General features: G+C 63.6%; 64 protein-coding genes and 1 tRNA gene (2 of these 65 cut by a window edge). 42 read left to right on the top strand and 23 right to left on the bottom strand.

The features are described from left to right. From HHL14_RS27515 to HHL14_RS33370, 4 genes are all read right to left on the bottom strand, one after another. A protein-coding gene (locus HHL14_RS27515; protein WP_169500746.1) for a permease crosses the window boundary here: on the bottom strand, nt 1-919 show its 5' portion. The gene continues 137 nt to the left of window position 1, outside the view; the window shows 919 of its 1,056 coding nt (coding positions 1-919); its start codon is at nt 917-919; the stop codon falls past the left edge of the window. Between the two features lie 21 nt (nt 920-940). Continuing rightward, complete coding sequence (gene mnmH, locus HHL14_RS27510) at nt 941-2,008, bottom strand: tRNA 2-selenouridine(34) synthase MnmH (RefSeq protein ID WP_169500745.1); 1,068 nt, start codon at nt 2,006-2,008, stop codon at nt 941-943. A 204-nt stretch (nt 2,009-2,212) separates the two neighbouring features. Further along, entirely contained in the window at nt 2,213-3,280 is a 1,068-nt protein-coding gene (gene selD / locus HHL14_RS27505) for a selenide, water dikinase SelD (protein WP_169500744.1), read from the bottom strand. A gap of 320 nt (nt 3,281-3,600) precedes the next feature. Beyond that, nucleotides 3,601-4,164 carry a hypothetical protein gene (locus HHL14_RS33370; RefSeq protein ID WP_230413229.1) on the bottom strand — a complete coding sequence of 188 codons (564 nt, stop codon included), beginning with the start codon at nt 4,162-4,164 and terminating at the stop codon, nt 3,601-3,603. 95 nt (nt 4,165-4,259) lie between these two features. Between HHL14_RS33370 and fdnG the strand changes: the two genes are divergently transcribed. The 7 genes from fdnG to HHL14_RS27465 all read left to right on the top strand — a co-directional run bounded on the left by fdnG (nt 4,260) and on the right by HHL14_RS27465 (nt 13,733). Beyond that, nucleotides 4,260-7,328: a formate dehydrogenase-N subunit alpha gene (gene fdnG, locus HHL14_RS27495; protein WP_169500743.1), complete on the top strand. Its 3,069-nt coding sequence runs from the start codon at nt 4,260-4,262 to the stop codon at nt 7,326-7,328. A gap of 9 nt (nt 7,329-7,337) precedes the next feature. Continuing rightward, nucleotides 7,338-8,258: a formate dehydrogenase subunit beta gene (fdxH, locus tag HHL14_RS27490; protein ID WP_169500742.1), complete on the top strand. Its 921-nt coding sequence runs from the start codon at nt 7,338-7,340 to the stop codon at nt 8,256-8,258. Beyond that, on the top strand, nt 8,255-8,911 hold the full coding sequence (locus tag HHL14_RS27485; RefSeq protein ID WP_169500741.1) for a formate dehydrogenase subunit gamma: 657 nt from the start codon (nt 8,255-8,257) through the stop codon (nt 8,909-8,911). Before fdxH ends, HHL14_RS27485 begins: the two co-directional genes overlap by 4 nt. A gap of 125 nt (nt 8,912-9,036) precedes the next feature. Beyond that, a complete protein-coding gene (gene fdhE, locus HHL14_RS27480; protein WP_169500740.1) occupies nt 9,037-10,032 on the top strand; it encodes a formate dehydrogenase accessory protein FdhE in 996 nt (331 codons plus the stop codon). A gap of 66 nt (nt 10,033-10,098) precedes the next feature. Then, nucleotides 10,099-11,628, top strand: coding sequence for an L-seryl-tRNA(Sec) selenium transferase (gene selA / locus HHL14_RS27475; RefSeq protein WP_169500739.1), 1,530 nt, complete (start codon nt 10,099-10,101; stop codon nt 11,626-11,628). A gap of 24 nt (nt 11,629-11,652) precedes the next feature. Further along, nucleotides 11,653-13,566: a selenocysteine-specific translation elongation factor gene (selB, locus tag HHL14_RS27470; protein ID WP_169500738.1), complete on the top strand. Its 1,914-nt coding sequence runs from the start codon at nt 11,653-11,655 to the stop codon at nt 13,564-13,566. Nucleotides 13,567-13,637: 71 nt separating this feature from the next. Further along, nucleotides 13,638-13,733, top strand: a tRNA-Sec gene (locus HHL14_RS27465). 76 nt (nt 13,734-13,809) lie between these two features. Here the strand turns inward: HHL14_RS27465 and HHL14_RS27460 are convergent. The 19 genes from HHL14_RS27460 to HHL14_RS27370 form a co-directional block, all read right to left on the bottom strand. Next, the gene (locus tag HHL14_RS27460) at nt 13,810-14,880 is read right to left on the bottom strand and encodes a tyrosine-type recombinase/integrase (protein ID WP_169500737.1); all 1,071 of its coding nucleotides are present in this window, start codon (nt 14,878-14,880) and stop codon (nt 13,810-13,812) included. A 3-nt stretch (nt 14,881-14,883) separates the two neighbouring features. Further along, on the bottom strand, nt 14,884-15,120 hold the full coding sequence (locus tag HHL14_RS27455) for a DUF4224 domain-containing protein (RefSeq protein WP_169500736.1): 237 nt from the start codon (nt 15,118-15,120) through the stop codon (nt 14,884-14,886). After that, nucleotides 15,117-15,464, bottom strand: a complete 348-nt coding sequence (locus tag HHL14_RS27450) for a hypothetical protein (protein ID WP_206002546.1) — start codon at nt 15,462-15,464, stop codon at nt 15,117-15,119. The genes HHL14_RS27455 and HHL14_RS27450 overlap by 4 nt, the downstream gene beginning before the upstream one ends. Then, a complete protein-coding gene (locus HHL14_RS27445) occupies nt 15,464-15,934 on the bottom strand; it encodes an ASCH domain-containing protein (protein ID WP_169500735.1) in 471 nt (156 codons plus the stop codon). Before HHL14_RS27445 ends, HHL14_RS27450 begins: the two co-directional genes overlap by 1 nt. Beyond that, complete coding sequence (locus tag HHL14_RS27440; RefSeq protein WP_206002545.1) at nt 15,931-17,001, bottom strand: phage Gp37/Gp68 family protein; 1,071 nt, start codon at nt 16,999-17,001, stop codon at nt 15,931-15,933. Before HHL14_RS27440 ends, HHL14_RS27445 begins: the two co-directional genes overlap by 4 nt. After that, the gene (locus HHL14_RS27435) at nt 16,995-17,318 is read right to left on the bottom strand and encodes a hypothetical protein (RefSeq protein ID WP_169500734.1); all 324 of its coding nucleotides are present in this window, start codon (nt 17,316-17,318) and stop codon (nt 16,995-16,997) included. Before HHL14_RS27435 ends, HHL14_RS27440 begins: the two co-directional genes overlap by 7 nt. Further along, nucleotides 17,308-17,835, bottom strand: coding sequence for a hypothetical protein (locus HHL14_RS27430; protein WP_169500733.1), 528 nt, complete (start codon nt 17,833-17,835; stop codon nt 17,308-17,310). The genes HHL14_RS27435 and HHL14_RS27430 overlap by 11 nt, the downstream gene beginning before the upstream one ends. A 57-nt stretch (nt 17,836-17,892) precedes the next feature. Continuing rightward, a complete protein-coding gene (locus HHL14_RS27425) occupies nt 17,893-18,081 on the bottom strand; it encodes a hypothetical protein (RefSeq protein WP_169500732.1) in 189 nt (62 codons plus the stop codon). Further along, nucleotides 18,078-19,700, bottom strand: coding sequence for a YqaJ viral recombinase family protein (locus HHL14_RS27420; protein WP_169500731.1), 1,623 nt, complete (start codon nt 19,698-19,700; stop codon nt 18,078-18,080). Before HHL14_RS27420 ends, HHL14_RS27425 begins: the two co-directional genes overlap by 4 nt. Next, nucleotides 19,693-20,769, bottom strand: coding sequence for a hypothetical protein (locus HHL14_RS27415; protein WP_169500730.1), 1,077 nt, complete (start codon nt 20,767-20,769; stop codon nt 19,693-19,695). Before HHL14_RS27415 ends, HHL14_RS27420 begins: the two co-directional genes overlap by 8 nt. Continuing rightward, nucleotides 20,766-21,062: a KTSC domain-containing protein gene (locus HHL14_RS27410; protein WP_169500729.1), complete on the bottom strand. Its 297-nt coding sequence runs from the start codon at nt 21,060-21,062 to the stop codon at nt 20,766-20,768. Before HHL14_RS27410 ends, HHL14_RS27415 begins: the two co-directional genes overlap by 4 nt. Nucleotides 21,063-21,070: 8 nt before the next feature. After that, entirely contained in the window at nt 21,071-21,526 is a 456-nt protein-coding gene (locus HHL14_RS27405; RefSeq protein ID WP_169500728.1) for a hypothetical protein, read from the bottom strand. Next, a complete protein-coding gene (locus HHL14_RS27400; RefSeq protein WP_169500727.1) occupies nt 21,526-21,708 on the bottom strand; it encodes a hypothetical protein in 183 nt (60 codons plus the stop codon). The genes HHL14_RS27405 and HHL14_RS27400 overlap by 1 nt, the downstream gene beginning before the upstream one ends. Beyond that, the gene (locus tag HHL14_RS27395) at nt 21,705-22,226 is read right to left on the bottom strand and encodes a hypothetical protein (protein ID WP_169500656.1); all 522 of its coding nucleotides are present in this window, start codon (nt 22,224-22,226) and stop codon (nt 21,705-21,707) included. Before HHL14_RS27395 ends, HHL14_RS27400 begins: the two co-directional genes overlap by 4 nt. Then, nucleotides 22,223-22,693 (bottom strand): zinc-finger-containing protein, encoded by a 471-nt coding sequence (locus HHL14_RS27390; RefSeq protein WP_206002549.1) that lies wholly within the window; start codon nt 22,691-22,693, stop codon nt 22,223-22,225. The genes HHL14_RS27395 and HHL14_RS27390 overlap by 4 nt, the downstream gene beginning before the upstream one ends. A gap of 124 nt (nt 22,694-22,817) precedes the next feature. Then, nucleotides 22,818-23,252, bottom strand: coding sequence for a hypothetical protein (locus tag HHL14_RS27385; RefSeq protein WP_169500725.1), 435 nt, complete (start codon nt 23,250-23,252; stop codon nt 22,818-22,820). A gap of 119 nt (nt 23,253-23,371) precedes the next feature. Further along, nucleotides 23,372-23,602 carry a hypothetical protein gene (locus HHL14_RS27380; RefSeq protein ID WP_169500724.1) on the bottom strand — a complete coding sequence of 77 codons (231 nt, stop codon included), beginning with the start codon at nt 23,600-23,602 and terminating at the stop codon, nt 23,372-23,374. Between the two features lie 96 nt (nt 23,603-23,698). Next, complete coding sequence (locus tag HHL14_RS27375; RefSeq protein ID WP_169500723.1) at nt 23,699-24,172, bottom strand: hypothetical protein; 474 nt, start codon at nt 24,170-24,172, stop codon at nt 23,699-23,701. Between the two features lie 89 nt (nt 24,173-24,261). Then, a complete protein-coding gene (locus HHL14_RS27370) occupies nt 24,262-24,735 on the bottom strand; it encodes a hypothetical protein (protein WP_169500722.1) in 474 nt (157 codons plus the stop codon). An 84-nt stretch (nt 24,736-24,819) separates the two neighbouring features. Here HHL14_RS27370 and HHL14_RS27365 point away from each other — a divergent pair, with 84 nt between their 5' ends. The 35 genes from HHL14_RS27365 to HHL14_RS27200 all read left to right on the top strand — a co-directional run. Beyond that, entirely contained in the window at nt 24,820-25,086 is a 267-nt protein-coding gene (locus tag HHL14_RS27365; protein ID WP_169500721.1) for a transcriptional regulator, read from the top strand. Next, a complete protein-coding gene (locus tag HHL14_RS27360) occupies nt 25,086-25,364 on the top strand; it encodes a hypothetical protein (RefSeq protein ID WP_169500720.1) in 279 nt (92 codons plus the stop codon). Before HHL14_RS27365 ends, HHL14_RS27360 begins: the two co-directional genes overlap by 1 nt. Beyond that, nucleotides 25,361-25,579: a hypothetical protein gene (locus tag HHL14_RS27355; protein ID WP_169500719.1), complete on the top strand. Its 219-nt coding sequence runs from the start codon at nt 25,361-25,363 to the stop codon at nt 25,577-25,579. Before HHL14_RS27360 ends, HHL14_RS27355 begins: the two co-directional genes overlap by 4 nt. Further along, nucleotides 25,576-27,432 (top strand): DNA cytosine methyltransferase, encoded by a 1,857-nt coding sequence (locus HHL14_RS27350; RefSeq protein ID WP_169500718.1) that lies wholly within the window; start codon nt 25,576-25,578, stop codon nt 27,430-27,432. Before HHL14_RS27355 ends, HHL14_RS27350 begins: the two co-directional genes overlap by 4 nt. 162 nt (nt 27,433-27,594) lie before the next feature. Next, entirely contained in the window at nt 27,595-27,810 is a 216-nt protein-coding gene (locus HHL14_RS27345; protein WP_169500717.1) for a hypothetical protein, read from the top strand. A gap of 51 nt (nt 27,811-27,861) precedes the next feature. After that, on the top strand, nt 27,862-28,869 hold the full coding sequence (locus tag HHL14_RS27340) for a hypothetical protein (protein ID WP_169500716.1): 1,008 nt from the start codon (nt 27,862-27,864) through the stop codon (nt 28,867-28,869). Then, nucleotides 28,866-29,123 (top strand): hypothetical protein, encoded by a 258-nt coding sequence (locus tag HHL14_RS27335; protein WP_169500715.1) that lies wholly within the window; start codon nt 28,866-28,868, stop codon nt 29,121-29,123. Before HHL14_RS27340 ends, HHL14_RS27335 begins: the two co-directional genes overlap by 4 nt. Continuing rightward, nucleotides 29,123-30,424, top strand: coding sequence for a hypothetical protein (locus HHL14_RS32925; protein WP_206002544.1), 1,302 nt, complete (start codon nt 29,123-29,125; stop codon nt 30,422-30,424). Before HHL14_RS27335 ends, HHL14_RS32925 begins: the two co-directional genes overlap by 1 nt. Further along, complete coding sequence (locus tag HHL14_RS33365) at nt 30,421-30,915, top strand: hypothetical protein (RefSeq protein ID WP_230413228.1); 495 nt, start codon at nt 30,421-30,423, stop codon at nt 30,913-30,915. The genes HHL14_RS32925 and HHL14_RS33365 overlap by 4 nt, the downstream gene beginning before the upstream one ends. Before the next feature lie 19 nt (nt 30,916-30,934). Further along, a complete protein-coding gene (locus tag HHL14_RS27320; RefSeq protein WP_169500714.1) occupies nt 30,935-31,519 on the top strand; it encodes a hypothetical protein in 585 nt (194 codons plus the stop codon). A gap of 152 nt (nt 31,520-31,671) precedes the next feature. Continuing rightward, complete coding sequence (locus tag HHL14_RS32920; protein ID WP_206002543.1) at nt 31,672-32,415, top strand: DUF2829 domain-containing protein; 744 nt, start codon at nt 31,672-31,674, stop codon at nt 32,413-32,415. Between the two features lie 126 nt (nt 32,416-32,541). Then, nucleotides 32,542-32,694 (top strand): hypothetical protein, encoded by a 153-nt coding sequence (locus HHL14_RS32915; protein ID WP_206002542.1) that lies wholly within the window; start codon nt 32,542-32,544, stop codon nt 32,692-32,694. A 12-nt stretch (nt 32,695-32,706) separates the two neighbouring features. Further along, on the top strand, nt 32,707-33,459 hold the full coding sequence (locus HHL14_RS27310) for a terminase small subunit (RefSeq protein WP_169500713.1): 753 nt from the start codon (nt 32,707-32,709) through the stop codon (nt 33,457-33,459). A gap of 16 nt (nt 33,460-33,475) precedes the next feature. Then, the gene (locus tag HHL14_RS27305) at nt 33,476-34,903 is read left to right on the top strand and encodes a terminase large subunit domain-containing protein (protein WP_169500712.1); all 1,428 of its coding nucleotides are present in this window, start codon (nt 33,476-33,478) and stop codon (nt 34,901-34,903) included. Continuing rightward, nucleotides 34,900-36,954 carry a portal protein gene (locus tag HHL14_RS27300; RefSeq protein ID WP_169500711.1) on the top strand — a complete coding sequence of 685 codons (2,055 nt, stop codon included), beginning with the start codon at nt 34,900-34,902 and terminating at the stop codon, nt 36,952-36,954. Before HHL14_RS27305 ends, HHL14_RS27300 begins: the two co-directional genes overlap by 4 nt. A gap of 27 nt (nt 36,955-36,981) precedes the next feature. After that, the gene (locus HHL14_RS27295) at nt 36,982-37,263 is read left to right on the top strand and encodes a hypothetical protein (protein WP_169500710.1); all 282 of its coding nucleotides are present in this window, start codon (nt 36,982-36,984) and stop codon (nt 37,261-37,263) included. Further along, nucleotides 37,263-37,679, top strand: a complete 417-nt coding sequence (locus HHL14_RS27290; RefSeq protein WP_169500709.1) for a hypothetical protein — start codon at nt 37,263-37,265, stop codon at nt 37,677-37,679. Before HHL14_RS27295 ends, HHL14_RS27290 begins: the two co-directional genes overlap by 1 nt. A 3-nt stretch (nt 37,680-37,682) precedes the next feature. After that, nucleotides 37,683-39,062 carry a hypothetical protein gene (locus HHL14_RS27285; RefSeq protein ID WP_169500708.1) on the top strand — a complete coding sequence of 460 codons (1,380 nt, stop codon included), beginning with the start codon at nt 37,683-37,685 and terminating at the stop codon, nt 39,060-39,062. A 2-nt stretch (nt 39,063-39,064) separates the two neighbouring features. Continuing rightward, on the top strand, nt 39,065-39,715 hold the full coding sequence (locus HHL14_RS27280; protein WP_169500707.1) for a hypothetical protein: 651 nt from the start codon (nt 39,065-39,067) through the stop codon (nt 39,713-39,715). A 4-nt stretch (nt 39,716-39,719) separates the two neighbouring features. Further along, nucleotides 39,720-39,884 carry a hypothetical protein gene (locus tag HHL14_RS27275; RefSeq protein WP_169500706.1) on the top strand — a complete coding sequence of 55 codons (165 nt, stop codon included), beginning with the start codon at nt 39,720-39,722 and terminating at the stop codon, nt 39,882-39,884. Further along, nucleotides 39,881-40,093, top strand: coding sequence for a hypothetical protein (locus HHL14_RS27270; RefSeq protein WP_169500705.1), 213 nt, complete (start codon nt 39,881-39,883; stop codon nt 40,091-40,093). Before HHL14_RS27275 ends, HHL14_RS27270 begins: the two co-directional genes overlap by 4 nt. Before the next feature lie 135 nt (nt 40,094-40,228). Next, entirely contained in the window at nt 40,229-41,383 is a 1,155-nt protein-coding gene (locus HHL14_RS27265; RefSeq protein WP_169500704.1) for a hypothetical protein, read from the top strand. Between the two features lie 10 nt (nt 41,384-41,393). After that, entirely contained in the window at nt 41,394-42,323 is a 930-nt protein-coding gene (locus HHL14_RS27260; RefSeq protein WP_169500703.1) for a hypothetical protein, read from the top strand. A 54-nt stretch (nt 42,324-42,377) separates the two neighbouring features. Then, entirely contained in the window at nt 42,378-42,911 is a 534-nt protein-coding gene (locus HHL14_RS27255; protein WP_169500702.1) for a hypothetical protein, read from the top strand. Nucleotides 42,912-42,994: 83 nt separating this feature from the next. After that, nucleotides 42,995-43,582, top strand: coding sequence for a hypothetical protein (locus HHL14_RS27250; protein WP_169500701.1), 588 nt, complete (start codon nt 42,995-42,997; stop codon nt 43,580-43,582). A gap of 2 nt (nt 43,583-43,584) precedes the next feature. Then, nucleotides 43,585-44,268, top strand: a complete 684-nt coding sequence (locus HHL14_RS27245) for a phage adaptor protein (protein WP_169500700.1) — start codon at nt 43,585-43,587, stop codon at nt 44,266-44,268. Further along, a complete protein-coding gene (locus tag HHL14_RS27240; RefSeq protein ID WP_169500699.1) occupies nt 44,252-44,872 on the top strand; it encodes a hypothetical protein in 621 nt (206 codons plus the stop codon). Before HHL14_RS27245 ends, HHL14_RS27240 begins: the two co-directional genes overlap by 17 nt. A gap of 7 nt (nt 44,873-44,879) precedes the next feature. Further along, on the top strand, nt 44,880-45,323 hold the full coding sequence (locus HHL14_RS27235) for a hypothetical protein (RefSeq protein ID WP_169500698.1): 444 nt from the start codon (nt 44,880-44,882) through the stop codon (nt 45,321-45,323). Next, on the top strand, nt 45,323-46,510 hold the full coding sequence (locus HHL14_RS33620; RefSeq protein WP_268966651.1) for a collagen-like domain-containing protein: 1,188 nt from the start codon (nt 45,323-45,325) through the stop codon (nt 46,508-46,510). Before HHL14_RS27235 ends, HHL14_RS33620 begins: the two co-directional genes overlap by 1 nt. A 1-nt stretch (nt 46,511) precedes the next feature. Continuing rightward, the gene (locus HHL14_RS27225; protein ID WP_169500697.1) at nt 46,512-48,251 is read left to right on the top strand and encodes a hypothetical protein; all 1,740 of its coding nucleotides are present in this window, start codon (nt 46,512-46,514) and stop codon (nt 48,249-48,251) included. Between the two features lie 77 nt (nt 48,252-48,328). Continuing rightward, entirely contained in the window at nt 48,329-48,790 is a 462-nt protein-coding gene (locus HHL14_RS27220; RefSeq protein ID WP_169500696.1) for a hypothetical protein, read from the top strand. 12 nt (nt 48,791-48,802) lie between these two features. Further along, nucleotides 48,803-49,810: a hypothetical protein gene (locus HHL14_RS27215; protein WP_169500695.1), complete on the top strand. Its 1,008-nt coding sequence runs from the start codon at nt 48,803-48,805 to the stop codon at nt 49,808-49,810. A 12-nt stretch (nt 49,811-49,822) separates the two neighbouring features. Continuing rightward, nucleotides 49,823-51,310 (top strand): hypothetical protein, encoded by a 1,488-nt coding sequence (locus HHL14_RS27210; protein WP_169500694.1) that lies wholly within the window; start codon nt 49,823-49,825, stop codon nt 51,308-51,310. Between the two features lie 38 nt (nt 51,311-51,348). Continuing rightward, a complete protein-coding gene (locus tag HHL14_RS27205; RefSeq protein WP_169500693.1) occupies nt 51,349-51,996 on the top strand; it encodes a glucosaminidase domain-containing protein in 648 nt (215 codons plus the stop codon). Next, a protein-coding gene (locus HHL14_RS27200; RefSeq protein ID WP_169500692.1) for an LPD38 domain-containing protein crosses the window boundary here: on the top strand, nt 51,989-55,295 show its beginning. 7,835 nt of this gene lie beyond the right edge of the window; only the first 3,307 of its 11,142 coding nucleotides appear in the window; the start codon lies at nt 51,989-51,991; its stop codon lies off the right edge, out of view. Before HHL14_RS27205 ends, HHL14_RS27200 begins: the two co-directional genes overlap by 8 nt.

Here is a 55,295-nt window from a genome sequence, read left to right as displayed (position 1 = left end):
TCATCAGCAGCGCGCCGGCGGGGCCGGCCGCCATGCCGAATGACAGCATCGCCTGGATGATCGGCACTTCGCCGGCGGTCGGGATCACGAACAGCGTGCCGGCAATCGCCAGCGCGACGATCCACAGCAGGCTGTTGTCGATGTTCGGGCCGATATGCGGGAACAGCCACGCGCGTGCCGCGCCGAGAATCAGCACCAGCACGATGTATTCCGGCACGAGCCGCAGCGTCATGCGGCCGAGAATCTTGAGCCAGCGTGAGAACGCGGTGCCCGGATCGTCGGCGCTGACGAGTTGCGCGACGGCCGCGCGCGACGCCTCCGCTTCCTGCGGCGTGACCATGCGGTTCACCAGATAGCCGAGGCCGAACACCATCACGATGCCGAGCGCGAGCCGCAGGCCCATCCATTGCCAGCCGAGCACGAAGCTCATGAAGATCAGCGTGGCCGGATTCAGCGCGGTGTTGCCGAGCCAGAACGCAATCGCCGCGCCCGGCGCCGCTTCGCGCGCGCGCAGACCGGCGACGACCGGTGCCGCGCAGCAGGTGCACATCATCCCCGGCAACGACATCAGGCCGCCCTTCACGACGCTGCTGAAATCGGTTCGGCCGAGCGCGCGCGCGACCCACTGCGGCGGAATCAGCGCCTGCACCGCCGAGCCGAGCAGCAGGCCGAGCACCATCGCCTGCCAGATCGCCTTGCCGTAGGCGAGTGCGTAATCGAGCGCGGACTGCCACGAAGCGGCCGGCGCGCTCGCCGACCTGCCCATCAGGATCGACTTGCCGATCGAGTGCTGGCTCGCGGCGACGAACGCGCGGTTGTAGTACGGAAACCACTTCACATAGAACAGACCGACCACCGCGATCAGCAGGAAAACGATCCAGCCGAGCGCGATGCGAGGCTGCCGAAGGGTTGATTGCATGTTGGTCCCAGGTTTGTTTTGTTAGCCGACGACGAGCGCGCGGTCGTCGAGCCGCGCGAGCAGCGCCTGCGCCTGCGCGACGACGTCGGCGTCGTTCGGTCGGAAATCGAGTTGCAGCGCGTTCGGCAACTGTTCGAAATGCTGGCCGCTGCTGCGCGCGTAGGCCGGATCGTAATGCTTCAGAATCAGTTCGTGCGCGAGTTCGGCGCGCCGGTTGCCGTCGACGAGCTGCTGCCAGTCCGTCACCCGCTCGCGGCTGTGCAGGCCAATGAGCCGCTGCAGTTGCGCCTTCAGGTAGTCGGGATGGTCGAACAGATGCGCGTAGTCCTGCAGCAGGAACGCCGCGCGCTCCTCGAGGCTCGAATTCACCTCGACGCAGGCGCCGCGATGAAACGTCTCCAGCAGCGCGAGCGGCAGCGTGATCGAACCGATGCGGCGGCTTTCCGCCTCGACGAACACCGGCCGGTCCGGCTCGAAGCCGCGCAGCGCAGTGGCGAGCAGCGTATCGAAACGCTTCTGCGACGGCTGCGCCACGCCGGTGTAGGCGCCCAGCAGCGAGCCGCGATGCGACGCGAGCGCTTCGAGATCGAGCGTCTGCGCGCCGGCCTGGTTCAGCGCCGCCAGCAGGCGCGTCTTGCCGCTGCCGGTCGGGCCAACGAGCGCGATGTAGCGGAAGCGGCGCGGCAGCGTGTCGAGTGCTTCGAGCGTCGCGCGCCGGTAGCTCTTGTAGCCGCCGTCCAGTTGCCGCGCCGACCAGCCGATCATGTTGAACAGCGTCGTGACCGAACCCGAGCGCTTGCCGCCGCGCCAGCAGTAGATCAGCGGGCGCCAGTTGCGCGGCCGGTTGGCGAAGGTGGTGTCCAGATGATGCGCGATGTTGCGCGCGACCAGCGCCGCGCCGAGCCGTGTGCCCTCGAACGGCGACACCTGCTTGTAGGTGGTGCCGACCAGCACGCGCTCTTCGTTGCTGAGCACCGGCGCGTTGATCGCGCCCGGAATATGGTCTTCGGCAAATTCGAGGGGCGTGCGGACGTCGACGATTTCATCGAAATCGCCGGCTTTGTCGAGGCTGACTAGAAGGCTTTTCAAGGGAGTAGGGACGAAACGGACCGCGGGAAGGCTGCAATTATCGCATGGGCGGGGTGGGCGGCCCGCTCAGGCGCGCCCGCGGGGACGCCCACGGTTGGCGCCGCGCCGCGTGCGGCGCTGCTTTATTGCGTCTTTATTTCGCGCGCTATTGTGTCCGTTAGTGCCCGTCACTTCGTCCTTTCCCGTGGCCCTGGACGCGCCGCGTCAGACCACCTCGACGCGCGCGTCGCCGCTCACCATTTCGCCGATCACGCGCGCATCGTCGAAGCCGTCGGCGCGGAACAGCGCCAGCACGTCGTCGACCGCTTCCGGTGCGCACGACACCAGCAGCCCGCCCGAGGTCTGCGGATCGGTCAGCAGCGCGCGACCGGCGGCCGGCAGCGTGGCCGGCAGCACGACGTCACGGCCGTACGCGTCCCAGTTGCGGCCCGACGCACCGGTGACAATGCCCGCTTCCGCGAGGCTCGCGACGTTCGGCAGCCACGGCAGATCCGCGTAGCGCACCCGAGCGGTCAGCTTCGAGCCGCGCGCGAGTTCGAGCGTGTGGCCGAGCAGGCCGAAGCCGGTGATGTCGGTCAACGCGTGCACGCCGTCGAGTCGCGCGAGTTCGGCGCCCGGCCGGTTCAGCTTGGTGGTCGCGCCGATCATCGCCGCGTAGCCGGCCGCGTCGAGCTTGTCCTTCTTCAGCGCCGCCGACAGAATGCCGACGCCGAGCGGCTTGCCGAGCACCAGCACGTCGCCGGCGCGGCCGCCCGCGTTGCGCTTCACGCGCTTCGGGTCGACCACGCCGAGCGCGACGAGGCCGTAGATCGGCTCGACCGAATCGATCGAATGGCCGCCCGCGAGCGGGATGCCCGCCTCCGCGCAGACCGACTCGCCGCCCTTCAGCACGGCCGCGATCACGTCGTGCGGCAACACGTTGATCGGCATGCCGACGATTGCGAGCGCCATGATCGGCTTGCCGCCCATCGCGTAGACGTCGGAGATCGCGTTGGTCGCGGCGATGCGGCCGAAGTCGAACGGATCGTCGACGATCGGCATGAAGAAGTCGGTGGTCGCGACGATCGCCTGATCGTCGTTGAGCTTGTAGACGGCGGCGTCGTCGGCGGTGTCGTTGCCGACCAGCAGGTCGGGGAAGAACGGCAGCGGCGCGCTGCGCTTGAGCAGGTCGGCGAGCAGGCCGGGCGCGATCTTGCAGCCGCAGCCGCCGCCGTGCGACAGGCTCGTGAGGCGGGGCGGCTGGCTGGTTTGAGCTTGGGTCGCTTCAGTCATAAGGGCGGGAAGTCCGGTTCTTCGAATGACCGCATTATGAAGGTTGTTTTCATACTGTGCTGTCTTCAAAAGACGTGAAGCGGCGTCGATGCCGTGCTCGCGCAAGTGCTGAAACCGGCACACTCGACCTTATCTTGAAATTGTGCCGCTTATAAAACCGGCTGCGAAAAAATTCAAAAACATTGTCCAGGCGCGTGAATCGCATGACGAATGCGAACCGCCAATCTTGCCAATCGGCCGATCCGGCTGACGAATAACGCGTTTCCCGGATGGGGGAAATTAACAACCGGTAACGTTTTAAGTCCGGGTTTTAAAACGCACTATTTATTGCTGCCCGCGCCAGTCCCATACAGGCCGTTGTTAAATCCGCCGGCACCTTGCGGGTTCGAATTCTGCGCGCCGTTTTTACCGCGCGGATTGCGCTGTGCGCTGTCTTTTGCCTGCGGTTTGTGCGACTCGTGAAGCGCCTGTGTCGACGAGGCGGGCTGCGAGCCCATCGCCGAGGTGCGGTTGTCCTGCTGTGCCGCGCCGTTGCCTTGCGGGATCTGCGCGTGCCCCGCCGTGCCGACGGCCAGCAATGCGCCGCCGACGAATACCAGCGAAGCCGAGCCGGCCACGAGGCGCCGGCTCGCGCCACCGCGAAAATCGCGCGCGCGGAATCCGGCAATGGAAGCCGCAATGAAAGCGATAGCAGACGCCAAAGACAAGGACGTCAAAGACGTCACGCGGGCAACAGGGCACAACGCAGAATAATTCATGGCAGCGCAATAATCCGTCGTTAAGTTGGACTCATTACTGGCATATGCAGCATGAATAATGCCCGGCACCGAAACGATTGCCGGGGTGCGGCGCCGGCGGTCATTAAACTGGCTGTCGCGGTTCATATTTACCCGGGTGCCAAATCCACTACGATCTCGCTGCATGTCGCGAAACCGGCATCTATAATCAATTTCGTCCCCAAAAGAGCCGAGGCCATTCAATGACCCAGATGACCCGGCGACAATTCCTGAAAGTCTCCGCCACCACGCTCGCCGGATCGAGTCTTGCCCTGATGGGCTTCTCGCCGACACCCGCGCTGGCCGAAGTCCGTCAGTACAAATTGTCGCGAACAACCGAAACCCGCAACACCTGCCCGTACTGCTCGGTGGGCTGCGGCATCCTGATGTACGGCCTTGGCGACGGCGCCAAGAACGTCAAGACGAGCATCATCCACATCGAAGGCGACCCCGACCATCCGGTCAATCGCGGCACGCTGTGCCCGAAGGGTGCGAGCCTGATCGACTTCATCCATAGCGAGAGCCGCCTGAAGTACCCCGAGTACCGCGCGGCCGGGTCGAACGAATGGAAGCGCATCTCGTGGGAAGACGCGCTCGACCGCATCGCGAAGCTGATGAAGGAAGATCGCGACGCGAACTTCGTCGAGACGACCGAGGACGGCAAGAAGGTCAACCGCTGGCTGACCACGGGCATGCTCGCGGCGTCGGCCGGCAGCAATGAAGTCGGCTATCTGACGCACAAGGCGGTTCGCAGCCTTGGCATGCTCGCATTCGACAATCAGGCGCGTGTCTGACATGGCCCGACGGTGGCAGGTCTTGCCCCGACGTTTGGCCGTGGAGCGATGACGAACCATTGGGTCGACATCAGAAACGCGGATGTGATTCTCGTGATGGGCGGCAATGCGGCCGAGGCACACCCATGCGGTTTCAAATGGGTCACCGAAGCCAAGGCGCACCGCAAGGCGCGTCTGATCGTGGTCGACCCGCGCTTTACGCGCACCGCCTCGGTGGCGGACTACTACGCGCCGATTCGCACCGGCACGGACATCGCGTTCCTTGGCGGGGTGATCAACTACCTGCTGACGAACGACAAGATCCAGCACGAGTACGTGAAGAACTACACGGACATGTCGTTTATCGTCCGTGAGGATTTTGCATTCAACGACGGCCTGTATTCCGGCTACAACGCCGACAAACGCAGCTACGACAAAACCTCGTGGGACTACGAGCGCGGCGACGACGGCTTCGTCAAGGTCGATCCGACGCTGCAGGATCCGCGCTGCGTGTATCAACTGCTGAAGCAGCACTACTCGCGCTACACGCCCGAGCAGGTCGAGAAAATCTGCGGCACGCCGAAGGATAAATTCCTGCACGTGTGCGAGATGCTGGCATCGACGGCCGTTCCCGGACGCGCCGGCACGATCCTGTACGCGCTCGGCTGGACGCATCACTCGGTCGGCTCGCAGAACGTGCGCAGCGGCGCGATGGTGCAGTTGCTGCTCGGCAATATCGGCATCGCCGGCGGCGGCGTGAACGCGCTGCGCGGTCACTCGAACATCCAGGGGCTGACCGACCTCGGCCTGATGTCGAACCTGTTGCCGGGCTACATGACGCTGCCGATGGAAGCGGAGCAGGACTTCGATGCGTACATCGCGAAGCGCGCCACCCAGCCGCTGCGGCCGAACCAGTTGAGCTACTGGCGCAACTATCGCGCGTTCCACGTGAGCTTCATGAAGTCGTGGTGGGGCGACAACGCGACGGCCGACAACAACTTCGGTTTCGACTATCTGCCGAAGCTCGACAAGTCCTACGACATGCTGCAGGTCTTCGAGCTGATGAATCAGGGCAAGATGACCGGCTACATCGCGCAGGGCTTCAACCCGCTCGCCGCGGCGCCGAACAAGGCGAAGATCGGCGCGAGTCTGGCCAAGCTGAAGTGGCTCGTGATCATGGATCCGCTCGCCACCGAAACCTCCGAGTTCTGGAAGAACCACGGCCCGTTCAACGACGTCGACGCGGCGTCGATCCAGACGGAGGTGTTCCGTCTGCCGACCACCTGCTTCGCGGAAGAGCGCGGCTCGCTGGTCAGCTCGAGCCGTGTGCTGCAGTGGCACTGGCAGGGCGCGGACGGCCCGGGCGAGGCGAAGAGCGATCTCGAGATCATGTCGGGGCTGTGGCTGCGCATTCGCGACGCGTATCGCAAGGACGGCGGCAAGTATCCGGACCCGATCCTGAACCTGAGCTGGCCGTACTCGAACCCGGCCAGCCCGACGCCCGAGGAACTCGCGATGGAGTTCAACGGCCGCGCGCTCGCCGACGTCACCGATCCGACCGACAAAACCAAGGTGCTCGCGAAGCGCGGCGAGCAGCTCGCGAGCTTCGCGCAGCTGCGCGACGACGGTTCGACCGCGAGCGGCTGCTGGATCTTCTGCGGCTCGTGGACCCAGGCGGGCAACCAGATGGGTCGTCGCGACAACTCGGACCCGACCGGCATCGGCAATACGCTGAACTGGGCATGGGCGTGGCCGGCGAATCGTCGCGTGCTGTACAACCGCGCGTCGTGCGACGTCAGCGGCAAGCCGTTCGACCCGACCCGCAAGCTGGTCGCGTGGAACGGCAAAACGTGGGGCGGGGCCGACGTGCCGGACTTCAAGATCGACGAACCGCCTGAAAACGGCATGAGTCCGTTCATCATGAATCCGGAAGGCGTGGCGCGTTTCTTCGCGCGCGACGGCATGGCCGAAGGGCCGTTCCCCGAGCACTACGAGCCGTTCGAAACGCCGCTCGGCTACAACCCGCTGCATCCGGACAACAAGGCGGTCGTCAGCAATCCGGCGGCGCGCGTGTTCCCGGACGACAAGGCCGCGTTCGGCTCGCACGAGAACTTCCCGCACACGGCGACCACTTATCGTCTGACCGAGCATTTCCACTACTGGACCAAGCATGCGCATCTGAACGCGATCATCCAGCCGGAGCAGTTCGTGGAAATCGGCGAGGACCTCGCGAAGGAAATCGGCGTGGTCGCGGGCGACCGCATCAAGGTGTCGTCCAATCGCGGGCACGTGGTGGCGGTGGCGCTCGTGACCAAGCGGATCAAACCGCTGACGATCGAAGGCAAGAAGGTTCAGACGGTCGGGTTGCCGCTGCATTGGGGCTTCAAGGGACTCACGAGGCCGGGCTATCTCGTCAATACGCTGACGCCCTCCGTGGGCGACGGGAATTCGCAGACACCGGAATTCAAGTCGTTCCTCGTCAAGGTCGAAAAGGCATAAGGAAAAGAGATGGCACTGCAATCACTAGACATCAAACGCATCTCGGCCACGACCGTGCCCGCGCCGCAAGTGCGCGAGCCGGTCACGGGCACGGTCGCCAAGCTCATCGACGTGTCGAAGTGCATCGGCTGCAAGGCGTGTCAGACGGCCTGCATGGAGTGGAACGACCTGCGCGACGAGATCGGTCACAACGTGGGCGTCTACGATAATCCGGCCGATCTGACCGAGCATTCGTGGACCGTGATGCGCTTCTCGGAATACGAGAACGAAGCCGGCGATCTCGAATGGCTGATCCGCAAGGACGGCTGCATGCACTGCGAGGACCCGGGCTGTCTGAAGGCCTGTCCGTCGCCGGGCGCGATCGTGCAGTACACCAACGGCATCGTGGATTTTCACGAAGAGAACTGCATCGGCTGCGGCAACTGCATTACCGGTTGTCCGTTCAACGTGCCGCGGCTGTCGCAGAAGGATCGCCGCGCGTACAAGTGCACGCTGTGTTCCGATCGCGTGGCGGTCGGCCAGGAGCCGGCCTGCGTGAAGACCTGCCCGACCGGCGCGATCATGTTCGGCACCAAGGAGGACATGAAGCAGCAGGCCGAGGACCGCATCGTCGATCTGAAGGAGCGGGGCTTCCAGAACGCCGGTCTGTACGATCCGGCGGGGGTGGGCGGCACGCACGTGATGTACGTGCTGCATCACGCCGACCGGCCGTCGCTGTATCACGGCTTGCCGGATCATCCGCGTATCAGTCCGATGGTGTCGCTGTGGAAGGGCGTGGCCAAGCCGATCGCGCTCGCCGGGATGGCGTTCGCGGCGCTGGCGGGCTTCTTCCACTACACGCGCGTCGGTCCGAACGAAGTCACCGAGGCCGACGAGGCCGAGGCCGCGCAGGAAGCCGACGAAGCACGCCGTTCGCGGGAGGCATCATGAGTCACAACGAGCATAGCGAACTCACCGACGTGAAGGGCAACCGCCTGATCGTGCGCTACACGCCGAACGAGCGCACGAATCACTGGATCACCGCGATCAGCTTCGTGCTGCTCGCGTTGTCCGGCCTCGCGATGTTTCATCCGGCGATGTCGTTCCTGTACTTCGTACTCGGCGGCGGGCAGTGGACGCGGATCCTGCATCCGTTTCTCGGCTGCGTGATGTTCATCTCGTTTCTGATCCTCGCGCTGCGCTTCTGGCATCACAACTATCTGGACAAGGCGGACATCCAGTGGATGAAGCAGATGGGCGACGTGCTGAACAATCGCGAGGACAAGCTCCCCGCGATCGGCAAGTACAACGCCGGCCAGAAGCTGCTGTTCTTTACGATGGTGGTCTGTCTCGTGCTGCTGCTGTTGAGCGGCATCGTGATCTGGCGGCGCTACTTCTCGTTCTATTTCCCGATCGGGCTGATCCGTCTGTCGGCGGTCGTGCATGCGGCTGCGGCGACCGTGCTGATCATCGGCATCATCGTGCATGTCTATGCGGCGCTGTGGGTCAAGGGCTCGATCGGTGCGATGACGCGCGGCACCGTCACGTATGGCTGGGCACGCAAGCATCATCCGAACTGGTTCAGGGAAATCATCGGCAAGTAACGCAAGCTCGTCCGGCGTTGCCCGGCGCGTGTGCTTCAATACGTGTCAGGCAGCGCCCCGCGCCCCGGGCCGCCGCTCTTCGTCGATGACGGGCGGCGGCTCTTCAGTTTTCAGAGGTCGATACTTTGGTTCAACGCATTCTCGAAGCTGCCGACATCGAATCGCTCGATCCCTCGGCGATTCCCCGCATCCGCACGCCGGAGCGGCTCGCGGTGTTCGCGCCGCGCGCGGCGCGCCTGCGCCAACTGGCGTCGCGCAACAATCCGATCGCCGGCTATCTGCGGCTGATGGCGGCGCTGGCCGACGCGCAGCAGACGGTCATCGCCGGCTTCAAGGCGCAGCCGCCGAGTCCCGAGCTGATCGCGAGCGCGCAGCAATATTCGATGCCGCTGATTCCGGCGCTCTCCGGCGCGCGCGATCCGGCGTGGCGCGACGTGTTGCGTCAGTTGCTCGACAAGGTCGAAGCCGCCGGGCCGCTTACGCCGCCGCTCGCGGCGCTGTTCGCGCGCCTGCGCGAACTCGATGCCGACGCGCTCGAAGCGCAGGCCGACGCGATCTTCGCGCAGCGCTTCGACGAGGTCGATCCGGCGAGCGCGCCGTTCATCGTCGCCGCGCTGCAGGTGGTGTGGACCGATCTCGCCGCCGACATCGACAAACGCGCGGTGCCGTATCTCGACACGCCGGGACTGTGCCCGGTGTGCGGCTCGCATCCGGTGGCGAGCGTGGTGCGAGTGGGCGGCGCGTACGACAACTATCGCTATCTGCAATGCGGGCTGTGCGCGACCGAGTGGCATATGGTGCGCAGCAAATGCTCGAACTGCGATTCGACCAAGGGCATCGCGTATCACGTGGTCGGTTCGCCCGAGGCCGATGCGCAGGCGCGCGAAGCCGAATCGAAAAATGCGGCGTTGAAGGCGGAATCGTGCGACGAATGCCATACTTACCGCAAAATCGGCATTCAGGCGAAAGACTACGACTTCGAGCCGTTCGCGGACGACCTCGCCAGTCTCACGCTCGATCTGCTGATGGGCGCGGAAGGATACCAGCGCGCGTCGCCGCATCCGTGGCTGTGGCCGGAGCGCGCGAGCGACGCGGCGCAAGCGGGCGACGAGCCTGCCTGAGCGGCTGCCGGACGCGGGTTCAAACCAAGGTTGGCCTGACAGGGATAGCCCCAAGGGGATGGCTTCGTGAGCGATGTGAGCGGCTCGGAACTGCGCGCGCTGATGGCGCGGGTGCCGTCGGTGGAAAAGGTGATGGCGTCGGCGGAATTCGCGGCGCTGATCGGCGAATACGGACGCACCCAGGTGCTGAACGCGGTGCGCGAGGCGCTCGACGCGTGGCGGATCAGCGCCCGATCGATCAGTGCCGCGGCCCACTCGGCCAATTCGGCCCATTCGACGTCTGCGCCCCAAGCGACTCATGCCGCGGCGGATACAGCCACCACCCCGCCGTTCAGCGCGCTCGATACCGTGCAACTGCACGCAACGGTCGACGCCGCGCTGCGCGGGCGTAACGAGCCGCGCCTGCGCAGCGTGTTCAATCTGACCGGCACCGTGTTGCATACGAATCTCGGCCGCGCGCTGCTGCCCGATGAAGCGGTGCGCGCGGTGATGAGCGCGCTCACGCAACCCGCGAACCTCGAATTCGATCTCGCCACCGGCAAGCGTGGCGATCGCGACGATCTGATCGACGACCTGATCTGCGAGCTGACCGGCGCCGAAGCGGCGACCGTGGTCAACAACAACGCGGCCGCCGTGCTGCTCACGCTGTCCGCGCTGGCGGCGAACAAGGAAGTGGTGGTGTCGCGCGGCGAGCTGGTCGAGATCGGCGGCGCGTTCCGGATTCCCGACATCATGAGCCGCGCGGGTGCGAAGCTGCGCGAGATCGGCACGACGAATCGCACGCATCTGAAGGACTACGACGAAGCGATCAACGCGCGCACCGCGTTGTTGATGAAAGTGCACGCGAGCAATTACGCGATCAACGGCTTCACGAAGGAAGTCGGCATCGGCGAGATCGCGCCGCTCGCGCATGCGCGCGGACTCGCGCTCGCCGTCGATCTCGGCAGCGGCACGCTGGTCGACCTCAGCCAATGGGGCTTGCCACGCGAGCCGACCGTACGCGAGACCGTCGAAGCCGGCGCCGATCTCGTCACGTTCAGCGGCGACAAACTGCTGGGCGGACCGCAGGCTGGGTTGATCGTCGGGCGGCGCGAGCTGATCGCGAAGATCAAGAAGCATCCGCTCAAGCGGGCGCTGCGCGTCGGCAAGTTGACGCTCGCGGCGCTCGAACCGGTGCTGCAGCTGTATCGCGCGCCGGAGCAACTGGCCGCGCGGCTGACCACGCTGCGCTTGCTCACGCGTGCGGCCGACGAGATTCAGGGCGCCGCGCTGCGCGTGCAGCCGGCGCTGCAACAGGCGATCGACGCGCGCTACACGGTGAGCGCGGAGCCGATGTTCAGCCAGATCGGCAGCGGCGCGTTGCCGGTCGACGTGCTGCCGAGTTACGGACTGGTCGTCAGGATGACTGACGGTAAGCGCGGCGGGCGTCATCTGCTGGCGCTGGAAAAGCAGTTGCGCGAGATGGCGCGGCCGGTGATCGGACGCATCGCCGACGATGCGCTGCGTCTTGATCTGCGTTGCCTCGAAGCGGCCGATGAGGCGCAGTTGATTGCGCAACTGGCCGCGCAGTCCGGCGCACGGACGAAGAGCAATTGAAGGGCACATGAAGGGCACATACGCATGATCGTCGGTACAGCCGGGCATATCGACCACGGTAAAACGAGTCTGGTGAAGGCGCTGACCGGCGTCGACACGGACCGGCTCAAGGAAGAAAAAGCGCGCGGCATTTCGATCGAACTCGGCTATGCGTACGTGCCGCTCGAGAACGGCGACGTGCTCGGGCTGATCGACGTGCCGGGCCACGAAAAACTCGTGCACACGATGACCGCGGGCGCGAGCGGGATCGATTTCGCGCTGCTCGTGATCGCCGCCGACGACGGCGTGATGCCGCAAACGCGCGAGCATCTGGCGATCGTCGAATTGCTCGGCATCCGGCGCGGCGCGATCGCGGTGACGAAGATCGATCGCGTCGATGCGACGCGTCTGCGCGAAGTTCATGAAGAAGTGGCGGCGTTCGTCGCCGCGAGCGTGCTGCGCGATGCGCCGGTGTTCGACACCTGCGCGCCGCAAGCGAGCGACCCCGGCGTGGCCGCGCTCGACGCGCATCTGCGCGCGCAAGCCGTCGCATGGCGGATGAAACGCGACGACGGCCTGTTCCGCCTCGCCGTCGACCGTGTGTTCACGCTCGCGGGGCAGGGCACGATCGTCACCGGGACCGTGGTCGCGGGCAACGTGAGCGTCGGCGATACGATGCTGCTCGCGCCTGGCAATCAGCCGGTGCGCGTGCGCAGCATCCATGCGCAGAATCGTCCCGCCGAAACGGGTCGCGCCGGCCAACGCTGCGCGCTGAACCTCGCGGGCATCGAGAAGAGCGCGATCGAACGCGGCGACTGGATCGTCGACCCGCGTCTGTCGCAGGCCAGCGAGCGGATCGACGCGACGCTGACGCTGCTCGCCGATGCGCCGCATGCGCTCGAACACTGGACGCCGCTGCACGTGCATCTCGGCACGCAGCACCAGGTCGCGCACGTCGCGCTGCTCGAAGGCGATACGCTCGGCCCGGGCCAGCGCGCGCGCGTGCAACTGGTGTTCGAGCGGCCACTGTGCGCGGTGCCGGGCGATCGTTTCGTGGTCCGTAATGCCCAGGCGAATCGCACGGTCGGTGGCGGTCACGTGCTCGATCCGTTCGCGCCCTCGCGCAAGCGGCGCACGCCCGAGCGGCTCGCGTGGCTCGACGCGATGCAGACGTGGCTCGACACGGGCTCGCTCGACGCGCTGTTCGCGCGCGCGCCGCATGGGTTATCGCGGGCGTTGCTGGAGCGCTTGACAGGCATGCTGGCCAGCGCGCTCGCGTTGCCACCGGATACGCGCGTGATCGAGCGGCCGGGCCATGATGCGCTGCTGGTCGCGGGCGCCGCCTGGCAGACGCTTGCCGAACGGTTGACGGGCGCGCTCGCGCAATATCACGAACGCGCGCCGGACGAGCTCGGCCCGGACGTGTCGCGTTTGCGGCGCATCGCGGCGCCGTTGGTCGACGACGTGCTGTGGCGTGCGCTAGTCGACGATGCGGCGGCGCGCGGCGCACTCGTCAAACGCGGACCGTGGCTGCATCTGCCCGGTCACAGCGTGACGCTCGATGCCGCCGACCAGGCGCTCGCCGCCGCGCTGCTGCCGCAGATCGAGGCCGGCCGTTTCGATCCGCCGTGGGTGCGCGATCTGGCGAACGCGCATCATGTGCCCGAGGAACGAGTGCGTCAGTTGCTGCGTAAACTCGCGCGCCAGGGCGAGCTGTTTCAGGTCGTGCACGACCTGTTCTATCACCAGAACGTGATTCGCGAACTCGCGTCGATCGCGGCAACCGAAGCGCGGAAAAACGCGGGCACGGTCGCGGCCGCGCCGTTTCGCGACGCCACTGGGCTCGGCAGAAAACGCGCGATCCAGCTTTTGGAGTTCTTCGATCGGGTTGGGTATACTCGCTTCCACCGTGGCCTGCATCTTCTGCGCACGGATAGTCGCTGGCTCGATCCGCATTGAGCCACGTATCGGGTTGATCGGTTCAATGAGCAACTCGTCGTTCGTTAGCATCGTCGTTAGCGATCACCGAAGGAAGGCATTCGTATCCGGTGGTGCGGCCGGGCTTCAAACCCGGTTGAGGGCGTCAGACGCTCTCAGGATGGTTCGACTCCATCTGCCTTCCGCCACAAGGCTTTGCGCGATTTTTTATTTGCTGGAAATCGCCTGGAATTTTTCCGCAAAAAGTGTGCTTTTCCGCAAAAATCACTTCGTCGGCTTGACCTTGTCACCGCGTCGATTGCGCACGTAGTGTTCCGTCATGGTCACGGATGTGTGCCCGAGCTGCTTCTGTGCCTGCCGGATGTCTCCCGTGTCATCGGTCTTGTCCGTCCCCGCTTTGGCGCGCAGGTCACGAATCTGGAACGCGTTGTCCGGTACGCCGGCGGCCCGCCGCGTTTCGCGGAAGCGCCGCTGCAGCGCATCGAGCATCATCGGCTGCCCGAGCTCGTTGACAATCAGTGCCGTACTCACCACCTTATAGCTTGCCTTGCGCGCACGGATGCGAGCGATGATCTTTGCTAACTCGCCACTCACTTCCATGCGCAGCTTCTTCTTCGTCTTGCCTTGCTGCAGATGGATAAAACCGTCCCGAATATCACGCTCGTCGTAGTTAAGCATGTCCTGTGGCCGCTGGCCGGTAAGGTAGGCGAGATCCATTGCATCGCGAGTGGGTTGGTCAGCTTGTGCGTACACCTTCTCGAATAGGTCATCTTCCACATACACGTCGCGCCCTCGCTCGACGTTCTTCTTGACGCCAAGGCACGGGTTCGGGGCCTTTGTCATTCCAATCTCGCGCGCGTAATTGAACATATGGCTCAGCACCTCGATGTCGCGATTCGCGCGCACATGCCCCGCGTCGGGCGGCGCAACGCGCTTCTTTGACTCATACCACGCGACTGCTTTCCGGTGCCGCCAGTGCATGTACTGCTTGATATGCACCGGCTCAATCTTGTCGAGCGGCGCATCGAGTCCGAAAAATTCCTTAAGGAGTGCTATCTGAATGAGGTTTTCTTTCTGCGTGCGCGGCGCCTTGTTCGGGAGCATGTCGCGAATGTAGGCGTCGAATGCTTCCTTGAGTGTCGCTTCAGCGGCCTTCGGCGTCTGTGCCTCCTCGATCTCAGACCAGCGCCGGACGGCCACAATGAAATCGGTTCCGAGTGATTCCTCGCGCCGCGGCTTGCCGCCCCAGTCATAGAAATAGTAGGTCTTCTTGCCGCGATGGCGGGCGCGCATGCCAGGCGGCAAATTAGGGTTGCGGGTCGGTGTTCGGCCCATCGCTCATGTTCCTCGTAATGCTTGCGGTTGCCATTGTCTTGCCGGTAGCTCCTCTCTTGCGACTCGACCTTCGATTGCGGTGCGTGCCACGATCGGGCGACCGCGCGCATTTGTCCAAAAAGGTATTCCCGACGAGCGCAGCCACGCAGCCTGAAGCTCATCGCGGGTCTTGCCACGCTGGCCTTTGCGGACACCGGACAATTCTGCTATTTCTTCGGCGGTAAGGAATGTGTCACTCATGAATCTTTTCCTGCGCCGCGGTCGATGGACAACGAAGTCTTCGCTGGTCCGTTGCGCATGTCGTCCTCCGTGTCGAAAATGAGGCTCGCTTGGACAGGTATGCCGGCGCGCTGCCAGAGTGCGAAGTGTTCGGGGCAATAGTGGACGTCGGGTGCGATCTCGTGCGCGTGAGTGGCGCACAGATGCCGGTCGCAGGTCTTGCGCGGGCCGACCGGGTAGTCGCACTGGAAATCGCTTTCGGCGCCGCAGCCGTCGGCGCGGCACTGCGGCGCCGTGCCGCGCCGACCACGGCTGCAGATGAACCCGCGCGTGCCGTCAGGCAACTTGAAAGGCGTGCACGGCATCAGATCGCTCCCAGTTCGTGCATCTGCCGCAGCTGGACTGCAACGTCAGGGGGCACGTTGAAGAAGTTGAGGGCACCCTTGCACGCGACGAACGGCAGCGGCTTCACATCGGTCAGATGGAACCCGAAAGCGCCATCCATGTGCCAGTGCGACGTGCGATCGATGGGATCGATGCATTCATCGATCGTCGCGACGCCGATGATTCCACCGCGCTGCAACTGGTCGAAGGGCGGCAGTTCGATCGTCGGACCACCGACCGGCCAGAGTGGATCTTGTGCTGCATCGTATTCCGCGCGCGTCATGCCCTTGGACGCGTGGATCAGTACACGCCCACGGAACTTTGTCGGCCAGCTTCGGTTTTCGATGTCCTTCAGGACGCCGGCGGCGATCGCTGCGGCGCGCGCGGAGCCCGACAGGTCTGGGCGCACGATCAGCCAGGCCCAGGGGTTGCGAATCGACAGCGCCTTCATGCTGCACCTCGCGGGAATTCGTCGTGCGTGCGGCCGTCGAGCTGGCGGCCGGCGGCTTTTTTGCCTACGTTAAAGGTGAGCATCGCGCCCGTGCCCTGCTGGTAAGCGGCAAAGGCGGCGATGTCCTCGAACACGGTGCCGTCGTAGTGAATGACAGCTTGCGCCACGGTGCATCGACGCCCCTGCATTTCGTCAACGATGGTTTGGTCCTCGCCTTCACGTGCCCGACGGCACGACACATACAGGTTGCTGAACCAGTCGCTTTCGCCCTCGCTGATCGGCCGCCACGCCCCCCATTGCTTGAACAGGAACGGCACGCCGGCGGCCGCGCACTGGTCGCGCAGCGTGCGTGGCCAGTCAGGGTGCGCGGGTCGCGCGTCGGAGCCGCTTTCGCCGCCGGCGACGACCCAGTCAATGGAAGGGAAGACACCTTGTTCCCACTCCCGCTCGAGCCAGTTCGGCTGCATAACGACGGGGCCGAGTAACGGCTCCGCGCTGATCCAGCGCACGGTGGTTGGCACCTGAAGCAAAAGCGGAATCCGCTCGTCGGCGCGCCGTTGATCCTCAACGCTCACACCGATCCAGACGTTAGGCAGCGGCCACGGGCACCACTCCATGCCCGCCCAGCCGATCTCATGCGATGCGGCAATCACGCGGCCGTGCCGGTCCGGATGCGAGAAGTACTCAAGCATCCGGTCAGCGCGCTTCGTCAGCACCTGGTACGTGTGCTGCCGCGCGCGAGCCATCACGGCAAATACCTTGTCGATCCACTCGTCGGGTACCGACTCATGGAACAGGTCGCCGTGCGCACAGACGAAGATCATGCGCGGCCGCGTCCAGCGGAACGGCTGGTCGAGCCATTGCTCATTAAAGCGGACCTCGCCAGTCCAGACAGGACCGGCCGTTGTCACGCGGGTGAGGCCAGCGCGACTCGGATGGTTGCGCAGGCGCGTGCCGGCAAGCTTCATCGCGTAGCAGTTCTTGCAGCCGGGACTCGTCACGCTGCAACCCGTAATCGGGTTCCACGTCGCATCGGTCCATTCGATCTTGGTGCTATCGCTCACCATTGACCTCCCATGCCATTCAGTTTCAAAAGCACATAGCGAGCGTTCGCGATCAAAAGCACATAGCGAGCGTTCGCGATGCTGGAGTCACGATATTTCAGGCGTTGGATCGCGCCGACGAGATAGAGCAGGTAAATGCGCTGCGTCGTGCGCACCCACGCGTCGAGTTCGGGTTTCGTCGTGGGCATTGGTGTGGCAGGCACGCACGAAGGGCGCAGCACTTCAGGCTGTGCTGCGATCGCGGCCTGAAGTCGCTCGCGCGCCTGCTGCCTCTCGTCGACCGGTGCGGGGGCGAGTTCGCCGAACAGATCAGTCTGCATCGCCGTCCATCCGAACCCGCGGCGCGTAGTAGGCAACGTCGCCGGCGATCGCGACGAGCGGCGACCCTCCGCTCGTGTGTCCCAGCAACTCGTCGACGGTCGAGGCAAAATTCTTGTGGTCGCGGTCCAGCCCGAGCCGGGCGAATGCACGCTCGACGATCATCTCTGCCTGGTCGCGCGCCATATCCACGAAAACGCGCTGCCCTTCATGCGGCTCGTATCGCTTCGATACCTCATCGCGTTCGAAATCGACGTGCGCAAGGCTGGTGCGGCCACATGAGGGGCAGGGCACCATGTACGGGACGACATCGTCGCGGCTGTTCCACGTGCGCTCGCGATGTCCGCAGCGGCACGCATACCACATCAGGGCATGGCCTTCCGCATGCAGGCGCGACACATCCGCCGTGGCCTTCTGCAGGGTCTTGCCGCCCTTGCGGAGCATCTTCTCGTGATGCCGGTTGGTGGCGCGCCGATCGGCACGTGTGCTTTTAGCCTGACGCTTCTGATACGGATGCATTATTGGTAGTCCTAATATAAATAAAATCTTCTTGACCTGTTGATTACGGTAAGGTGGTCAGGCGAAGTAACGGTTGTGAAGCTGTTCGAGCGATTCGACCTGCTTTTCAGTGATCGAGGTGAGTTTTCCCGCCAGGCGTATGCCGTCGAGCGTGCGCACGAAGCCTTCTTCCCAATTGCTCAGGTCACCCGTGCCGAGCATGCCGGTCAGGCGCTCGACCATCGTGGCGGTGCTGACGTGTTTCATGCGTTCACCTCCATCGCAGCGAGGGCGTGCTGCACGAGCGCGTTGCAGATACGTGGAAAATCTTCCTCGTAGTAGAGCTTCGCTGCCTTGTCCGTCGCGGCGTGCTGAATGCCCAAGGTCGCCAGACCATCCGCAGTCAGGGAAATGGGCGCCAGCCTCTCATTGATCTGACCCAGGCGCAGCGTCGGCGCGCTGTTGGGCGGCCGGGTGGAGGCGATCGGCAGTACACCCTGAACAACCGCGGTGGTTTTGATGGCCGCCAGAGCGACTGGTGCGGCTTCAGTTTGCGCTGCTGCCTGCACTGCCGCCTCTGCTGCCTCGCGCGCCCGGTGGTCCTCGGCGAGCTTGTGCTGTTCGATGCGCGTGGTCACGATCAGCTTGAAATCGTCGACGGGCTTCTGAATCAGCTGCTGCAAATCACGGAAAAGAAAACCGTACGCCTCGTCGTGCGGGCGATACCAGTCGAGCTTGGCGCGCAGGTCGCGCGCGGCGGTGTCGGCTGTGATCTTGCCGGCCGCGAGCGCCGTGTCGAGTGCGTCGTACAAGGTGGCGACCGTGCGCTTGTTCTTCGCGGCAGCAGCGAAGTCAGGCATTGCCACTTCAAGGCGCACGATCTTCAGCTCGGCGTCGAGCGTCGCAACGTGCTCGGTGAATTTCTGGCGTCGTTCCACCAGCGCAGCGTCCTTGATCTCAGTCTTTCGCTTCTCGACTAGCTTGTTGAGTTCCAGTCGAATGGCGCGTGCCTCGGCGCTGATGTCGTCGATAGTGCTGAACAGTGCGTCGATGGTTTGTGTCTGGCTCAACGCGTGCTGTTTCGCGGCAGCGAGGCGCGATTCGACGTCTTCACACCACGTGACCGTTTTCGCGGCATCCGCGAAGTCCTGGTCCGTTTTCAGTTCCCGATTGATGTTTCCGAGCACTGCGAGTGCGTGCTGCTTGAAGTCGGTCAGATTGCTGGTCACGACCTGGCCGGTCAGTTCGATCCGCAGTGCGGGAAGTGTCTCGGGCGTACGCCCGATCGGCTTCACCTCGATCGGTTGAGCCACGTACTCAGCAAGATCTTTCGCGAACTGGTCCCAGCCGGCGCAGATGCGCTCGAAATACGCCTCGTCCGGATAGACCCACATCGACGCCATTTTCTCGCGTGTGCCGTCCGAACACGTGAACAGAAGCCGCTTTGCCTTCGAGACCATCAGGCCCTGCTGTGCTTGCGGCATGTGCTCGTCGGGCAGCACGTCGTTGATGATCGAGTCGAACAGCGCCTCGTTATACTGCTTGTGCTCCCACACTGTCTCTTCATCCATCGTCATGCCGTCGAGGGATACAGACAGTTCGCCGTCCGAGCAGGTGACCGGGTAGAGGTCATCACCGATGATCTCTTCGACCACGGGACGCGCGAGCGCTTCGACTTCGTGGCCATAGTCGAAGATGTTCTTCTGCACCCAATCACTGTATTCGCGCGGGTTCCCGGTGTGCTTCATGTGAAGCAGCTCGGTCCGCTTGACCTTTGTTGAAAGGCCGAGCATCGCCGCAGCTTCGCTTGCGCCGAACTTCGTCAGGCGAAAGGCCATCCATTCGTCGCTACCCTGCGTCAGGGTGTGCATCGTCCGGTTAGTCATTCTCGTGGCTCCATGCGTCGATCTGCATCTTTTGTTCGTTGGTGAGCTTCGTGCGCGTCTCGATCATCGCGACGAGTTCATCGACCGTCTTTTTCTTTCCAATGATCTGGTCGCGCCAGCCCGGAGACTTCTGCTTGAACTCATCGTCGCTGCATGTCGCGGGAGCTGCGCGGTTGCCGGCGCCTGCACCACTTGAACGGTTATCGTTGTCGGGGTCCGTGCTACCGGATTGTTCCGCCTTATTCTCCATGACGGACTTCCATGTTGCTTCGCCGTCCTTGATTGCGCCGTATATGCCGCGCAGGTCGACTAGCTCCGTCGGCGAACAGGTATCGAGCGAATGGCCTAGGTAAGCGACCAGCTCGGCGGCCTTGACGCCCATTTCGCCAAAGGCATCAGCGATGCGCTTGCGCTCAGCGCCGGGGTCGCGCGCGGCCTCGTCCAGGCGGACGGCCTTGATGATCGCCTCGGCTTCGTCTTGCAGATCGCCTGGCACGATGCGCAGGCCCAGCGTTCGGATGGCCTTCGAAATCAGCGCCGCCCGCTTGTTCAGGAGATCGTCGTCGTTCGCCGGCACTGTGTAGACGAGCTTGTCGTAGCTGTTTTTGCGCACGGAGATATACGAGCCGTCATCCGCCGGCTTCGATCGCTCGACCGTCTTCGATACCGGGACGTCCAAAGGATAGGTCAAGTTCGATTCAAGATCGGTCACACTGACGCAGTGGATTTCCTTGGTGTCGTCCTCGAAAGTCATGGTCGTTTCGACCAGAACGTTCTTCATGCAACGCAGAGCGACCTCAACGAAGCGAATGCCCAGCCCCTCCACCCCTTTGCCGATCGGCTTGCGGTAGTAAGCACTTTTGTTGTGTGCGAATGTGGGGCGCTTGCACTCTGCCATCAGATCCTGTCGAACCTGATCCCAGTTGCGCGGCTGGCGCATCGCCATCACATAGCGAGCCTCAACCATGGCCTTCGCTTTCGCGGCAACGGCGGTAGATGCGGTTTCGACCAGTGCGTGAGTGGATTCCTGTGCGCCGAACTCCTGACGCGTGGTAAGTGCTGTGCTCACGCCTGCTCCTTTTCGACACCGGCCGGTTTCTTCTCGACGCACACGTACGGGAAACGCTCCTTGTGCGGCTTGATGTGCTTGTAGAAGTGCGAGCCGATCGACTCGGCGCCCTTGAGCGCGTCGAAGTTCGCCGGCGTCACGCCCGAATAGTGATAGAGCGACGTCGGTTCGTCGGTTGCACGATCCTTGAAGCGGACGGCGAGCGTCTGGCTGGCAGGGTCATAGCCGATGCTGTGAATCTGCGACGACTTGACGGTGCTCATTGCGATGACCGGACTCGGTTTGTTGTTCATGTGAAACCTCATTGAAGTGCGGCCGGCGTGCCGACCAAGATGAAACCTGCCTGCACATACGCCCGAACAGCGAGAGGCGTCATGTGTGGCTTCCATTGAATTTCGAGGGGTGCCGCAGGCTGGAGTGGTGCGGCGTGCTGCATCAGGTTGAAGACGCCACGTGCCTCGTAGCGCGTCGAGCGCACGATGAATTTGCCGGTGCCGGGCCAGAAATCGACGATGCCGCGCTGCGTCTGCACGATCAGGTGTGCGGCTCCGTTGCGCTCGTCGAACGTGTAACCGTTCTCACGCAAGAGGCGGTTCGAGTTCTCGCGGTTCGAAGCTCGACGCGCTTGGCTATCTTCGCGCTCGCTGTCGTGGTCGCACGTGGCGCAACACTGCGGATAGCCGACGGCTTCGCCAAGGTATTCGCCGCATTGCTCGCAGCACGAACCGTCGAGCATCGATTCAGCAATTTCGCCCATCACGCGCCACCACCAGCGCGCAGCGCGACGACGAGCCAGAGGAAAGTGCCGGCGGCGACGCCGTAGGTGAGCATGGCCACGACGGCGCGAACGCATCGCCGAAAGTGACGGCGATCGCGCGGGCAGGCGGTGAGCAGTGCGTTATCGCCGGGTATGCGGCCGAGTAAGAGGCGGATGCTCATGCGGCACGCTCCACCGACAACGGCCCTGTCGAGATCGAGAGGTGTGCCGAACCGAACCACGCGCGCATCTGCAAGAGTTGGGCGGCCCATTCGGGCCGCATGTCGTCGCGCTTCGCCAGTTCTTCCGCGATGCGATAGATGGCCTGCTTGAGATAGTCGCGGGTATAAAAACGTCCGAACTCGTACAGCTTGACCGCACCGACCCGCGCATCAGCCGGCATGAAGTTGTTCCAGATCATCCGGAGCGTATAGAACAGGTGGCGCGTTTCCATGTTCGCCGGATAGTGGAACTCGCCCTTCGAGTCACGCCACTGCCATCCGCCGACCGGTACGTTGGTTCGAATGCGCGGTGCCGAAGCTTTTCTCGCAACATGCTTGGCGTGCTGGCCAGTCCGCGATTCCTGCTCGATCGCTTTGCAGCGCTTCGAGCAGAACTTTGCCCATCCACGAGCCACATCGGCGAGACGTGCGGTGAAGGGCTCGCCGCAATGCTGGCACAAACGTCCGATCGTGCTCATGCGGCACCTCGAGCACGAACGACCTGCACAACGCGATTGCACATCGCCACGTCGAACCAGCCGATATGGCAGGTCGATACGTCGGTGATGCCGAGCTGACCCGCGAGCCACGCGTACGCCTCGCCGCGCTTGAACTGGCCGCCGTCTTGCCACAGCGGATTAAAGGCGTTCTTTGCACGCTTTCGAGCTGCGCGCGTCGCGGCGTTGGCGAGCGTGCCGAGCGGGATGCCAGTGAACGGGTGCAGCCCGACGTAGCTGTCGCACTCGTTGTCGGTGCAGCGGAACGCCCACGGCCACTCGCCATACTCGCGGCCGTAGATGTGCGAATTGCTCACCAGTTCGACAGCAGACCCGCAGTGCGGGCAAATGGTCGGTTGCGGCAGCGGGTTCGTCACGCGGGCAGTTGCGCGGCGCGACGGGTTCCACGGCGTTTTGACGCCGCTCGCCTGATCGAAGGCATGTTGCATTGCGCTCACGCGGCACCTCGCGCAATGAGGTCGCACGCGATTTCGCGGATCAGGTGTTCCGTCAGCGCGCCATGCGGCGCCGGCAGCGCGCGGAGCGCGAGCAAGTCCCTTGCGAGTGCGGACATCACTGCACCCCGGCGATGATGAAAGTGCGATGCGCCGGCCGCAGATCCTCGTGCAGGTCGTCGCGCTCGATCATCTGGACGGCCTTTTCGGCCTGCTCGAAACACTCAGACGCCAGCAGTTCGAAGAAGCGGCCAGCGATCAGCGTGCGCAGTGCAGCACCGCTTTCGAGGAAAGCCGTACACACAACCTCGCCGTCGCCCATGTCGAACGACTGCATTGCAGCAATCAGGTCAAGCGGTTGCAGGTCAGCAATCTTCGCGTCGAATTTTTCCCGGGCGATCCGGTTCACCAGCTCGGCGCGCGCCAGCATGTCGTCTGTCGTGCGCGTCGAGTTTTCGAGCTCGATGTCGAAAAAGTAATCACCGAGACGTGTGACTTTGACCAGATCGAGCGGCCGGCTCGCGGTCGGATTGGTGTTGATCTTCTTTTGCATGGTTCACCCATCGTTGGACACCGCGCCCGGTAGGCGTGGTGCGTTGTCGATGGAGTGAAGAATAGTGAAACGCTAATTGTGTGTCAATAGCGAAACGCTAATTTGTGACTAGTGTTGCACTAGCTATCGTCGCGGGAGCGGCGGGCAGCAACTTCGTTCAGGGCGTTGATTGACATCATCCGTTCTCGGCCAAAGCGGCCGCGGAACATCGCGGAATACGTTCCGTCGTCTTCGATGGCAATAAGTATGCAATCCGTCGGGAGGGTGACAGGGACGGAATTTTTAAGGCGCGCATTGTCGCGCTTGCGCCGGCGGCCCGGGAAGTAAGAAGTTAAATCAATGACGTTCACCGGCGCCTCGCGCACGTCGAGGCGGATTCAGTCGCAGATTCTTCATGGCACGTTATTTTTCAAACCGAATCCTGTATAGGTATCGATCGAATCAGTTTACAAACGCACTCGATTTATGAATTCGTCGGCTCGCTTCTTTGCTTCGTGCTGCGGGTTAGTCAAATCTACGGCGGATAGCCTCCACATGGATTCGGCATCTCGCCAGTTCGGAAAAGCTCGAAAATACAACTCGAAACCTAAATAGGCTTCCTCAGCAGTGTAACCCTCTGCCTGGAGTGATTCCACTAACAATAGACCAGCTTGCTCCATTGAGCCGTTGGCAAAATTTCTGCGGAATGATTTAAGAAAGACCGCGTTATAGGCTTTCCAGCCGGATGATAACGCCATAAGCCCGCGCTTGAAATTTGCGTCTGATTTTGGATACCGTGCCTTCAAAATCACGGCGAGTTGTTGGTCGGTTATTCGTGGTTTTCGAACAAACTTGATTTCAGGTTCTTGTGTCTCTTTTTTCTCAACTTTGTAGACACGGTCAATTTTATGTTTCGGATCGATTCGATATTTATCGCTCATGGAGTCAATAGTGCGTGTCTTAAAATTTGAATTCGTAATAATTTTTAACTATTACGCGAACATAAAAATAGCCGCTTTCGCGGCTACGCTCAGCCAGTTTTCCGCGCCCGTCGAGGCTTCGGTTCTCCTGCTGAGAAGGTGACAACGTCGGCCTCCGCCGCCGCGTCCGAACTGGCAAGAGGACTGCGTTTCGCACGGAGTACTTTTTGCAGTACTTCTATTGCACTCACCAGTTCGGCTTCACTTACTGCGTCAAGCGGATTGCTTCCTTGGTTTTCAAGACGTGGCAAGCCGTGAGGAGAGTCGTTCGACAGAGCCAGTTCACCCTCGTCGGCGATGTCCATCCACCCTTCAGATTTGCCGAGGGCTTGCTCGATCTTCCGCGCAGCCTTACTTCCTAGCCCTTTGGGTTTACCGGTTCTCGTGTCCGGCAGAGCATTCCGGATCTGGCTCAAATAGGCCGCACTCAAGCCGGCTCTATCGGCTAAGGCCTCCAATGTCCCGCCTGCAAGCTGAACTGCTTCTTCTAGCCGGCGGCGGCGCACGTTCTCAATCGTCGTCATATGACATTGTTTAGCAAAACACTAATATTTGTGAATGTGTGAAACGCTATTTACTTATAGATAGTGTTTCACTAATATTCCTGTATGGACCTGAAAACCTATCTCTCATCCAAGCGCGGCCGCGCTCGTCAACTGGCCAAGCAGATTGGTGGCTACGAATCCGACATCTCAGATTGGAAGCAAGGCAAGCAGCCTGTGCCCATTCCGCGATGCCGCGCTATCGAATCCGCAACCTCTGGCGAAGTGACGCGTCCAGACCTTCGCCCGACCGACTGGTACGAAATCTGGCCCGAACTCATCGGCGCGCCTGGTTCGCCGCCCGTGCCGACCGCGTCAACGGAGGCCGCGTGATGCCGGACAACGACGACGAAGTGCTGTTCGCGCGCTCGGGCATGTCGCACCCGCTCGGCAAGCTCGTCTCGATGATGAAAACAGTCGTGCCTGAGGTCGTCGAGGATCGCATGATCGCGGCCGCTCGCGCAGAAGGCATGAGCATGGCCGAACTGCATCGCGAGATCCTGTGTCGCTGGGCATGCGGCGACGAGATCGACAGATTAGTCGAGCGTCGGCGCCGTGTCGCGTTGATGAATGGGTCCAATTCAGGACCAGAAAGAGGCAGCCAATCATGAACGCCGCCTCTCTCATCACGTGTACCAATTTTCGGAACTGTCCGATTGCGCCGTCGAATCGTAAACGAGATAAATTTACCTCAAATAAGGTAATTTACGATGCCAGATCCCAACTGGTCGAGGAGCAATCCGCGATGCGCGCAATGATCGCCGACGGCGTGAAGGTGCAGCGCAACCGCTTGCGACAGCCGGGCTTTGTGCCGGAGGTCGCATGAAGCGTGACGCCTTCACTCTGTCGCTCGACCTCGGCGCCGAACTGATCGTCGACAACTTCGCCGGCGGCGGTGGCGCGAGTACGGGCATCGAGCGCGCGCTCGGCCGTCCGATCGACATCGCGATCAACCACGACGGCGAAGCGCTCGCGATGCACGCGGCGAACCATCCGCAGACAGCGCACTACACCGAGGACGTGTTTGCCGTGCATCCCGGCTTCGTCACGCGACAGCAGCCGATCGGACTCGCGTGGTTCAGTCCCGACTGCAAACACCACTCCAAGGCGAAGGGCGGCAAGCCGCGCGAGCAGAAGATACGCGGGCTCGCGTGGATCACGCTTAAGTGGGCGGCGCTCCAGTCGCCGCGGTGCATTGGGCTCGAGAACGTCGAAGAATTTCAGGACTGGGGCCCGCTGGATGACGACGGGCACCCGATCAAGGCCGAGAAGGGGCGCACGTTTCGCGCTTTCGTGTCCGCACTCTCGACCGGCCTGGCCGAAGGGCATCCCGACGAGCAGGAGATTTTCGAAACGCTCGGCGCCGACTTTCCGATCGCGCGCCTGCGCGCCGGGCTCGGCTATCGCGTCGAATGGCGCGTGCTGCGCGCGTGCGATTTCGGCGCGCCGACGATCCGCAAACGGCTCTACCTGTTCGCGCGCCGCGACGGTCTGCCGATCGCCTGGCCCGCCGTGACGCACGGCGACCCGAAAACCGACGCAGTGCGCGCGCGCAAGCTGGCGCTGTGGCGCACGGCTGCGGAATGCATCGACTGGAGCATCCCGTGTCCGTCGATCTTCGAGCGCAAGCGGCCGCTGAAAGACGCAACACTGCGACGCATCGCGCGCGGCATCATGAAATTTGTCGTGAACAGCCCGGCGCCGTTCATTGTCTCAACCGCGCATAGTACGACGACCGGTCGTGGGCCGAACGTCTGGGGTATCGACGAGCCGTTGCGCACCGTTACGAGTTCGAACGACAAGTACGTCGTCGCGCCGACGCTCATGCATGTGACGCACCAAGGCGGCGATCGCGCGGCGCACGTCGACATGCCGCTCGCGACTGTGACCGGCGCGCACCGCGGCGAGCAGGCGCTGATCGGCGCGACACTGATCCAGATGGGCTACGGCGAGCGCGAAGGGCAGGCGCCTCGCGTGCCGGGCCTCGACAAACCGCTCGGCACCGTCGTGGCGGGCGGCGGCAAACACGCGCTCGTCGCGGCGTTCCTCGCGAAGCACTACGGCGGCGTCACCGGGACGCGCGTCGACGTGCCGGCGGGCACCGTGACGACGACCGATCACCATTCGCTCGTGACTGCGCAACTCGTGGGCTGCGGCGGCCGCGCCGGTCAGTCGCGCCCGCGCGACGTGAGCGAGCCCGCGGCGACGATCACGGCCAAGGCCGACACAGCGCTCGCCGTTTCTCACCTTGTCAAGCTGCGCAACAACCAGTTCGGCCAGGACGTTCGCGATCCTGCGCCGACCATTACTGCGGGCGGCGGCCACGTCGGCGAGGTCCGCGCATTCCTGATTGCGTACTACGGCAACGAGAAGGACGGCGCCGATCTGCGCGAGCCGATGCGCACGATTCCAACGCACGACCGCTTCGGGCTCGTGACCCTGAACGGCGAGGACTACGTAATCGCTGACATCGGCATGCGGATGCTCACGCCGCGCGAGCTGGCACGGGCCCAAGGGTTTCCCGACAGCTATGTGCTCGATCCGATGACGAATGGCAAACCTCTGTCGAAGTCGTCGCAAGTGCGCATGATCGGCAACAGCGTTTGTCCCGACGTCGCGGCCGCCCTGATCGGTGCGAATTTCAGGCACGAGCGTGTACTGCAACAGGCTTCTGCATGACCAATACCAATCAACGACACAATCCGGCCAATAGCGATTCGCGCGCAGACATGGCTTGTCATGCCGCTTCCAGTCGGGCGGCTGGTGGCCACCAGCGCGCGGCGTTTGCCTGCCGTGCCGCGCTTGCCCGACCCTTTAACCGGGCAGGAGAGGAATGCAGGTATGACCGAAAACACGAATCAGCCGCCGCTCGAGCTGCTTATCGAAGCGCGGCCGGAGATCATGGTGGCGCCCACGAACGACGGCAAGGTCGAGATCATCGTCAACAGCATGGACGAGAACTCAGAGAAGATCGTCCGAGGCGAGGTCGTATTTCCGCTCGACTGCGCGGAGCAGGTCGCGGAAGCGTTGATGGCGCTCGCGAAGCGCGGGCAGTAAATTCCGCGCGGCCATTCGGCCAGCGCTTCTCATTGCGGATCGGGAGCTAGTATGGCCCGCATCCGCACAATCAAGCCCGATTTCTGGACCGATGACAAGCTCGTCGAACTGGATTTCGCGACACGGCTGTTCTTCATCGGTACGTGGAACCACGCCGACGACAACGGCAATCTGCGCAGGTCTGCCAAGAGCCTGAAGATGAAAATCTTCCCGGCCGACGCGATCGACTGCGAGCCGCTCATTCAATCACTGATCACTCACGGAATGCTCATTGAGTACTCCGTGAGCGGTGCAGACTATTTGCACATCCGTTGTTTCTCCAAACACCAAGTCATCAACCGCAAATCGAAATCGGCTATCCCGTTGCCGCCGTGGCTCTCAGGCGATGCAGCTGCCGTTGGCCACGCTCTTGCATCCAATACAGCACAGGCACCGGCTACAGCGAACGACAGCGAATCACGTGGTTCGCCTGAGGATTTTGACCACGTATCACGGAATGCCCCACCCGAAGAACCGCACCATTCCGTGAACACTCACGGACTACTCACTGAGGACTCCTTGACGGAAAAGGAAGTGGAAGAGGAAAAGGAAGGGAGTAAACCTAAAGGTTCTAACGACGACGTAGGGAACTTGATACGGGGTAGCGCTGTGGATAACTCCGCTGCGTCGTCGTCGTTGCCAGTCGATGAAATTGCTGCCTTGCTGACGCAGTGGGAGTGCGAGCGCGGGAAAGAACCGCGCATCCGTCCCGACGACGCTGCGCTCAAGGGCTTGTGCGTCACGGCCGAGCAGCTGCGCCGGGTCTATGACGCCGCGGTAGCGCAGCGCACGCGCGACCACGACCGCAGCGCGATCAATTCCGGCTTTATCGCTTCAGTTGCCGAAACGGCGTTGGCGCCGCCAAAGGTGGTGAAGCCGCCGTTGCGCGGGATGACCGGCGACCAGCTCAAGGCCGAAGCCGATCGCCTGGGTGTGCATTCGCACGGAAAGGGCACGGCCGAACTGATCGCGCTGATCGAACACAAGCGCGGCGAATTGCGTGGAGGGCATGCGGCATGAGCACGCCAGGCTCCAAGGCATGGGCGCACAAGCTCGTCGCCGAGTACGAGAGCGGCGAGGGCAGGCGCCCGCTCAACGTCTACCGCGTCGCGTACGAGGCGCTCGAGCGTCGGTTTCCCGAAGGCGCACCGCCCGCGTCACGTCAGAAAAATGTTCAGGTTTGTTCAGGTGCGCAGCCAGTTGCGCGCCCCGTACCGGTGCCGAAAACGCCGCCGATTACCGATGGATGGTGGGATCAAGGGAGTGATGAGTGATGAAGTATCGAAAGAAGCCGGTCGTGGTCGAGGCTTTCCAATTGCCAACGTCGCCGGCTGACGGCTCGACGAATAAAGCTCATGAGGATGCCGTCTGGGCATTCATCGGCTGGACCAACAAGGCCGGAATGCAGAATTGGACCAGTGAAGGCGATGGGTGTATCGCCATCGAAACGCTGGAAGGCACGATGACAGCATCGCCGGGCGACTGGATCATCAAGGGCGTGAAGGGCGAGTTCTATCCGTGCAAGCCCGACGTCTTCGCAGCGACGTACGAGCTGGCCGACGTCTCTCTCGCTGCTGGCGGGGCGGTGCAGGATACGGCTGCATGGATGACCGATGACGGCCGAGTGATCACCGATAAGCAGAAGCAAGGCATGCTCAAGGACAGAGGCGCGTGCGCATCTTCGGTGGCGCCGTACTCAATCCCGCTCGCCGCCCGTGTCCCTCGCTACGCCGCGATAGCTGCCGGTGGGGCGCAAGAGCCGGTGGGTGTGGTGCGTATTCCAGCCGATGTCGATTGGGACATACATGCACGCGCTGCATGGATCGGCGGGCCCCTGCCTGAAGGTAGCAGGCTCGACACCGCCCCGCTCCCTCGCGAAGCCGCGACTGTGGCGCTGACGACAGACCATGCGTTTGCGTTCTACATGATGGCGCGCACAACGAGCGATTCCGCTCGATGGATCGAAGAATTGCGAAAGGCGGTCGCCGCCGCATCGCAAACCGCGTGCAACAAGCCTTTCGACCATGATCTCGCGACTGCATCGGACGACGAGCTGGCGATGCTGTACCGAAATCGCGATCTGTCAGCGTCGCAGCGGTACCTTGTATCGAAGCACTTTGCGGCTCGCGCCGCCGTGCGCACGCTCGAATTACGCGGCTACACCTATCTCAACGGCGCGCAGATGTGGAAGCCGCCGTGCGGCAAACGGCCGGCATGGCTCGTCCTCGACGGCGACATCGACGAAAAGGCACTCGAGACCGCGCGCGAAATCTCGCAGATGTGGGGCCGCGATCGCTCGCAATTCGTGTCGCGGATTCAGGTCGCGGTGCGCGCGGCTATGGACTGGATGCGGCGGGCCGTTCCATCGGTCGAGGCGGTCGAGCACAGCACTAGCGTCGACGATCTGGCGTTCACGCAGACGACCGACGCGCTGCAGTGGGCCGAAGCTTTCGACCGCATCGTGCTCGCGAAAGGCGTGCCGATCGATGTCGATCTCATGCTGACGTGGTTCGCGAACGCGATCGAGCGCGGCCGCGATGCCGGCGCGCAGCGCGAGCGGGAGAACAAGGCGTGACGCGTAGCACTCCAGCAAACGCCCGCGTCTCGGCGCAGATCGCCGGCGCGTCGCGCGCGCTGCGCAAGCGCGGGCCCGTACCGCTCGACCGCGCGCTATCCCACCTCATCGGTGCGCCGCCAGTGCGGCCGCCGACAGCAAAGAAGGCAGCGGCCAAGCCCAAGGCAAAGCGCAAGGCTGGCCCGAGCGCGATCGAGGAAACGTTCGCGCTCCACGTTCGTGCCGAGAAGCTGCCCGCGCCAGTGCGCGAGCACCAGTTCGACAGCGTGCGCAGATGGCGCTTTGACTTCGCGTGGCCCGACGTGCGGCTCGCGGTGGAGGTCGAAGGCGGCACATGGACCGGTGGTCGCCACACGCGCGGCTCTGGCTATGCAGCGGACTGCGAAAAGTACAACGCCGCCGCGCTCGCTGGCTGGCGCGTGCTGCGCTTTCCGGGCGATGCAGTGAACAGCGGCGCGGCGATCGCCACGGTTGTCAAGGCTTTGAGGTGAGGGTTTGCAGGAGATGACGATGGAACCGATCTTCCGGAGCACGGACGGCGCACTGCGCTATGCGTTCTCCTTCAGCACGGAGCAATACGGGCGCTCGGCGATGGCCGGCATGTTCGCACCGCCGGGAACCGGGCGCGGGCTTTCCGGCATGGATGGCGCCGGACAGGCCGGCATGGTGCGCGCCGAGCTGGAGAGGCTGACGCCGGCGCAGCGCGCGGTCCTGGTGGTACGGTACGCGCCCGAGTTGCTGCCGTGTTCGTGCCGCCGGCGGTGCTGCTCCGGTCAGTACGTCAACGACGAGTTCGGCCGCGCCCTCAAGGCACTTGCGGAGGTCTACACGGCGCCACTGTTCGCCGGACATCTGAGCAACGTGCGATTGCGCGCCGTTCTCATTCGGGCGGCGATTCTGCGCGAGAAGCCAGACTACACGGCGCTTGGCAAACAGTTCGGCGTGGACCGTAATACGGTCGCCAAGCATGCCGGCATGATCGAGCGCGCACTCGTCGGCACGCCGCGTGAGATCGGGGAATTTGACCGGGCATATTCCCGGATTGAGGAGAGTCTGGGTGAAGCGGGCCTGATAGGCGAGATGCACGCCGCTTGACCGATCAGCATTTCGCGCTGAAAATAGCGCGTATTGCACCGCCACAGGTGCGCCCGAAGCCCGCCAAGCGCGGGCTTTTTTCGTTTCTGGAACGCTCAGCAGGCTCCCGCCGCGCTGGGCGTTTTCGTTTCTAGCGCCACTCAGGAGCTCTCATGATTAAACCCTCGGTCGGCCGCGTCGTCTGGTTCACTCCGTCGTCGAATATTTCGGAAGCCGGTTTCGCGCCCGGCGCACCGCTCGCGGCGATCATCGCCCACGTGCATTCCGATGCCCTCGTGAACCTCGCTGTGTTCGACGCCAACGGCGTCACGCACGCGCGTACCAGCGTTCCGCTCGTGCAGGATGACGAACCGTATCCGGCGATGGGCTATTACGCCGAATGGATGCCGTTCCAGAAGGGGCAGGCGGCGAAACAAGATGCGGCGGCGGAACTCAAGCCGACGGACGAGCTCGTTTTGCGTGAACGCGTCTGGATGTCGATGACTCATGCCAGCAACGGCACGGCGCGCATTGCAGATGTTGAGCACGCTGTGTGCTACATCATCAATGGACATAACAACGCGATCTGTTCGAGGGAGCAGCGATGCGTCGGTGTCACGGCAGACAACTCCGTGCCGCTCAACATGCCCGCCGTCACCTTCAGCTCGGCGCTCGATGCGCTCAAGCGTGGCCAGCGCGTCGCGCGTCGCGGCTGGAACGGTGCCGGTCAGTTTGTGTATTTCGTTCCGGCGGCATCGTATCCGGCGCAGACGGGCGCAGCGAAGGCGCACTTCGGCGAGGGCTCGATGGTGCCGTACGAGGCGTACCTCGCAATCAAGCGTGCCGACGATACCGTCTGCGTGTTCGTTCCGGGCATGGATTCGATTCTCGCCGACGACTGGCTCATCGTCGAATAACCGCAGCCGTGCACACAACGAATCTCACCGCCATGCGCACGAGACCCAACAACCGGACACTCCACAGGAGAAAACGCAGATGGCCTGTCCCTGCAAAAACAAGCTTCCACCGAAGCCGCCGAAGCGATGAAGCTTAACCCCTGCGACCGCGAAGATAGCCGCGTCGGGCGTGCGCTCGCGTTTCTGACCGAGGGCACAGATTGCCGTTGCTGCATCGGCGCGCGCATCGTGTTCGCGCTGATTGTGGGCTTGGGCCTCGGCTTGATTTTCGGCCACTGACCGTAGTTCGGCATGGCAACAGAGAAGCAACTCCGGTTCGTCGCCGAATTCCTGAAGGACCGGAACGCGAGCGCGGCGTATCAGCGGGCGGGATACGCCGCGCGCGGTAACAGCGCCGAGACAGCGGCGAGCCGGTTGCTGCGCGATCCGGAAATTGTGGCTCTTATCGAACAGGGCGAGGGCGAGCTGCGCGAACGCGTGAAGATCTCCCAGGAGAACATCACCGAACTGCTGTGGGACATCGCGATCACTGACGCGAACGACCTGATCCAGCATCGGCATCTGTGCTGCCGCTATTGCTACGGCATCGGCTTTCGCTACCAGCGCACCGCGGGCGAGCGCGAGCGCGACTTTGCGCAGTGGGAAGCGGACCAGCGCGATGCGGATGACGATGATCCGGTACGGCCGTTCGACGAGATGGGCGGCACCGGCTATCACAAGCTGAAAGACCCGAATCCGGATTGTCCTGAGTGCTTTGGCGAAGGCGTAACGGACGTCTATATCCCCGACACTCGCAAGCTGACTGGCGCCGCACGCACCGCATACGCCGGCGTGCAGGTCACGAAGGACGGCATCAAGGTGCTCCAGCACTCGAAGCCCGATGCACTCGTGAAGGTCGGCGAACATATTGGCATGTTCAGGAAGGTGCTTGAGCATAAGGGTGTCATCGGCGTGGCCGAGATAACCGAGTCGCTGACGCCCGACGTGAAAGAGCGCGTGGCGAAGGAAATGCTGCGCGAAGCCGGCTATGTCGTCGACGAGTAACGAGCAGACTGCGGCGATGCTGCAGGCCGGGCACGATAGCCTCATCATCTATTCGCTGCTCGTCGATCCGCGCTACACGGCGAACCGGTTTCACCGTCACCTTGCCGAGGTCATCGAGCGCGCAGTCGCACGCGGGTATGGGCGCATCATGATTTTCGCGCCGCCGCAGCATGGCAAGAGTGAGATGGTGTCGCGCAAGGCGCCCGCGTGGATCATGGGCAAGCACCCGGACTGGCCCATCATCGCTGCGAGCTATGGTGACGATCTCGTGGAGCTCAACGGGAACGCAGTGCGCGGCGCGGTTTCGTCGCCGATGCACCGCGCCATCTTCCCAGGCTTCGACCTCGACCCAAGCAGCAAGGCGAAGGCGAACTTCCATACGAACGCGGGCGGCAAGTATCTTGGCGTCACGATCCGCGGCGGCGGTACGGGCTTCCCGGCGAAAGTGTTCATCATCGATGACCCGTTCAAGTCGCGCGCCGAAGCGGACAGCGACACGTTCCGCGAGCACGTGAAGAACTGGTATCGCTCGGTCGTCTACACGCGTCTGGCCGAGAACTCGATTCTCATCATCATGCACACGCGCTGGCACGATGATGATCTCGCCGGTTGGCTGCTTCGTGAGCATCCGCAAGAAAATTGGGAAGTCGTCAATCTGCCCGCGATCGCGGACGAGCCAGATGACCCCCTGGGCCGCGAAGCTGGCGAGCCGCTTGTGCCCGAGCGCTTTTCAGCGAAGGCGCTCGACCAGAAGCGTCTGGCGGTCGGCTCGCGTGAATGGATGTCGCTCTACCAGGGCAAGCCACCAGCGAAAGGCGGCGGCACGTTTTTGAAGTACTGGCTGCGCTACTACGACCAGAAGGACATCGGCCGGGCGATGTGGATGATGAATCGCTACCTGCTCGTCGACCCGGCGCGCACCCAGAAAAAGACCAGCGACTACACGGCGATCCTGCTCGTGGGGCTGCATCTCGATCGCAACTACTACCTGCTCGACGCGGTGTATGACCGGCTCAAACTCAAGGCGCGGCACGAGGCAATCATCGCCATGCACCGCAAGTGGCGGCCGATCGCGACGGGCTTCAAGAAAAACGGCTTCGAGCAGGAGCTCGAATACCTCGAGGAAGTGCAGAACAACGAGAACTACCGGTTCAAGGTTGTGCCGCTCCCTGACGACGGTAAGAAGGAACCACGCATCGAACGGCTTGCGCCTGATTTCGAGGCGTCGCGCTGGTGGTTCCCACAGACCATGTGGAAAACCGGTACCGACGGCGTGGCGCGCGACCTGATTGCGCAGTTTGTCGACGAGGAATTCCTGCCGTTTCCGGCGGGCCGTCATGACGACTTTTTCGATGGGCTGTCGGCCATCAAGGATATTGACCCGAAGTGGCCGGCGCCCAGCGCGCGGCGCAGTCGTAACAACCAGGAGTTTCTGATCGTATGAGCGCAGTTTCCCTGATCGGCCTGAAGACCCAGCAGAGCGATGCTATTCCGCCGCCGGGCATGCGCTTTCAGGAGACCCGCGAGGAACAGCAGCAGTCACCCGTGAGCGACCTTGCGGAGCACGTACGGGAGTGCTTCAACGTCAATAAGCAGCACCGAATCGCGAGCGGCATCGAGCAGGTGATGCTTCAATGCACGCGGCAGCGAAATGGTGAATACGATCCCGACGATATTCCGAAGCTGGGCGGGATCGATATTTACATGAACATCACCGGCCTGAAGTGCCGGGCCGCTGAATCGTGGCTGAAGGACGTCCTGGTGAATGCGGCGGATCAACCCTGGACGATCCAGCCGACGCCGATTCCCGACCTGCCGGATTCGTTGATGCAGCAGGTTGAGCAGATGGTGATGCGCGAGATCATCGCGCGGGGCTATCCGAGCATGGTGCTCGACCAGCAGCGGGCGAAGGATCTCAAGGCGGTTGCGGTGTCGGAAATGCAGCGCATTGCGGCCGATGCATGCAGCCGCATGTCCGACAAGATCAACGACCAGATGACCGAGGCCGGCTGGAAGGCGGTTTTCGAGCAGTGGCAGTCGGATATCGTGACCTATCCGGGCGGCGTGCTGAAAGGCCCGGTTGTACGCAATCGTGACTCGCTTCAATGGAATGGCTCGAAGCTCGTCGTGGCGACGCAGGCAGTGATGGTGCCGGAGCGGGTTTCGCCGCTCGATTTCTATCCATCTCCGGAAGCCACCAATCCACAGGACGCGAACAACGTCATCGAGCGCATGCGCATGACGAAGGCGAAGCTGTACGACTGTATCGGCCTGCCGAACTTCGACGAGAACGCTATCCGCATGGTGATCGACGAGTTCGACGCAGGCTTTCGCGACTGGCTATCGAGCGATGGCGCGCGTGCGCGCGACGAGAAGCACCAGGGTTCCCTTTGGCATACGAGCGAAACCATCGACGTGCTGGACTTCTGGGGCCGCGTGCAGGGCAAGCTGCTGCGTGAATGGGGCGTCAAGGTCGACGACCTCGAGGCCCAATACGAATGCAACGTATGGCTCGTCGGCACTTACGCGATTCGCGCGCTGCTCAATCCTGACCCGCTGGGGCGCCGTCCGTACCACGTGACGAGCTTCAACAAGAAGCCGGGCCAGTTCTGGGGCGAGGGTGTGCCGCAGCTGATTCGCGACGTCCAGCGCACGGCCAACGGCGCGGCGCGCAGCATGGTCAAGAACATGGCGCACGCGGCGGGGCCGATGGTAGAAATTGATTCCGACAGACTCGACGAGTCGGAGAACGATCCGGAGAAGATCCACGCGTGGAAGGTGTACTTCCTCAAATCGAGCAATAGCGGGAGCGGCCCAGCCGTGCGCTACGTGGTCGCGCCGTATATCGCGGGCGAACTGCAGAACATCTTCAACGAGCAGATGCAACTCGCCGACGATCTGAGCGGCATTCCTGCCTACACGTACGGGAACCAGAACGTCGGCGGCGGCGGCCAGACGATGGGCGGTCTCTCGCTGCTGTACGGCGGCGCGCTCAAGGGCATCAAGAACGTCATCATCAACATGGACCGCGACGGCATAGAGCCGATGATCCAGCAGTTCTGGGCGTTCAACATGCTGTATGACCCCGACCCGACGATCAAGGCGGATGCGAAGGTTGTCGCGAAAGGTGCAGAGGGCATCCTCCAGAAAGAGCAGGCGCAGGCGCGCAGCATTGAAACGCTGCAGACGATCACACCGTACGCCCAGGCGGGGATTATTCCGATGCAGGCGTTGCAGGCACTGCTCAAGCAGTGGCTCAGCGACCAGGGCTTCAACGTGTCCCAATTCATGCCGAACGACGAGCTCGACCAGCAGGTTGCAGCTGCGCTCGGCACGCCACCGCAACAGCAACAGCAACAAGGTGGTGCGCCCGGAGCGCCCACGGCGCCCGGTGCGCAGCCCAGCATGCAGCCTGGCACGCCACCGCCAGCGCTCGACGGGCGCCAGGGCGCCGCGATGCAGGCAATGCAAGGCAGTCAACTCCCGAGCCCCTGACAGGGGCTCTTTTGTTATGAGGGCTTCATGAAACTCGACGGATACGACGTAGACCCAGGCGATTTGGTCTATGACCTCTTCTTCGGCGATGGAATCGTGCGCAATCTCACCGCGGACGGCCGCGCGGTGGTGGCGTTCGGTCCGCGCGCGTTCACATACAACGAGTCGGGCGTGGGTCAGCATGGCAAGCGTTCGCTGTACTGGCACAACCCGATCCTGCTCGTGCCGATGAAAAGCGAAACTCAGTGGGGCCTGCAGCGCGCGCTGAACCAGGCGATCGCGCAGACGCTGCGCCCCGGAGCAAACTGATGGCAAACCAGACTCTTACCGGCCGCCACGGGCGGCGCGCGAGCGCAGACAGTGAGCCGTCGAGCCTGATTTTCGGGCCGCTGAGCGAGAGCAATGTTTCCCACATCGTGCAGGTCGATACCGACCCCTTCGTGGTGCGGGCATACAACCTGACGGAAGGCGACGTTGTGGTTGTCGAGATGGTGGATGGCGACGGAGCCGGTTCGATGTTCGCGCCGTTCTGTCCGTTCGACGGGCAATCGTCATTGACGTACACGCGCAACGTGCTGGTGATCGGCATCCCCGGCCGCTACCGTTTCGTGCTGCAGCGTACGGACGGCGAGGCTGTGCCGCTCGGCATGGCATTCGTGCGCGCGTACCCCGCGCAGATGTCGCACGACTATCTCGTCGCCTACATGCGTTGCAACGGAGGCTAATTCATGGCCCTGACTGCCGGCGGCGCGAGCCGCACCAAGCGCACTGCATTCATGGACGTGACGGCGCTGTTTGGCCCCAACTCGCAGAGCGATGTTTCGCCGACGATCCAGGTGGACGACGAGCCGTGGATTGTTCGCGCGCACGCGCTCGGCGTAGGCGAGAGCGTGAGCGTCGAGATGGTCGATGGTCCGGGCGAGGGCAAATACTTCACGCCGTACATGACGAATGGTCGGGCCGTTGTCATGACGCGCAAGTGCAACCAGATTGCGATTGCGGTCCCGGGTCGCTATCGCTTCATCCTCGACGGTGTACTCGGCGGAGCCTATGTGGTGGGCTTCGCCGCGTCGATGACCCACGAATTTTTACTTGGAGCAATGAGCATGGGCGGCTGCTGTGGTGAATCGCCGACGAGCCTCCCGCCGAGCGGTGCCGCCGGCGGCGATCTCGAAGGAACCTATCCGAACCCGACAATCGACGGGCTCGCTGCGATCAGCAGGATCATGAACGACGAGAATGCAAAGATCCTGTTGACGGCGCTGCTGGCGTCCATGATTCCGGCAATCCCGACAAGCCTGCCGCCGTCTGGCAACGCCAGCGGCGACTTGTCTGGAACGTATCCGGCGCCGAGCATCGACGGCGTTCGGGCTATCCAGCGCATCCTCTCCGATGCACAGGCTGCGCAGTTGCTTAAGCAGTCGTTTCCTTCGGCGCTCCCGCCGAGCGGCGTTGCCAGTGGCGATCTGTCGGGCAGCTATCCGGCACCGACGGTCAACGTCTCGAAGGTGGTGAGCGCTATCACCTCCGACGAAGTGATGCTCTCGGCGCTGGCCACGGGGCTGTGTAGCGCGCTTTCGTGCTGCATCCAGAACGCGGTGCAGGGGGCGGTATCCAATCCGGCCACGATCGCGGCAGTGTTTTCGACATGCGCCGGCTCGCCTCATCAGCCGAGCGCCCAGATCCCGCTTTGCAGCGAAATGAACGCGGCGATCACCGCGGCGATTGGTGGCATCGCGGTCGACAACTTCCTGACCGTCGTGAGCTACGACCCCAACACGCACACGATGACGTTCACCGTCGGCGATGGCTCGCCCGAGTACGTGGTCGACCTGAGTGACCTGGTGCCTATCGTCATAGCGCAGACGTCCGGGCTGACCGGTAACGGCACAGTGGCATCACCGCTGTCGGTGCAGATCAAGGCAGGAGGCGGTCTCGCGCTGGATACGAGCGGCCTTTCGTTCTCGCCGGCCGCGGTGGCGGCACCGAATACCACCACCGATACCACGCTGCCGACAGGAATTATCGGAGACCGCAGTGCGCTGCTCGGCTCGCCGTCCGGCTGGCTCGATATTGGCAACGGCCGCAAACTGCCTTACTGGAGCTGAAGATGACTGTACGCACACCGATTGTTCTCATTGATGGGAACCATGCTCCGCTGTCGAGCGGCGATACACTTTCTGCGAGTTTGATCCAGCTTTCAAGCGACGCGGGCAACAAGCTCGAAATTGGTTCGGATGGCGGACTTAGCGCGTCGATGGATGCCCCCTCGCTGCCCTCTCTGACGATCGAACTCGGACACACCTCGCAGGCGAATGGTGGCCTTGGAATCGATATGGGCACGTATTACCAACTCGATTTCCAGTACGGCGTTACCGTCAAGAACCAGTTCAACTACACGTTGAATGGCGATGGCACGATCAACATTCCAGCTGGCGTGTACCTCGTCGTTGGCACGTTCAACCTGACGAGTCAGGACGCGGATACGTACGATACGCCGCCCCAGATGATTGTCTCGACCGGGCAACGTTACGCGTTTCCAGGGATCTATCAGTACGCTGTACGAAGCTATCCGTCGCCGAAAGTGGGTGCCGCCGCCTCGCCGGTTGGCAATGTGCTTGGCTCGGTCACGATGTCAGGAGCAATGCCACTCTGGTCAAACGATCAGGCGCTGTGGCTCGGATTTTCAAAGGTACTGGGTTCGGCGAATGGCAAACCGCTGCACACCCAGGGTTTTCTCAGCTATCTAAAGATCGGGTGATCTCATGAAAAATCCTGTATCGGTGCCGAAGCCGAAGGTCGTACAGAAGGTCGTCAAGAACACGCCGGCGCGAGCGCCGGCACCGACAGCCAGTTCATCGACCGGCGGCACGCGCGGCATCGCCATGCCGGCGAAATCGTGCAATTGCGGAGGCTCGGGCCTGAAGTGAAAAACCCGACCACAGTGCAATCGCAGGCCATCGAGCACTTGCAGCGCCATGCACAAGCATGGTCCGGCCTGCTCGGCTGGCTGACCGAAAGCCATGCGCGCGCGCTCGAAGAATGCGCACGCGCTGACGATGAGCTTGCCGTGCGGCGCCTGCAGGGGGAAGTGAGAGCCCTGCACGGGTTGATCGGCACGCTCACGCCAAAGAAGTAACGCGGATTCGTCCGCTTCAATCAGTACCGGCCGGCAGGCATGCCCGTCGGTTTTTTTTTCGCCCGCGACCTGGCATTGCCCTCGCGGGCTTTTTCATTGTGACTTCCGCCACTGGCGGCTCACGGAGATATTTCTATGGCACTCCCTCGACATCTGCGGGACAAGTTCAATGGCTCCGATGGCACCCCCATCGCTGAAGCTGCATCTGGCTCGGCTGGCACAAACGCCACTTCCGACCCGGCTGCGCAACAGGCGATGCAGGCTGCTGGCGAGCAGGGCGACGACGCAGGCGCATTTACCGGACTGGATGGTGATGCGCTGCACGACGCGGCACATGTCGACGACGGCGCGACGTCTTCGCAACAGCTGAACGCCAACGCGCAAATCGACGGTGACGCGTCGACCAGCAATGCAGGCGACGAGAACCTTCGTCGAATGGAAGGCCGGTACAAGGCAGAGATCACGCGGCTTCGCGGCTTGCTGCAAAAGGCTGAAGAAGCAGGGCGCGGCACATCGCAGATTACCGACCTGCTGGTGGAGACGCGCCAGGAGCTCGCGGAAGCGCGCCGGCAACTGACCGAGCTCCAGACGGGCGGCGCCTCGTCGGTGCAACCGTCCGGCAAGCAGGGGACGTCGTCAGCCGCTGAGTCTCAACTCCCGGACCTGTCCGACGAAGAGCTCGCGATGTACGGCGACTTTACGCCGGTCGCCGAGAAGCTGATTGCGCGCGCAACTGCACCGCTACTCAAGGAAATCGCGGAGCTGCGTGACGGCAGCCGCGTGATTAACGAGCAGATGGGGCAATCCGCCGAGCAGCTTTTCGTGCGCGACGTCGCTGCGCGAGTTCCGCAGATGCAGTCGATCAGCAAGAGCCAGGAGTGGCAGGACTTCCTGCAACAGCCGATCCCGTTGACGTCGCTGAAGATCCAGGACGCTCTCATGGAAGCTCATCAGGGGCGGAACCTCGCCGGCGTCGTGGCGATTTTCAACGCGTTCGGCAAGACACAAGGGGCGTCGCAGCACCAGCAGGCCGACGCTTCGACCCAGTCCGCAGCAAATGGCGCGACTGGCGCTTCGTCATCCACTGACGCGAACGGGCTGGGTCAATTCGCAACACCGGCACGAACTTCATCGAATGGCACGGCTCGGCCCGCCGCCAAATTCAAGGAAAGCGACTACCGCAAGCGCATGGAAGACATGCGCATGCAGCGCATTACCAAGGCGGAATTCATGAAGTTCGAACAAGAGTTTCAGGAGGCTCGGGCCCGGGGCCTCGTTTCGAACACGTAGGAGTTAAAGCATGAAATCTTCCGCAGGCTACTCGCAATATGCGGACGTCCTGATTACGCCGCAATTCGGCGATCGCCTGATCGCTCGCGGCTACTGCGCGTTTGTCGCTGGTGATGTGACGAACACGGATTACACGGGCGACCTCAACAAGGGCGGCGACCAGATCACGTATTTCATCGAGCCGGAAGTCGAGATCAACGAGTACCAGAAGAACGCGGTGTTGGAGCCGCAGGAACTCGAAGCAGAATCGGTGACGATGGTCATCGATCGCGCGAAATACTACAACGTCAAGCTCGACCGCATCGACGAAAAGCAGATCACGTTCATCGACAAGTGGGTCGAGTCGTTCCTCGGGCGCGCGGAATACAACATGCGGCGCTTGCTCGATCCCGAAGTGCTGATGCGCATGGCGTTCGAAACGGCGCCGACGAACAAGGGCATGAACGCCGGCAAGGAATCGGAAAGTCAGGAACTCGGCGAGATCGGTAACCCGGTGCCGATCACTGCGGCGAACGTCGTCGAGGTGCTGACACGACTCGACGTTGTGCTGCGCGAAGCGTGTCGCTGGGAGGACGGCCAGATGTTTGTCGTGCTGCCCAACGTCTCGCGCAATGCACTGATGTCCTCGGACCTGAAGGCTGCATACCTGACCGGTATGTCGCAGTCCCCGATGCTGAACGGGAAATTCCCGGTCATCATCATGGGCTTCGAGATGTACTTTTCCGACCAGGTGCCGAAGGTGCCGGACGTTGCCACGGGCAAGCTGGCTTACTGGATCGTCGCCGGCAACAAGAAAGCGACGGGCTTCGCGCAGCAGCTCGAAGACCACGAGATCGTCAGCATGGAAAAGAGCTTCGGGAAGTTCTACCGCGGTCTCTGGGTCTACGGTCACAAACCCTTCCTGCGTGACGCGCTCGCCGCGCTCTACTGCACCTTCTAACCAGATTCGGCGCTCCGCGAGGGGCGCCGATCGCGCAATCCGGAGATACCCAACATGACGTATCACGCACTCCACCACGGCGGCAACATTGTCCGCAATCCTAACCAGGAGATGTACCCGGCCGCGATTCCCGCCGCGACCGATCATATCCAGCAGGCCGCCCACAAGTCGCCATGCGTATTCTCGAATACGCGGCTGTTCGACTTCAGCCAGAAAGACGGTCGCCGACAGGCCGGCCTGCAACAGTACCTCGAACGCGTCAATGCACAGGGCACGCCCATTCAGGCTGGCGACGTAATCGGCGCGTGCGTCGTGCCGGCTTTCTCGTTGCTGCTCGGCTTCAGCTGGCGTGTCGAGAATCCTGCGGATGGCGTTGGCTTTATGGCAGCAACGCATTTCGCTGGCACCGATCTGGGCTACTTCATGGCGAATGCCGAGGACTCGGATTGCAAACTGCTCGATCAGCCGGTGTGGCTGAAAGATAACGAAATCATCGACCTGACCATCGCGGCCTGGCCGGCGAAGACGCCGGATGATCTGCGGTTCTGGGTGTCGCCGATCATCATCGTTCCGAAGGTCGGCAACTGACCGCAGCGCCTTCGCGCCTTATCGACGCATGGCGGCCGCACGGGAGATCCGCGCGGCCTTTCTTTTTCAAGCAGGAGGACACAATGCCGAAGCAATTTGCCTATCGAGACGCGCATGGGACCATCTACCCGGCGCACAGTGCGCTCGCATTTCAGCCGGAGCTCGTGCCCGGCCAGTACGACACGGACACGAAGCAGTTCACGCCCACCGGCAACCCGCAGCGGCAAACGGGTACGATCATCACGGATGCAAGCGCGAATCCGGGCAGGCAGCAACTGCTGTCCGGCCTGGGCGAAGATCGTGGCGCACACACGGCGCCGCTCGGTGCGGGCGTCGCATTCACGCTACCCGCCGATGATGACTCGGAAGTGCGGGCAGAACTGGCCGAAGCAAACGCGAAGCTCGCAGACCTTGAAGCACAGTTGTCCGAATCACAGCAGCGTGTCGCGGTACTCGAGGCACAGAATGCGGTGCTGAACGATCAACTCGCAGCCATCGACGCAGCCAAGCAAGGCGCGGGAGAGATGGACAAGGTCGGTGGGGCTTCTCCTGACCAGTCGCTGCCGTCCGTCAGCGACGGCGCAGCAGGCTCGGCGCCGAAGGCCGAGGAACCGAGCACCGAGCCGGAGTCCGCGACCGCGAAGCGTGCGGTGCGTAAGGCGACGACGTGAGCATGATCGCGGGCGCGATCGCGCTCGAGGTCGCCAAGCTGCTCAGCGACGCGGAGCCGGGGCACAAGTTCACGCGCTGGACCAAGGCCGAGCTGATCGAATATGCGAACGACGCGGCGCTTCAAATCACGCAGTTGCGCGCGCTGGAGTTTTCGCAACCGCACAAGCTCGAGCTCGTTGCGGGCGCGCGGCAGACATTGCCCGCCGGCGGGATTTTTTTCTCGCGCGTCGCGGGCACTTATGACGCTTACGGCCGCGTCGTCGGCCAGCCTTCGGCAACCGACAGCGCTGCAACGCGCATTGCAGCCAACTGGTTTGAGCCGATTGTCTGCCGCACGCCAACGCGCGATTACATCGTGCGCTCCTATTCGCTCGATCCGGACGACCAGGGCGCGTTCTATGTCGATCCGCCGGTTCCGCCGGGCGCAAAGGTGGAGGCGCTAGTCGTCTACACCGCGGAGCCGGAAGCGGCCGGCAAGGACGGGGCGCTCGGCGTACCCGGTGTCTATCACAACGCCGTTATCGAGTGGATGCTTTACCGCGCCTACAGCAAGGACACGGAGAGCGCCACCGACGCGACGCGCGCGAGCGAGCACCTGAAGCTATTCACGGACCTGATGGGCGCCGCAGAGCAGGTGTACGAACGCTACTTGAAGCAGGTGACGAGCAATGCAGCTTCCCATTGAGCGGGTGCCTCTCACGCAGTTCATGCCGTTCGTCATGGCGGCGGCCCAAGGTCTGCCGGAGACGATGGCTCAGGCGTACGTGCGTCAGGCGTGCATCGACTTCGCGACGCGCAGCAGTATCCTTCGCCGCCGGATCGTCATCAGTCTGCAGCCGCGCGTACGCGCATATCCGATCTGGCCGCACGAAAGCGAGCAGGTTGTGCGTGTGAACGAAGTTGATGTCAACGGCACGCCGTATCGCGCGCGCCGCGGCGGTGTCGCGTTCCATCACTTCGGTACGCGGTTCACTGTCGAGGACGGCATGCTTGTGCTCTCGCGAGAGCCGTCGCACGAGCGGCCCGGCGCCGTGCATGTGCGCATGTGCATCGCGCCGTCGCGCGACGCGTGCGAGGTCGACGCGCTGCTGCATGACGACTGGCAGCAGTCGATTGAGGATGGCGCGCTCGCGCGCATCTATCAGCTGCCGGGCTATCAGTTCACGTCGCTGCAACTCGCTCAGGTGCGCGGGCGAAGTTTCGATGAGGGCGTGGCGCGCGCGCGTATCCGCGCACTTCGCAGCGACACGAGCGCGTCGCTTGATGCGATCGCGCCGCCGATCGTGTGAGGACAGCATGCGACGACCATCTGTCATCCGACTGGACCGGTGGGTCCAGCGCACGGCGTTCGTCATCGAGCCGCCTGCCGCATGCGTGCTGTCTCCCGATTGCGTGGTGCTTGAGGTGTGGCGCGCGGGCACGCACGAGAAGCCGGCGCGATTGCGCGCGCTGGAGATTGATGACGACCAGCGCGCGGTGTTTGAGTGGGACCGGCGCATTCGCTGCATGGCGCCCGGCATGTACGTGTTTCGCATCGAAGTGGCGGGCATGCGCTGCGGCGAGCTGCTGGCGCAGTTCTCGGACGACGTTGCCGTGACGGGCCATGAGCATATCGAGCGCAGCGATTGCGGTCCGCTCGACGCGACTCAGCCCGGCTGCGGAGCGCGCGGCGTGGGGTGTGACTGCGGGCCGGTACCAGTGATTTACGTGCCGGCGTACAACGTACCAAGGGGGTGTTGATGTTGATTCCGATGGTTGGCTTCCAGACGCGCCTGAGTCGTCGTCTTGCGTCCGATGAGCTGATCCTGCCGCTCGCGGCCACCGACGTCGCGCGCATCGCGGCGGCGCTCGCCGGCGATGGCGCATACACGCGCCTCTGGGTAGGCGAGGCGCACCAGCATGAAGTCGTCCGGGTGACGGGCATTCTCGACGGCGCCGTCGCGATCGAGCGCAGCGACGAGGGAACATGCGCGCGCGGCGCCGCGCCGGGCACGTGTGTCTCGTTCGTGTGGACGCCGCAGAATCTTGTCGACTTCATTCAGCAGGGGCTCGGCGGCGCGCAGGCGGCGGTATGCGAAATCGTCGCCGGCTCCGATCGCGTGACGGTCACAGCGGACGGTTGCAGCAGGACCGTTGACCGGCCGGCATGCGAACCAGGTACGGTGTGGCGCGCTGGCGGGTACGAGTTCAGCCAGGGCGAAGGTGGCTGCATTTCGAAGAAGGCACTCGCAGCAGCGATGCCCGACGGCGACTACCGGAACGCGACCGTCTCCGTGCGTAATGGCTACGTGACAGCCGTTACGAGCGGCACGAACATCGTCTACACAGGCGGAGGCTGCTGCGATAGCGGCAGTGAGGCTGTTGTTGAAGGCCCGCAAGGGCCGCAAGGCCCACAGGGTGACCCCGGACCAGCAGGTCCGACCGGGCCGGAAGGCCCTGCCGGGCCAGAAGGCCCAAGCGGGCCAGAAGGTCCAGCGGGACCGACCGGTGCTGCCGGCGCTACGCTGGTTTCCGGCGCTGGCGCGCCGGCGCTCGACACGGGTGCCGTGGGTGACTTCTATCTCGACACGACGAATGGCGTGCTCTACGGGCCGAAAACGAATGCCGGCTGGGGTGCGGGGCTGTCGCTCGTTGGCCCCCAGGGACCGCAGGGTCCGGCGGGGCCGACTGGTGAGACGGGCGCGCCGGGCGCGGACGGCAAGTCTGCAAACTGGAGTCTGATCCAGGACAGCAGCACGACATATATCGTCGGGCCGGTCGGCGAAAGCGTGTCGGTGCAGACGGCGACCGGCACGCAAGTGTTTCCTGCACAGGCGATTCCAGCGAGCGGCAGGCTCGTGCTTACCTATCCCGTGGGTGCAGTGTCGACCGCGGTGTTCCTGCTGTCCGGCGCCCTGTTCGTCGGCACCGGCACGATGATGTTCTGATATGCCCGCGATCAAGATTGCCCGCTTCGGTGGCGTGGTGCCGCGCTATGACGCCACGCTGCTGAAAGAGAACATGGCGGCCGATGCCGCAGACTGCAAGCTCTGGCACGGGATCATCGAACCGTTCCGTCGTCCGCTCGTAGTGGAAGACGCGGGGCGCTACGTGCGCACAATGCACCGGTTCGGCTGCTGCTGGCTCACGTGGTCTGATCCGTGCATCGACGTGGCCGAGTGGTTACCGACGTGCGAGCGCGTCTACGTCACGGGCGCGAGCGAGTATCCGCTCGTCGCGGCAATGCCCGACGACGGTTGCACGATGGACTGGCGGCGCGTGGGCTTGCCGCTACCGGATACAGCGCCGGTCGCGACTGCGCTCGATGCCGGGCCGACTACCAACGAGGCGGCGACGACCGAGCCGGGTTACGCCCTGAGCAGCAGGGTCTATCTCTACACCTACGTCGACAGTTTCGGGCAGGAGGGTGCACCGTCCTGGACGAGCAACACGCTGCTCGACGTCTATGAAGGCGGTGTAGTGCAGGTCGACATTCCGGCCCCGCCGGACGGGTGGGACATTGCTGGCATCCGGCTCTACCGGTTGGCAGAAGGGTTCAACGATGGCACGAAGCCGGCGGCGCAGACGCCGACGGCATGGCTGTTCGTGGCCGACCTCGATCCGGTCGCGCAGAGCTACACCGACGCGGCGATGACCGACGCGCTCGGCGAGGCGCTGGTGTCGATGCAGTACACGCCGCCGCCGTTCGGGCTGGAGAACATCACGCAACTGGAGAACGGCGTGCTCGCCGGCTCGGTGGGGAATCAGGTCTGGTTCTGTGAGCCATACCAGCCGCAGGCGTGGCCGATCGACTACATGCTCGCGCTCGACGACAAGGTGCGCGCGATGAAGTGGCAGGGCGGCGTGCTGTACGCGCTGACCGACGGCCATCCCTACGCGATTTCTGAGGACTGTCCGGACGGCCAGTGTTGCCGGAAGGTCTACCGCTTTCCGAAGCCCGCGCCGATCGTCTCGCGCAAGAGCGCGGTACAGGTGGGCGCCGGCGTGACATACGCGAGCAGCACCGGCCTCATGATGCTCGCCGGGAACCGCATGAGCCTGATGACGGGTCCGTGGTGGTCGACGGATGACTGGCGCGCGCTCGTGCCGGGCACGATGATCGGCGCAACTGTCGAGGGGCAATACATTGGCGTGACGTGCGCCGGCGCGTTCCTGTTCGACATGCGCGAGAGCGGAGACAACGACGGTATCCCCGACAACGATCTCATGCCGTTGACGCTGACGCCCAACGCGCTGCACACGGCGCGAGACGGGAAGCTGTATCTCGCCTTCGGGAATTTCATTCACGAATGGGACGCGGGCGCCGAATTCATGCCGTTCCGCTGGCGCAGCAAGACCACGTCTGCGCCGGGACAGATGGGCTTCGCCGCGGCGAAGGTGACGCTCGCCGAATACCCGCCCGGCCGGATTGCCGTCGACGGCGTGAACTTCCGGTTTTTCGCCGACGAGCGAGCGGTGTTCCGGCGCGACGTCAAGCGGACGCAACCGTTCCGGCTTCCATCGAATCATCGCAAGCTGGATTTCGCGGTCGAGGTGTGCGGCACGGATGCGGTGCGCGAGATCAAGTTTGCGACGAGCATGCGCGAGCTGTCGGGCGGCGCGGGCACGGGTTCGTCCTCTGCGGGCGCTGACGCGTTCTTGCGCTCGCTGAGCGCTGATAACCCGTGACGTTCGACGTTTGAGACACCCAGGACTTTTGATACATCGGCCCCGCACTTGCGGGGCTTTTTCATTTCAGGACCACCATGAGCATGAAAATTTTCTCGCAGCGTGAACTATCGTTTGCACACCTCGAAGCCGTCCTGAAGATTCTGCCGGATGCCATCGCCGAGATCGGTGGCGGTAAGTGCAATCCGATGATGGTCGCGCAAGGTATCTCGTCGGTCGCGTCGGGAAGCGATCAGCGGTTCTTCGCCACGCTCGTGATCGACGGTGCGGTCGCCGGGTTCGCGGCGGGGCACATGGAATTGGACGTGTTCCTCGCGCAGCGCGTCGCGCGCGAAGTGTTCGCCTACCTGCGCCCGCCGGCGCGCAACAGCGCGAACCGTGCGGCGCTGCTCGAAGCGTTCGAGGCATGGGCAACGGCACAGAACGCGGAACGTATCGAATGCCTTGCTGACGCGAACGACGCCGGCGACAGCTTCGCGGCCGTCGCCGGCGCGCGCGGCTACAAGCGCGCGCAGATGGTGCTGCGCAAAGCCCGATAAAAGGAGCGCGAAGTGGCTGACTCAGTTGCCGTCGCGAATTGGGGAGGACTCGCCAGCCCACTCCAATCCGGTTATTTCGGCGCGCTCAATCAGGTCTGGATGAACCAGCAGGCCAACGCCGACACGTGGGCGTCGCAAGCGGTGGCGAATGACAACGCCAACCGTGCGCAGCATCAGAAGGACGTCGAAGCGTGGACGGCGTGGCAGACAGACTGGCTCGAGGCATGGGTCGTCGCTCAAGCCGCGTACGCAGCCGCCCAGGTGCTGCTCGCGAACAACGCGCTCGACGCGGCGAAGGATGCGGCCGAAAAGCAGTATGACCTTGCGGACCGGCAGCTCGTCATTGCTGAAGCGGAATATGCGCGCTTCACGGCGCACTTCGCACCATGCGAGGACGCGACGATCGACGCCGAGTGTGCGCGGCCTGAGTACACCGAACCGATCGAGGACGAGGCGAATCGCGCGGTCGTCGAAGTGCGCATGCAATTCGCGAATGCCGCGCAGCAGGCACAGCGGCGGCGCAATCGATATTGCATCGGCGCGACGGTCGCGACCGACCGGACGCTTGCCGTCGAGCAGGCGCGCGCTGTTGGCGAGCGCAAGGAACAGACGCGCCGCTATCTGGAGAACCGGCAGTTCGATCGGCAGCAGGTCTATTTCAATCGCAAGCTTCAGATGTTCAACATCGGTCGCGGCATGCCGGCGGACGCGATTCAGGGCATTGGCAACGCGGCGGGCATCATGCAACGCGGTACGGATCTAGAGCTTGCTGCACGTAATCAGTACTACGGCTCGATTCTTTCAGGCCTCGGCGGCGTCATGGGCGCTGGTATTTCGGCATTCATGGGACCGTCACCAGTCGGGAGCACTCAAGGCTCACAGAGCGGCGCGAGCATTGGCGGCTTCAACACGTTCTCGAGCGTGACGAATTTCGGAAGCGGCGGCATATCCAGCGGTGGCATGGGCGCCGGAACGCTATGGGATGCTAATTCGCTTGGCCCGTCGTCCACCTTCGCATAAAGGCAAATAGCTATGAGTTATTACGGAATCTCGGACTTCACGGGTGGCTTCAGCCGGAATCGCGATAGCGATCTGATGTCCGGCATGAACGCGGCCGACCAGATGAGCAAGTCGTTCATGGACGCCTATCAGGTTCCGCAGCAGATGCTCGCATCGGACGCGGGCGCGCTCGGTAACTCGATCAAGTACGACACGCTGAATCAGGGCTACGACGATATGGTGCAGACGGGCACCAACACGGCGGGCGCGACGGCACTGAACAGCGGCATCAACCTGCACAAGCTCGATGCGGACAATCAGATACAGGGGCTACGCGCACAGGCTGCGCAAGCCGGGTTCACGAATCCGGTCGATGTCGCCAACTACATCACGAACAATCTCGACCCTGCAAAGGTGGCCGCGAACCCGTTGCTCAAGAACGCTGCGACGGACTACGCACGTATTGCAGGATTACAGCAGGGCAATCTTGGCGCAGCGCTCGGCGGCTCCCTTGGGAGCACCCTGACCACGAGCGGCTTGCAGGCCGCTGGATATAACGGACTGCAGGCCCAACAGGATGCCAACGGCAACACGTTCTATACAGATGCGTCCGGGAATCGATCACTGCCTTTCTCTCGCGGAGGCATGCTGCCCGCGACCGCGGCGTTCAGTGGGAACGTCGATCCGGCCGCGCAATATGGGATACACCTCGAGGACATGGCAGCGCAAAGCGCACGGGCTAACGCGCAGCTCGAGCAGCGCGATCAATATAACAATCTGCGTTACGGGCCCGGTGCAAACGGTGGCGCGGGAAATACGCGTGTGTTGCAGGCGCAGTTGACGTCGTTGCAGCGTCTCTACACATCGCAGAAGGGCAACCCGGTTGAGCAATCGAAGACGCTTCAGCGAATCAATCAGGTGCTCGCGCAGATGGGTGGCGGTGACGTGCAGGGCGGCATGTCTGGCGCCAATGCAGGCACGCCAGGTATGAATGCAATCTCAGGCGGCGCGCCTTCTGTGGGTACGGCACCGATTCCAGGCATGGCGAGCAACCCGTTCATCCCGTCGGCGTCGGATGCGCCCGCGAGCACTCAGGCGCCGTATCTTTCCAGTGCGCCACCAGCGCCCGCCGCGCCATCTGCGCCAGCAGCACCGGCTGTGCCGCGTGCAGCACAACCGGCACCGGTTGCCCCCGCGAGTGCGCCTGATCCGCAGGCGACATTCAATGCCGCGACCGCCGACGTCGCGCGGCTCTCCGATGCAATCAGGCAACTCGACGCGAGTGCGGGCCCGATGACGGTCTATGGTCCGACGAACGCGCCGCCGGGCTACGGTGCTGCGCGCGAAGAAATGGTGCGCCGCCTCGCGCTCGCGCAATCGCGTTTGGGCGATGCACACGCAGCGCTGAACGCGTCGCAAGCACATGCGCGTGCGCAGAGTCAGCAGGCCGCACAGCAAGCGGCCACGGCGTCGCAGCAAGCCGCGGTGCAGCAGCTGCTCGCGAAGTACGGAGCCAACTGATGAGCGGCGACCAGCAGGCGCAGTTCGTCGCCACGTACATGCCGCTCGCGCAGCGCGTCGGCGCAAAGCTCGGTGTCGCTCCCAATGCGATCCTCTCCCAGCTCGCGCTCGAAACCGGGTGGGGCAAAAGCGTGATTCCGGGAACGAACAACCTCGGAAACATCAAGGCGTCCGACGGGCGCGGCGTCGCCGCGCGCGACAACCAGACGGGCGCCGTTGATGCGTATCGTGCATATGGCTCGCCCGATGCTTTTGCGGACGACTATGCGAGCCTCATCGCGCGCAAGTATCCCGCCGCGGTGGACAGCGGCAATGACATCGGCCGCTTCGCTTCGGCGCTGAAACAGGGCGGCTATGCGCAAGATCCGAACTACGTAAGCAAGCTCGCCAACGTGTACGGGACCATCACGGGCGCGCCGTCCTCACCTGACTCGCGCGCAGCGCAGCAGCCATTCGACGAAAGCGCGGCCGCGCTCTATGGCATCTCACCAGACGCGGCAGGCATCGGCGCCGCCCCGGCGCTGAAGCTGTCGATGTCGCCTGGTCCGATTTCGAAACCGCTTCTCGATCAGCAGGCGATCGCATACGGCGCAACGTCGCAAGCCACGAACACACAGCAATCCACGGTCCCCGATTGGGGATCGTGGGTCGACAACTACGTTAAAAGCATCGTCCGCAATGCCTGAAATCCAGACTCCCTATCTTCCCGCTGAAGAAGATACCGAAGGGCGCTTGCGCGCGCTCGGTGTGCTCTCTCCATACACTCCGGCCGCCGCCGCGGCCTATGGCCTGCCTGACAACGCTGCGCCGGCGCCGGCACCCACTCCCGCCGCCGCGCAACCGGTCGGCCCGGCCGCGCCAAGCTGGAGCGCGTACAAGGCGGCGAACAATTTCGATAGCCCGCAAATGGACTATCTGGGTAAGCAGCAAATCTGGGATTCGTACCGGAACAACATAATTGGCGACATTGCGTCTGCCAATCGCGAAGATCCGGGCACGCTGCGCGATTATTTCGACCAGACCTACGCGGCCGACAAGCCGAAGGCTCCAACGCGTTCAGCGCTCGACGCCGTGACCGATACGCTCGGCGCGGCGGCCGGTGGCGCTGCGGGCTCGCTTAAGAGTGTCGTCGACCTGTTCGCGCCGGGTTCTGCTGCCTCGACTTGGCTCGGCGACGAACAGAAGTACTACGGCAACAATGCATCGCCGGTTGTGCAGGACGAGCAAAAGCGCGTCGCGCGCGAAGTGGCCGAGGACGAGGCGAAGGGCGGCAGCGGTATCGGGCCGTCGATTGCCGGCATGGTGCGAAGCCCACTGCAGACCGCCGCGGAATTTGCGGGCGGCGTGGCGCCCGCGCTTGCGGCCGGCGCGCTGACGGGCGGCAGTGGCCTGCTCGCTGAAGCGCCCGCCGCCGTGGCGCGCGCCGCGCAATTCGTGGGGCCTGCCGTCATGGCGGCGCAAGGCGGCGGCCAGGTGCGCGGCGCGGTCTATGACAAGTTGCAGTCAACGCCCGATGCAGCGCTTCTGTCGTCGAGTCCGGCATACGCGCGACTTCGGCAGGCGGGCATGAGCGAACCTGACGCCAAGGCCGAGCTCGCGAGCGTCGCGCGCAACTGGCCCGAGATCGGCAGCGCGGCACTCCTGAATGCCGTGACCGCGCGTATCGCGCCGGTCGAGCGTCGTCTCGCCGGTTTGCCGGGGGCGCTCTCGCGCCCGGCGGCGGCGGGTGTCGAAGCTGCGACGAACGCTGCACAGGGCGGCGGCACGCAGCTCGCCACGAACGTCGCGCTGCAGGGCGTCGACCCGACGCAGCAATTGTCGCAAGGCGTCGGGCAAGCGACGGCGGCAGGCGCGGTATTGGGTGGCCTCGCGGGTGCCGCGTTCGGCGCGCATGCGCCGAACGCGGCAGACGAGGCCGCATCTGCCAGCGCGCCGCAGACGACGGCCGCCGATGCGGCCATCCCGCCGAATAGCGTGGCCGTGCGTCCTGACGCGAACTTGACCGCAGACGGTCGAGCGACGGTCGCAGACGCGCAATACAACGTCATGCCCGATGACATCACGGCGGTACTCGACACGTTGCCGAAAGTCGTGAAGCGCGATTACGTGGCGAACCATCTGGCATCGGATCTACGCAACGGCACGCTTGAGCAAACCGCGCAGCAGCAGAATTCGTTGGGCCGCGCTGCGCAGGCGCTACTTGATCGCATCAGCGTGCGCGCATTGCCCGCACCTCCTCTCCGGCTGAGTGGTCCTGCGCGACCCGGCGATGCGGCGGCGGCCGCTGGCACGCCGACGCCCACAGGCCTGTCCGTTGAAGGCTCGGCGTACAACGCGACCTCCGATGACATCACCGCGGCGCTGAGTTCGCTGCCGAAGATGTACAACCGCCAGTGGGCGACTGACTATCTGACGTCCGCACTGCGTAACGGCTCGCTCGAAGACGCAGCACGCCAGCAGAATTCGATCGGCCGTGCGGCGCAAACGCTGCTTGCGCGCGTGCAGGAGCGCTCGGCCCCGCGCCAACTTGGCGCTCCGGAAACTCGTGCTGCGCTGCCGTCGCCGGACATGCCCGACGTGGGCGGCGACACCCTGGTCGACGCGTCAGGCGCCGCGCGCGCGCCGACCTATCAGGAGTCGGCAGACGCGCGCGCGGCACGCCAGAACGCGCTGGATTCCGGCCTTACGCCCGACGTGCGTGCTGCGCAGGATGCGCGCGCGCGCCCGGGTGACGGCGCGATGCCGGACGACGATACAGCCACGCAATCCGCAGCCGGAAGCGCCGCCGCAGAGACTGCCGCGCCGACGAGCGACAACTCGCCGCCGATGGTGTTGCAGAACCGCGATCGGCAAACGGCGGGCGCGATCGCGCAGATGAACGCGATCGCTGCCGATCCCGACCCGGGCCGTCTCTCGTTCTCGCGCGACTTTGCGAATGGCGCGCCGGTCGTCGAAGCGAACCCGGACGCTCCGATCCCAGCCGCGCAGTTGGGGCGCGAGGACTACAGCGTGACGGCGGACGGCCGCCGCGTGCCCGTGCAATACGCGGTCGTCGACGCCGACACGCTGCTGACGTCGAACAACGCAGACGGCACGCCGAACACGAGCTATGCACAGGGCGAGCCTGACCGGCTGCGGGCGATCGCTGGCAATGGTCGCGTCGCGGGGTTGCAAGCCGCATACGAGCGGGGCACGGCTGGCAGCTATCGATCGGGCATCGGCGCCGACTCTGCGCTCACGGGTGTCGCGCCTGGTGTGATAGCGAAGATGCGCAACCCTGTCCTTGTGCGCGTGATGCCGCGCGAGGCTGTCACGCACGATATTGGCGATGTGTCGAACACGACAGGGACCGCGGCACTCTCGCCAGTCGAGCAGGCAGCGAACGACGCGCAGCGCGTCAATCTGGAGGCGATGGACTTCAGCGACGCCGGCGAGCCGACGCCGCAGACCGTGCGCCAGTTCGTGCAGGCGATGCCTGTCGGCGAGCGCGTGGGCATGCTCAATCCTGACGGCTCACCCACGCGTCAGGCAGTCGACCGGCTGATGTCAGCGACGTTCCACAAGGCGTATGGTGACCCCGAGCTCGTGCGGCTGTACGCACAGGCGACGGACCCGGAGGCGCGCACGGTGCTCGGCGGCATGGCGAGCGCAGCGGGCTCAATGGCGCGTCTTGAGGGAGCGGGCGATCTGGACGTTCGCCCGCTCGTCACGGACGCGGCACGATTGGCCGTGAACGCGCGCCGCTCCGGCGCGAAGTTGCAGGATCTCGCACGCCAGGGCGACATCGCGATGTCGCCGGATGCCCGCGTATTCGTGCGCCTGTTCGCGGACAATGCGCGTTCAGGAAAGCGTATTGGCGAGGCACTGCAACGTGTGGCAGACTTCGCGCACGACGAAGCGACGAAGCCGACCGAGGACATGTTCGGCACCGTCGAGCGCGCGAACCGCGCGCAAGTACTGGAGAACGTTGATGACACCACAAGGC

Source organism: Paraburkholderia antibiotica (genome assembly GCF_012927125.1).
In the GTDB taxonomy this organism is placed as follows: Bacteria; Pseudomonadota; Gammaproteobacteria; order Burkholderiales; family Burkholderiaceae; genus Paraburkholderia; species Paraburkholderia antibiotica.
The sequence above is the reverse complement of the archived record's forward strand: the minus strand, read 5'-3'. Positions and strand labels throughout refer to the sequence as shown.

Excerpts from the sequence above, each read along its gene's own strand:
- selD (WP_169500744.1), bottom strand. The coding sequence starts at position 3,280 with ATGACTGAAGCGACCCAAGCTCAAACCAGCCAGCCGCCCCGCCTCACG.
- HHL14_RS33370 (WP_230413229.1), bottom strand. The coding sequence starts at position 4,164 with ATGAACCGCGACAGCCAGTTTAATGACCGCCGGCGCCGCACCCCGGCA.
- fdxH (WP_169500742.1), top strand. The coding sequence starts at position 7,338 with ATGGCACTGCAATCACTAGACATCAAACGCATCTCGGCCACGACCGTG.
- HHL14_RS27485 (WP_169500741.1), top strand. The coding sequence starts at position 8,255 with ATGAGTCACAACGAGCATAGCGAACTCACCGACGTGAAGGGCAACCGC.
- selB (WP_169500738.1), top strand. The coding sequence starts at position 11,653 with ATGATCGTCGGTACAGCCGGGCATATCGACCACGGTAAAACGAGTCTG.
- HHL14_RS27460 (WP_169500737.1), bottom strand. The coding sequence starts at position 14,880 with ATGGGCCGAACACCGACCCGCAACCCTAATTTGCCGCCTGGCATGCGC.
- HHL14_RS27455 (WP_169500736.1), bottom strand. The coding sequence starts at position 15,120 with ATGAGTGACACATTCCTTACCGCCGAAGAAATAGCAGAATTGTCCGGT.
- HHL14_RS27450 (WP_206002546.1), bottom strand. The coding sequence starts at position 15,464 with ATGCCGTGCACGCCTTTCAAGTTGCCTGACGGCACGCGCGGGTTCATC.
- HHL14_RS27445 (WP_169500735.1), bottom strand. The coding sequence starts at position 15,934 with ATGAAGGCGCTGTCGATTCGCAACCCCTGGGCCTGGCTGATCGTGCGC.
- HHL14_RS27440 (WP_206002545.1), bottom strand. The coding sequence starts at position 17,001 with ATGGTGAGCGATAGCACCAAGATCGAATGGACCGATGCGACGTGGAAC.
- HHL14_RS27435 (WP_169500734.1), bottom strand. The coding sequence starts at position 17,318 with ATGCAGACTGATCTGTTCGGCGAACTCGCCCCCGCACCGGTCGACGAG.
- HHL14_RS27430 (WP_169500733.1), bottom strand. The coding sequence starts at position 17,835 with ATGCATCCGTATCAGAAGCGTCAGGCTAAAAGCACACGTGCCGATCGG.
- HHL14_RS27425 (WP_169500732.1), bottom strand. The coding sequence starts at position 18,081 with ATGAAACACGTCAGCACCGCCACGATGGTCGAGCGCCTGACCGGCATG.
- HHL14_RS27420 (WP_169500731.1), bottom strand. The coding sequence starts at position 19,700 with ATGACTAACCGGACGATGCACACCCTGACGCAGGGTAGCGACGAATGG.
- HHL14_RS27410 (WP_169500729.1), bottom strand. The coding sequence starts at position 21,062 with ATGAACAACAAACCGAGTCCGGTCATCGCAATGAGCACCGTCAAGTCG.
- HHL14_RS27405 (WP_169500728.1), bottom strand. The coding sequence starts at position 21,526 with ATGGGCGAAATTGCTGAATCGATGCTCGACGGTTCGTGCTGCGAGCAA.
- HHL14_RS27400 (WP_169500727.1), bottom strand. The coding sequence starts at position 21,708 with ATGAGCATCCGCCTCTTACTCGGCCGCATACCCGGCGATAACGCACTG.
- HHL14_RS27395 (WP_169500656.1), bottom strand. The coding sequence starts at position 22,226 with ATGAGCACGATCGGACGTTTGTGCCAGCATTGCGGCGAGCCCTTCACC.
- HHL14_RS27390 (WP_206002549.1), bottom strand. The coding sequence starts at position 22,693 with ATGCAACATGCCTTCGATCAGGCGAGCGGCGTCAAAACGCCGTGGAAC.
- HHL14_RS27385 (WP_169500725.1), bottom strand. The coding sequence starts at position 23,252 with ATGCAAAAGAAGATCAACACCAATCCGACCGCGAGCCGGCCGCTCGAT.
- HHL14_RS27375 (WP_169500723.1), bottom strand. The coding sequence starts at position 24,172 with ATGAGCGATAAATATCGAATCGATCCGAAACATAAAATTGACCGTGTC.
- HHL14_RS27370 (WP_169500722.1), bottom strand. The coding sequence starts at position 24,735 with ATGACGACGATTGAGAACGTGCGCCGCCGCCGGCTAGAAGAAGCAGTT.
- HHL14_RS27365 (WP_169500721.1), top strand. The coding sequence starts at position 24,820 with ATGGACCTGAAAACCTATCTCTCATCCAAGCGCGGCCGCGCTCGTCAA.
- HHL14_RS27360 (WP_169500720.1), top strand. The coding sequence starts at position 25,086 with ATGCCGGACAACGACGACGAAGTGCTGTTCGCGCGCTCGGGCATGTCG.
- HHL14_RS27355 (WP_169500719.1), top strand. The coding sequence starts at position 25,361 with ATGAACGCCGCCTCTCTCATCACGTGTACCAATTTTCGGAACTGTCCG.
- HHL14_RS27350 (WP_169500718.1), top strand. The coding sequence starts at position 25,576 with ATGAAGCGTGACGCCTTCACTCTGTCGCTCGACCTCGGCGCCGAACTG.
- HHL14_RS27345 (WP_169500717.1), top strand. The coding sequence starts at position 27,595 with ATGACCGAAAACACGAATCAGCCGCCGCTCGAGCTGCTTATCGAAGCG.
- HHL14_RS27340 (WP_169500716.1), top strand. The coding sequence starts at position 27,862 with ATGGCCCGCATCCGCACAATCAAGCCCGATTTCTGGACCGATGACAAG.
- HHL14_RS27335 (WP_169500715.1), top strand. The coding sequence starts at position 28,866 with ATGAGCACGCCAGGCTCCAAGGCATGGGCGCACAAGCTCGTCGCCGAG.
- HHL14_RS32925 (WP_206002544.1), top strand. The coding sequence starts at position 29,123 with ATGAAGTATCGAAAGAAGCCGGTCGTGGTCGAGGCTTTCCAATTGCCA.
- HHL14_RS27320 (WP_169500714.1), top strand. The coding sequence starts at position 30,935 with ATGGAACCGATCTTCCGGAGCACGGACGGCGCACTGCGCTATGCGTTC.
- HHL14_RS32920 (WP_206002543.1), top strand. The coding sequence starts at position 31,672 with ATGATTAAACCCTCGGTCGGCCGCGTCGTCTGGTTCACTCCGTCGTCG.
- HHL14_RS32915 (WP_206002542.1), top strand. The coding sequence starts at position 32,542 with ATGAAGCTTAACCCCTGCGACCGCGAAGATAGCCGCGTCGGGCGTGCG.
- HHL14_RS27310 (WP_169500713.1), top strand. The coding sequence starts at position 32,707 with ATGGCAACAGAGAAGCAACTCCGGTTCGTCGCCGAATTCCTGAAGGAC.
- HHL14_RS27305 (WP_169500712.1), top strand. The coding sequence starts at position 33,476 with ATGCTGCAGGCCGGGCACGATAGCCTCATCATCTATTCGCTGCTCGTC.
- HHL14_RS27300 (WP_169500711.1), top strand. The coding sequence starts at position 34,900 with ATGAGCGCAGTTTCCCTGATCGGCCTGAAGACCCAGCAGAGCGATGCT.
- HHL14_RS27295 (WP_169500710.1), top strand. The coding sequence starts at position 36,982 with ATGAAACTCGACGGATACGACGTAGACCCAGGCGATTTGGTCTATGAC.
- HHL14_RS27290 (WP_169500709.1), top strand. The coding sequence starts at position 37,263 with ATGGCAAACCAGACTCTTACCGGCCGCCACGGGCGGCGCGCGAGCGCA.
- HHL14_RS27285 (WP_169500708.1), top strand. The coding sequence starts at position 37,683 with ATGGCCCTGACTGCCGGCGGCGCGAGCCGCACCAAGCGCACTGCATTC.
- HHL14_RS27280 (WP_169500707.1), top strand. The coding sequence starts at position 39,065 with ATGACTGTACGCACACCGATTGTTCTCATTGATGGGAACCATGCTCCG.
- HHL14_RS27275 (WP_169500706.1), top strand. The coding sequence starts at position 39,720 with ATGAAAAATCCTGTATCGGTGCCGAAGCCGAAGGTCGTACAGAAGGTC.
- HHL14_RS27265 (WP_169500704.1), top strand. The coding sequence starts at position 40,229 with ATGGCACTCCCTCGACATCTGCGGGACAAGTTCAATGGCTCCGATGGC.
- HHL14_RS27260 (WP_169500703.1), top strand. The coding sequence starts at position 41,394 with ATGAAATCTTCCGCAGGCTACTCGCAATATGCGGACGTCCTGATTACG.
- HHL14_RS27255 (WP_169500702.1), top strand. The coding sequence starts at position 42,378 with ATGACGTATCACGCACTCCACCACGGCGGCAACATTGTCCGCAATCCT.
- HHL14_RS27250 (WP_169500701.1), top strand. The coding sequence starts at position 42,995 with ATGCCGAAGCAATTTGCCTATCGAGACGCGCATGGGACCATCTACCCG.
- HHL14_RS27245 (WP_169500700.1), top strand. The coding sequence starts at position 43,585 with ATGATCGCGGGCGCGATCGCGCTCGAGGTCGCCAAGCTGCTCAGCGAC.
- HHL14_RS27240 (WP_169500699.1), top strand. The coding sequence starts at position 44,252 with ATGCAGCTTCCCATTGAGCGGGTGCCTCTCACGCAGTTCATGCCGTTC.
- HHL14_RS27235 (WP_169500698.1), top strand. The coding sequence starts at position 44,880 with ATGCGACGACCATCTGTCATCCGACTGGACCGGTGGGTCCAGCGCACG.
- HHL14_RS33620 (WP_268966651.1), top strand. The coding sequence starts at position 45,323 with ATGTTGATTCCGATGGTTGGCTTCCAGACGCGCCTGAGTCGTCGTCTT.
- HHL14_RS27225 (WP_169500697.1), top strand. The coding sequence starts at position 46,512 with ATGCCCGCGATCAAGATTGCCCGCTTCGGTGGCGTGGTGCCGCGCTAT.
- HHL14_RS27220 (WP_169500696.1), top strand. The coding sequence starts at position 48,329 with ATGAGCATGAAAATTTTCTCGCAGCGTGAACTATCGTTTGCACACCTC.
- HHL14_RS27210 (WP_169500694.1), top strand. The coding sequence starts at position 49,823 with ATGAGTTATTACGGAATCTCGGACTTCACGGGTGGCTTCAGCCGGAAT.
- HHL14_RS27205 (WP_169500693.1), top strand. The coding sequence starts at position 51,349 with ATGCCGCTCGCGCAGCGCGTCGGCGCAAAGCTCGGTGTCGCTCCCAAT.